This window comes from Lunatimonas salinarum (assembly GCF_017811155.1).
Taxonomy (GTDB): Bacteria; Bacteroidota; Bacteroidia; order Cytophagales; family Cyclobacteriaceae; genus Lunatimonas; species Lunatimonas salinarum.
On sequence record NZ_JACVCV010000001.1, the window covers coordinates 288,356 to 346,026 of the forward strand.

The 57,671-nt window shown below is 46.0% G+C and carries 47 protein-coding genes (2 of these 47 running past the window's edge); 16 read left to right on the forward strand and 31 right to left on the reverse strand.

Going from position 1 to position 57,671, the window contains the following annotated elements; all coding sequences use genetic code 11:
• The 3 genes from IAQ59_RS01170 to IAQ59_RS01180 all read left to right on the forward strand — a co-directional run.
• Window positions 1–607, forward strand: partial view of a LacI family DNA-binding transcriptional regulator gene (locus IAQ59_RS01170; protein ID WP_209328926.1) — the 3' portion only. The gene continues 461 nt to the left of window position 1, outside the view; only the last 607 of its 1,068 coding nucleotides appear in the window; its start codon lies off the left edge, out of view; it ends in the stop codon at window positions 605–607.
• 12 nt (window positions 608–619) lie between these two features.
• Window positions 620–2,044 carry a tagaturonate reductase gene (locus IAQ59_RS01175; RefSeq protein ID WP_209328927.1) on the forward strand — a complete coding sequence of 475 codons (1,425 nt, stop codon included), beginning with the start codon at window positions 620–622 and terminating at the stop codon, window positions 2,042–2,044.
• Window positions 2,045–2,197: 153 nt separating this feature from the next.
• The gene (locus tag IAQ59_RS01180; RefSeq protein ID WP_245189349.1) at window positions 2,198–3,364 is read left to right on the forward strand and encodes an MFS transporter; all 1,167 of its coding nucleotides are present in this window, start codon (window positions 2,198–2,200) and stop codon (window positions 3,362–3,364) included.
• 84 nt (window positions 3,365–3,448) lie between these two features.
• Here the strand turns inward: IAQ59_RS01180 and IAQ59_RS01185 are convergent, their stop codons facing one another.
• The 3 genes from IAQ59_RS01185 to IAQ59_RS01195 all read right to left on the reverse strand — a co-directional run bounded on the left by IAQ59_RS01185 (window position 3,449) and on the right by IAQ59_RS01195 (window position 6,252).
• Window positions 3,449–3,730: a hypothetical protein gene (locus IAQ59_RS01185; RefSeq protein ID WP_209328928.1), complete on the reverse strand. Its 282-nt coding sequence runs from the start codon at window positions 3,728–3,730 to the stop codon at window positions 3,449–3,451.
• Window positions 3,731–3,986: 256 nt separating this feature from the next.
• Window positions 3,987–4,151 (reverse strand): hypothetical protein, encoded by a 165-nt coding sequence (locus IAQ59_RS01190; protein ID WP_209328929.1) that lies wholly within the window; start codon window positions 4,149–4,151, stop codon window positions 3,987–3,989.
• A 463-nt stretch (window positions 4,152–4,614) separates the two neighbouring features.
• Entirely contained in the window at window positions 4,615–6,252 is a 1,638-nt protein-coding gene (locus tag IAQ59_RS01195) for a tetratricopeptide repeat protein (protein WP_209328930.1), read from the reverse strand.
• Window positions 6,253–6,456: 204 nt separating this feature from the next.
• On the opposite strand from IAQ59_RS01195, the gene IAQ59_RS01200 reads away from it, so the two are divergent.
• Window positions 6,457–7,155 carry a nucleotidyltransferase family protein gene (locus tag IAQ59_RS01200; RefSeq protein ID WP_209328931.1) on the forward strand — a complete coding sequence of 233 codons (699 nt, stop codon included), beginning with the start codon at window positions 6,457–6,459 and terminating at the stop codon, window positions 7,153–7,155.
• A 130-nt stretch (window positions 7,156–7,285) separates the two neighbouring features.
• On the forward strand, window positions 7,286–7,837 hold the full coding sequence (locus tag IAQ59_RS01205) for a hypothetical protein (protein ID WP_209328932.1): 552 nt from the start codon (window positions 7,286–7,288) through the stop codon (window positions 7,835–7,837).
• Between the two features lie 101 nt (window positions 7,838–7,938).
• Here IAQ59_RS01205 and IAQ59_RS01210 read toward each other — a convergent pair whose 3' ends face one another.
• Window positions 7,939–9,228: a DUF445 domain-containing protein gene (locus IAQ59_RS01210; protein WP_209328933.1), complete on the reverse strand. Its 1,290-nt coding sequence runs from the start codon at window positions 9,226–9,228 to the stop codon at window positions 7,939–7,941.
• Window positions 9,229–9,524: 296 nt separating this feature from the next.
• Here IAQ59_RS01210 and IAQ59_RS01215 point away from each other — a divergent pair, with 296 nt between their 5' ends.
• On the forward strand, window positions 9,525–15,251 hold the full coding sequence (locus IAQ59_RS01215; RefSeq protein WP_209328934.1) for a PKD domain-containing protein: 5,727 nt from the start codon (window positions 9,525–9,527) through the stop codon (window positions 15,249–15,251).
• Window positions 15,248–16,264, forward strand: coding sequence for a PorP/SprF family type IX secretion system membrane protein (locus tag IAQ59_RS01220; RefSeq protein WP_209328935.1), 1,017 nt, complete (start codon window positions 15,248–15,250; stop codon window positions 16,262–16,264). Before IAQ59_RS01215 ends, IAQ59_RS01220 begins: the two co-directional genes overlap by 4 nt.
• 30 nt (window positions 16,265–16,294) lie before the next feature.
• Here IAQ59_RS01220 and IAQ59_RS01225 read toward each other — a convergent pair whose 3' ends face one another.
• The 3 genes from IAQ59_RS01225 to IAQ59_RS01235 all read right to left on the reverse strand — a co-directional run bounded on the left by IAQ59_RS01225 (window position 16,295) and on the right by IAQ59_RS01235 (window position 18,084).
• Window positions 16,295–16,528 (reverse strand): hypothetical protein, encoded by a 234-nt coding sequence (locus tag IAQ59_RS01225; RefSeq protein ID WP_209328936.1) that lies wholly within the window; start codon window positions 16,526–16,528, stop codon window positions 16,295–16,297.
• Between the two features lie 159 nt (window positions 16,529–16,687).
• Window positions 16,688–16,867, reverse strand: coding sequence for a hypothetical protein (locus tag IAQ59_RS01230; protein WP_209328937.1), 180 nt, complete (start codon window positions 16,865–16,867; stop codon window positions 16,688–16,690).
• 281 nt (window positions 16,868–17,148) lie between these two features.
• Window positions 17,149–18,084, reverse strand: a complete 936-nt coding sequence (locus tag IAQ59_RS01235) for a hypothetical protein (protein WP_209328938.1) — start codon at window positions 18,082–18,084, stop codon at window positions 17,149–17,151.
• A gap of 336 nt (window positions 18,085–18,420) precedes the next feature.
• On the opposite strand from IAQ59_RS01235, the gene IAQ59_RS01240 reads away from it, so the two are divergent.
• Window positions 18,421–18,783 carry a response regulator gene (locus IAQ59_RS01240; protein ID WP_209328939.1) on the forward strand — a complete coding sequence of 121 codons (363 nt, stop codon included), beginning with the start codon at window positions 18,421–18,423 and terminating at the stop codon, window positions 18,781–18,783.
• Here the strand turns inward: IAQ59_RS01240 and IAQ59_RS01245 are convergent.
• The 5 genes from IAQ59_RS01245 to eat form a co-directional block, all read right to left on the reverse strand.
• The gene (locus IAQ59_RS01245) at window positions 18,775–19,491 is read right to left on the reverse strand and encodes a LytR/AlgR family response regulator transcription factor (RefSeq protein ID WP_209328940.1); all 717 of its coding nucleotides are present in this window, start codon (window positions 19,489–19,491) and stop codon (window positions 18,775–18,777) included. The genes IAQ59_RS01240 and IAQ59_RS01245 overlap by 9 nt on opposite strands.
• A gap of 332 nt (window positions 19,492–19,823) precedes the next feature.
• On the reverse strand, window positions 19,824–20,876 hold the full coding sequence (locus IAQ59_RS01250) for a hybrid sensor histidine kinase/response regulator (protein WP_209328941.1): 1,053 nt from the start codon (window positions 20,874–20,876) through the stop codon (window positions 19,824–19,826).
• Window positions 20,845–23,811: a PAS domain S-box protein gene (locus IAQ59_RS01255; protein WP_209328942.1), complete on the reverse strand. Its 2,967-nt coding sequence runs from the start codon at window positions 23,809–23,811 to the stop codon at window positions 20,845–20,847. The genes IAQ59_RS01250 and IAQ59_RS01255 overlap by 32 nt, the downstream gene beginning before the upstream one ends.
• A gap of 448 nt (window positions 23,812–24,259) precedes the next feature.
• Window positions 24,260–25,624 carry a glutamine synthetase family protein gene (locus IAQ59_RS01260; protein WP_209328943.1) on the reverse strand — a complete coding sequence of 455 codons (1,365 nt, stop codon included), beginning with the start codon at window positions 25,622–25,624 and terminating at the stop codon, window positions 24,260–24,262.
• Window positions 25,617–26,963 carry an ethanolamine permease gene (gene eat / locus IAQ59_RS01265; protein WP_209328944.1) on the reverse strand — a complete coding sequence of 449 codons (1,347 nt, stop codon included), beginning with the start codon at window positions 26,961–26,963 and terminating at the stop codon, window positions 25,617–25,619. Before eat ends, IAQ59_RS01260 begins: the two co-directional genes overlap by 8 nt.
• Before the next feature lie 338 nt (window positions 26,964–27,301).
• On the opposite strand from eat, the gene IAQ59_RS01270 reads away from it, so the two are divergent.
• Both IAQ59_RS01270 and IAQ59_RS01275 read left to right on the forward strand, forming a co-directional pair.
• Window positions 27,302–28,189 carry a 3-hydroxybutyryl-CoA dehydrogenase gene (locus tag IAQ59_RS01270; RefSeq protein ID WP_209328945.1) on the forward strand — a complete coding sequence of 296 codons (888 nt, stop codon included), beginning with the start codon at window positions 27,302–27,304 and terminating at the stop codon, window positions 28,187–28,189.
• A 9-nt stretch (window positions 28,190–28,198) separates the two neighbouring features.
• Entirely contained in the window at window positions 28,199–28,816 is a 618-nt protein-coding gene (locus IAQ59_RS01275; RefSeq protein ID WP_209328946.1) for a deoxynucleoside kinase, read from the forward strand.
• A gap of 19 nt (window positions 28,817–28,835) precedes the next feature.
• On the opposite strand, the gene IAQ59_RS01280 is transcribed toward IAQ59_RS01275, so the two are convergent.
• Together IAQ59_RS01280 and IAQ59_RS01285 are read right to left on the reverse strand one after the other, a co-directional pair.
• Window positions 28,836–29,480: a DUF7255 family protein gene (locus tag IAQ59_RS01280; protein WP_209328947.1), complete on the reverse strand. Its 645-nt coding sequence runs from the start codon at window positions 29,478–29,480 to the stop codon at window positions 28,836–28,838.
• A 63-nt stretch (window positions 29,481–29,543) separates the two neighbouring features.
• Entirely contained in the window at window positions 29,544–29,708 is a 165-nt protein-coding gene (locus IAQ59_RS01285; protein WP_209328948.1) for a hypothetical protein, read from the reverse strand.
• Between the two features lie 209 nt (window positions 29,709–29,917).
• On the opposite strand from IAQ59_RS01285, the gene IAQ59_RS01290 reads away from it, so the two are divergent.
• The 3 genes from IAQ59_RS01290 (at window position 29,918) to IAQ59_RS01300 (ending at window position 34,046) form a co-directional block, all read left to right on the forward strand.
• Entirely contained in the window at window positions 29,918–30,256 is a 339-nt protein-coding gene (locus tag IAQ59_RS01290; RefSeq protein WP_209328949.1) for a hypothetical protein, read from the forward strand.
• 183 nt (window positions 30,257–30,439) lie between these two features.
• The gene (gene ggt / locus IAQ59_RS01295) at window positions 30,440–32,140 is read left to right on the forward strand and encodes a gamma-glutamyltransferase (protein WP_209328950.1); all 1,701 of its coding nucleotides are present in this window, start codon (window positions 30,440–30,442) and stop codon (window positions 32,138–32,140) included.
• 157 nt (window positions 32,141–32,297) lie between these two features.
• Window positions 32,298–34,046 carry an ABC transporter ATP-binding protein gene (locus tag IAQ59_RS01300; RefSeq protein ID WP_209328951.1) on the forward strand — a complete coding sequence of 583 codons (1,749 nt, stop codon included), beginning with the start codon at window positions 32,298–32,300 and terminating at the stop codon, window positions 34,044–34,046.
• A gap of 32 nt (window positions 34,047–34,078) precedes the next feature.
• Here the strand turns inward: IAQ59_RS01300 and IAQ59_RS01305 are convergent, their stop codons facing one another.
• From IAQ59_RS01305 to IAQ59_RS01320, 4 genes are all read right to left on the reverse strand, one after another.
• Window positions 34,079–35,023 (reverse strand): DUF4097 family beta strand repeat-containing protein, encoded by a 945-nt coding sequence (locus IAQ59_RS01305; RefSeq protein WP_209328952.1) that lies wholly within the window; start codon window positions 35,021–35,023, stop codon window positions 34,079–34,081.
• On the reverse strand, window positions 35,016–35,399 hold the full coding sequence (locus tag IAQ59_RS01310; RefSeq protein ID WP_209328953.1) for a TM2 domain-containing protein: 384 nt from the start codon (window positions 35,397–35,399) through the stop codon (window positions 35,016–35,018). Before IAQ59_RS01310 ends, IAQ59_RS01305 begins: the two co-directional genes overlap by 8 nt.
• Window positions 35,392–35,673, reverse strand: coding sequence for a DUF2752 domain-containing protein (locus tag IAQ59_RS01315; protein WP_245189350.1), 282 nt, complete (start codon window positions 35,671–35,673; stop codon window positions 35,392–35,394). The genes IAQ59_RS01310 and IAQ59_RS01315 overlap by 8 nt, the downstream gene beginning before the upstream one ends.
• 133 nt (window positions 35,674–35,806) lie before the next feature.
• Complete coding sequence (locus tag IAQ59_RS01320; protein ID WP_209328955.1) at window positions 35,807–36,892, reverse strand: oxygenase MpaB family protein; 1,086 nt, start codon at window positions 36,890–36,892, stop codon at window positions 35,807–35,809.
• Between the two features lie 104 nt (window positions 36,893–36,996).
• Between IAQ59_RS01320 and IAQ59_RS01325 the strand changes: the two genes are divergently transcribed.
• The gene (locus IAQ59_RS01325) at window positions 36,997–37,917 is read left to right on the forward strand and encodes a TolB family protein (protein ID WP_245189351.1); all 921 of its coding nucleotides are present in this window, start codon (window positions 36,997–36,999) and stop codon (window positions 37,915–37,917) included.
• Between the two features lie 108 nt (window positions 37,918–38,025).
• Here the strand turns inward: IAQ59_RS01325 and IAQ59_RS01330 are convergent, their stop codons facing one another.
• The 4 genes from IAQ59_RS01330 to IAQ59_RS01345 all read right to left on the reverse strand — a co-directional run bounded on the left by IAQ59_RS01330 (window position 38,026) and on the right by IAQ59_RS01345 (window position 41,016).
• A complete protein-coding gene (locus IAQ59_RS01330; RefSeq protein ID WP_209328956.1) occupies window positions 38,026–38,418 on the reverse strand; it encodes a VOC family protein in 393 nt (130 codons plus the stop codon).
• Window positions 38,419–38,518: 100 nt separating this feature from the next.
• The gene (locus IAQ59_RS01335) at window positions 38,519–39,505 is read right to left on the reverse strand and encodes an MlaD family protein (protein WP_209328957.1); all 987 of its coding nucleotides are present in this window, start codon (window positions 39,503–39,505) and stop codon (window positions 38,519–38,521) included.
• Between the two features lie 2 nt (window positions 39,506–39,507).
• Window positions 39,508–40,245, reverse strand: coding sequence for an ABC transporter ATP-binding protein (locus IAQ59_RS01340; protein WP_209328958.1), 738 nt, complete (start codon window positions 40,243–40,245; stop codon window positions 39,508–39,510).
• Window positions 40,246–40,251: 6 nt separating this feature from the next.
• Window positions 40,252–41,016, reverse strand: a complete 765-nt coding sequence (locus IAQ59_RS01345; RefSeq protein WP_425342590.1) for an MlaE family ABC transporter permease — start codon at window positions 41,014–41,016, stop codon at window positions 40,252–40,254.
• Between the two features lie 472 nt (window positions 41,017–41,488).
• On the opposite strand from IAQ59_RS01345, the gene IAQ59_RS01350 reads away from it, so the two are divergent.
• On the forward strand, window positions 41,489–41,791 hold the full coding sequence (locus tag IAQ59_RS01350) for a hypothetical protein (protein ID WP_245189352.1): 303 nt from the start codon (window positions 41,489–41,491) through the stop codon (window positions 41,789–41,791).
• Window positions 41,792–41,845: 54 nt separating this feature from the next.
• The gene (locus tag IAQ59_RS01355; RefSeq protein WP_209328959.1) at window positions 41,846–42,265 is read left to right on the forward strand and encodes a hypothetical protein; all 420 of its coding nucleotides are present in this window, start codon (window positions 41,846–41,848) and stop codon (window positions 42,263–42,265) included.
• Between the two features lie 2 nt (window positions 42,266–42,267).
• On the opposite strand, the gene IAQ59_RS01360 is transcribed toward IAQ59_RS01355, so the two are convergent.
• From IAQ59_RS01360 to IAQ59_RS01400, 9 genes are all read right to left on the reverse strand, one after another.
• On the reverse strand, window positions 42,268–44,544 hold the full coding sequence (locus tag IAQ59_RS01360; RefSeq protein WP_209328960.1) for a S9 family peptidase: 2,277 nt from the start codon (window positions 44,542–44,544) through the stop codon (window positions 42,268–42,270).
• Between the two features lie 116 nt (window positions 44,545–44,660).
• On the reverse strand, window positions 44,661–45,497 hold the full coding sequence (locus IAQ59_RS01365) for a fumarylacetoacetate hydrolase family protein (protein ID WP_209328961.1): 837 nt from the start codon (window positions 45,495–45,497) through the stop codon (window positions 44,661–44,663).
• A gap of 19 nt (window positions 45,498–45,516) precedes the next feature.
• A complete protein-coding gene (locus tag IAQ59_RS01370) occupies window positions 45,517–46,878 on the reverse strand; it encodes a GntP family permease (protein ID WP_209328962.1) in 1,362 nt (453 codons plus the stop codon).
• Between the two features lie 38 nt (window positions 46,879–46,916).
• Window positions 46,917–47,561 (reverse strand): bifunctional 4-hydroxy-2-oxoglutarate aldolase/2-dehydro-3-deoxy-phosphogluconate aldolase, encoded by a 645-nt coding sequence (locus IAQ59_RS01375; protein ID WP_209328963.1) that lies wholly within the window; start codon window positions 47,559–47,561, stop codon window positions 46,917–46,919.
• Window positions 47,530–48,534: a 2-dehydro-3-deoxygalactonokinase gene (locus IAQ59_RS01380; protein ID WP_209328964.1), complete on the reverse strand. Its 1,005-nt coding sequence runs from the start codon at window positions 48,532–48,534 to the stop codon at window positions 47,530–47,532. The genes IAQ59_RS01375 and IAQ59_RS01380 overlap by 32 nt, the downstream gene beginning before the upstream one ends.
• Before the next feature lie 255 nt (window positions 48,535–48,789).
• Window positions 48,790–51,339: a phosphocholine-specific phospholipase C gene (locus IAQ59_RS01385; RefSeq protein ID WP_209328965.1), complete on the reverse strand. Its 2,550-nt coding sequence runs from the start codon at window positions 51,337–51,339 to the stop codon at window positions 48,790–48,792.
• Window positions 51,340–51,610: 271 nt separating this feature from the next.
• Entirely contained in the window at window positions 51,611–53,164 is a 1,554-nt protein-coding gene (locus IAQ59_RS01390; RefSeq protein WP_209328966.1) for a SusD/RagB family nutrient-binding outer membrane lipoprotein, read from the reverse strand.
• Window positions 53,165–53,183: 19 nt separating this feature from the next.
• The gene (locus IAQ59_RS01395) at window positions 53,184–56,441 is read right to left on the reverse strand and encodes a SusC/RagA family TonB-linked outer membrane protein (protein WP_209328967.1); all 3,258 of its coding nucleotides are present in this window, start codon (window positions 56,439–56,441) and stop codon (window positions 53,184–53,186) included.
• A 409-nt stretch (window positions 56,442–56,850) separates the two neighbouring features.
• Window positions 56,851–57,671: the 3' portion of an aldehyde dehydrogenase family protein gene (locus IAQ59_RS01400; RefSeq protein WP_209328968.1), read on the reverse strand. The gene runs 544 nt beyond the window's last position; the window shows 821 of its 1,365 coding nt (coding positions 545–1,365); the start codon falls outside the window, past its right edge; its stop codon occupies window positions 56,851–56,853.

Here is a 57,671-nt window from a genome sequence, read left to right on the forward strand (position 1 = left end):
GGCGGAAGAGCTTCCGGTCAGTCAGGTAGTCATCGACGATTTTCAGGCAGCGTTTCAGATGACAGAACATCTGATACAGCAAGGATACCGTAGAATAGCCCATTTCAACAGTCCCATGAAAATCAACATCTTTCAAGAAAGGCTGAGAGGTTATCGGCAGGCACTGGAAAACTATGGCCTAAAGGTAGATCCTGAACTTATCCTTTACAGTAACCTACAGTTGGAAGACGGCCGCGAAAGTGTCGCCTCCCTGCTAAACCAAGGAATTCCCTTCGATGCGATCTTTTCTGCGTCCGACTATTCCATCGTAGGCGCCCTGCAAGAACTCAAAAAAAACGGTATAAAGGTCCCGGAAGCGGTCGGTTTGGCCGGGTTTGGTAACGAACCCTTCACGGAATTTACCGACCCTCCGCTTTCTACGGTGGACCAAGTGAGTATTCCGATGGGACAATCTGTTGCCAAAATGTTCTTTGACCTCCTGGAAAGTGAAGAAAAGTCCCTTCCTATTCAAAAGGTGATGCTCCGCCCGAAGGTGATTTTCCGAAAATCTACACAAAAAATAGCCTCAAACCCTGTTGCCAAAATTGCTCCGGCAACTCCCTTTTGAACGAACCTCCCGATGCAAAAATTGAATAGAACAACTGCCGCCGTCACCATTGTGCGACCGATAAAAATCCTCCAGTTCGGTACCGGAAATTTTTTACGGGGATTCACCGATTGGATGGTAGACCTCATGAACGAAAAAGTTGGTTTCAACGCAGCGATTCAGCTAGTACAGGTACACGGCAAACGCCCGGCCACGGACATAGCCGACCAAGAGGGGCTTTACCACGTGATTACACGAGGATTTCAGCAGGGTCAAACGATTGATGAAAGCCGTTTGGTCACCTGCGTCCATGGTGCCACCAATCCTTACCTGGACTATGCGGGGTTTTTGGCATTGGGACTCAACCCCGATCTAACCTGGATCGTGTCCAATACCACCGAGGCGGGGATATTCGTGGATAAATCCGACAAAAATCCTGAACAAACCCCCAACAGCTTTCCCGGAAAACTGACGGCATTGCTCTACCATCGGTTTTCCGCAAACCATGATTTGATGACACCTGATCTCCATATACTGCCCTGCGAGCTGATTGAGGGCAACGGAGAGAAGCTGAAAAGTTGTGTGTTGGAGTATGCCGCACTTTGGAAACTACCCGAGACCTTCACCGCGTGGCACGAGGAGTGCGTGCATTACTACAATACGTTGGTAGACCGGATTGTCCCCGGTTATCCCACCGATGAAGCGGCCGAGATCCAGAAGCGACTTGGGTTCCAGGACGAGCTCATGGTAGTGGCAGAACCCTTTCATTTTTGGGCTATCGAGGGCCCGGAAAGTCTTAAGGAAATCTTCCCCGCAGAAAAGACCGGTTTGAATGTGCTGATAGTGCCGGACCTCACTCCGTACCGCACTCGAAAAGTCCGCATTCTAAACGGTGCCCATACCACCTTTGCCCCTCTCGCATACCTGCAAGGCCTCCGCATCGTCAAAGAAGCCGTGGATGACCCGACCATGGGAGCCTTTCTGAAAAGTGCCCTTTACGAGGAAATCATCCCCTCCATGGATAGGTCCCCCGAAGAGTTGATCCCCTTTGCCGAGGCGGTCATGGACCGGTTTAAAAACCCCTTTATCCGCCACCAATTGAGTGCCATCGCATTGAATTCCATTTCCAAATTCCGTGTACGTGTACTGCCCTCCCTGCTGGGGTATATCCGAAAAAAAGAATCCCTGCCTCCACTTCTGACCCGGTCATTGGCCGCCTTGTTGGTCTTTTACCGGGGCAGGTATAAAGGACAGCAACTGCCTGTAAATGATACGGAAGAAGTCATGAAATACTTTTCAGACGCTTGGCGCAGCGATGATGCCTATGAAGTAGTCCCGGAAGCACTGGCCAGGATTTCCTTTTGGGGTCAAGACCTGAACCAATACCCCGGGCTATCCGATGTGGTCATTCGGGAGGTTAAGGCATTGCTTGGAGAGGAGTTGGAGAGGAGGGCTTAACCGGCTAAACTGTAGGAATGCATCGGAATTCACCTTGCCCAACGGGGGCAAGCCGTGGAAGTACCTGTTGATCCCCCATGACGAGGTCATGTTGAGCAGTAGTTTTGTGTATTTTTCTGGGAGTTTTAAAGAAAATTAGGGAACACCTATCTGTTGAAAAAGCGATTTCTCCTCTTGATCATCTATCTGGCCTTTATCAGCCTAGGCCTCCCCGACTCCCTGCTTGGATCGGCATGGCCCGCCATGTTTGCATACCTGAGGGTACCGGTTGACTATGCGGGAATCATTTCCATGATCGTCGCAGCGGGGACCGTAATCTCCAGCCTTTTCAGCGGAAAGGTCATCAATCGTTTCGGTGTACCGCTGATTACCACTATCAGTGTATTTCTTACCGCGCTGGCATTGATGGGATTCGCTTTTTCCGGTCAGTTTTTATACCTCTGTCTGCTGGCTGTACCGCTGGGGCTCGGTGCAGGAAGTGTAGATGCCGCATTGAACAATTATGTGGCCCTCCACTACGAAGCGAGGCATATGAACTGGCTGCATAGTTTCTGGGGCGTTGGCGCGGCGGCAGGACCTATGATCATGGCGGCTTATCTGGCAAAAGGCGCTTCGTGGTCCAGTGGCTATGGTACGGTAGCTTGGATTCAACTGGTTTTGGTGTTCATCTTAGTGCTCTCGCTTCCGCTTTGGGTCAAAAGTCCGTCCAGCCATGATTCTAAACAGAAGACCGACGCAATCGCCCAGAATTCCCGCCTACTGGCCCTACCCGGGCTAAAGGAGGCTTTGGTGGTGTTCTTTTGCTATTGTACCGTAGAAGCTACCTTTGGACTTTGGGGGGCGAGCTACTTGGTACTTGAAAGGAGTTATGAACCCGATCAGGCCGCAAGGCTTACCTCCCTGTATTTTTTGGGTATCACCATAGGAAGGTTTTTATCCGGCTTTTTGACCGCCCATTTGACCAATCGGCAGCTGGTCTATGCCGGGCAAGGGGTGATCGGGATCGGCTTGGGATTGCTCTTCCTGCCGTTTGAAACTACGATTGTTCCCGGCTTCCTTTTGGTTGGGTTAGGCTGTGCACCGATTTTCCCGAGCTTGCTGCACGAAACTCCGGTCAATTTTGGAGAGAAAAACTCCCAAACCATCATGGGATTCCAAATGGCTAGTGCCTATGTGGGAATCACGCTCATGCCCTTCCTATTCGGCAAAATCGCCGTATATACCGGTTACCATTTTCTTTTGGGATTTTTGGTACTATTTCTGCTTTTGATTTTTGGAATGACACGGCGGATGGACCAAAAGGTGAAAATGGGAAAGTAGCCCATAAACCCACCCCCCCCCTTGATGAACTCAATACGAAACGAGTCCCACATTTTCCGTATATTTGGGTATGCAAGCAATCCATTATAGGCAACCCAAATCGAAAACAATCTCAGTATCTGTAACTTCAATTATCTGTGGATTTGCGTTTCGTATTTCCATAACAACAGGAATTAAGACCATTTCTTCAAACCAATCTTCATGCTTATCATTGACCTTAAAACCTTTGTAGTTTTTATCTCTACCATACAATGTAATGTACTTACCGTCATAAACCAATCTATACCCACCTGCAAAGTAATCAAAAATAGGTAGGCGTATAACGCGAGTTAGGCAAAATGCCTGTTCATTAAATCTATTTGACATCTTATATTAAAGATATAAAGTTTGTTATTTCAATTTAGCTTTAGGTACATCCACTTCGCCAAACCTAAACCCAATAGACCTCTCTACGATTGATTTCTATACAAAGAAATAGAATAGTACCTTGATAACAATAACGTAACCCTACTTGCTTAAAATACATACATTAAATACTGTAATAGTAATATTTAATTCGACCAAAACGAAAAAGATCCCGATCATCCCGACAGGCTCAATAAACTCAACTAGAAATGTCCAACTAGGATCCAGCGGTACCTAAAATAAATCCACCATTCACTGTTGTACCTGCATCAAAACTCTCATTAAAATTAACCAAAATCCCTCCGTTGATATTCATAAGTTCCATCTTGGGATCAACCCACTCTTTTTTACGTGCTTTGCTTACTGTTTTTTCGCTTTCCATAATAGTTTAATTTTGAAGAATACTACTTATTTAGTTGACCTAGCCAACGTTTTGGTAATGCCGCTCCGGTTTTTATCGAGCAGTGCGGTAGAATAGATGTTCGGTCTGAACGGTATCCTGCTGCCTTCGGGTTGTACTTCCCGGCTAGGGGTTTCGCCCGAGTGATACACCCCTCCCCGGCGATGCCCGCCCGCTGTCAGTGTTAAGGGGCGCCTGCCCAGCTTTAATGGATTATCCTTTTTCAGATATTTTATTCACAAAGACAAATAAAAACGATACACCGGAAAGGAAAATAATTCCCGCATATACAATTGGACTACAGGCAAAAAATCCCAGTAACATTAACATTACAAACCACCCTTTTTACCTCATTATCAATAAATTAAATACCATAAATATATTTGGGTTTGTCACTTTGAAAAAGGGCTGAAATGGGCGAAATGTAAATTTAAAAAAGTCTCATTCAAAACCTAGACAAAAAGTCATACAGATCCTGATCGCTGTGGGTTATATTTAATTTCCTTCTCAACCTGGTCTTGGCCATATTGAGGGTGGTTTTGCTTTGCCCGGTAAGTGCCGAAATTTCCCGGCTGTTCAAGTTTAGCCGAATTAACGCGCAAAGCCGCCGTTCGTTTGGCGTAAGGTCCGGAAAGGAATTCAACAGGTTATTGTAAAAATCTGTGTGCAAGTCCAAGAAGGACGTCTCGAATTCCGCAAGAATATTATCCTGATCAAGCTGACTCAATTCTCCGACAACGCTGCTGACTATTGCCTTTCCTTGCTTGGAAAATTCATTTCTATTCCCTACCAGTTTATCTACCGTGTCTTTGACGATGCGAAGTCTTTTGGTTTCGTAAAGTAATTTGGTCGTAAGTTGTTTGCTTTTTTCTTGGAGCTTTGCCTCTAAGAGCTGCTTTTCCTGTTCCTTTTGTTTGGAAACGAGCGTTAGCTGCATCTTTTCCAAGCTGACCCGCTGATATCTTTTACGAATATTGAAGTATAGAAAAAGAAGTATCCCCAAAATCAGAAGGCTTAACAGCAAGAATAAAAAAAGGCTCTTATAGCTCTTTTCTGATTCCTCCACTAACGCTTCCTTTTCCAGGGCATGCATTTCATCCAGGCTTTGGGTCAATAAGTTTTTCTCCGCCTTACTTTGGTTGATTTGCTTGAATAATTGCTCCTTCTCCTCCAGAAAAAACAACGCAGAATCAAGCCTACCCGACTCCTTGTACAAGTTGGCCAATAAATCACTACAATTGTGCTGCACCGCTAATATTTCTCCGACCGCCGCTAGTTGATTGCATTCTCTGCCATAACGGATAGCCAAAGGGATATTACCCATTTTTTGGTAGGTTTCCGCCATATAGCTGTAGCTGGTAGCCAAATCCGGAGAATTATTACTTTTAAATGCAATCTCTTCGGCAACCCCAAAAGCTTCGAGGGCTGCCTCGTAATTTTTCATTTGGAGGTAAACTAATCCGAGGTTATTGTAAAGGTACCCTAGATTCTTATTTTCGGGATCGAGTGTTCCGATTTCTTTAATTCCCGCTTCCAAAAAACTATACGCCCGCACCAGATCACCTTTTTCCCTGTAGATTATACCAAGATTATTGATGATCGCAGAAAGGGTCGGATAATCAGGTTCTGGAAGCTCCTTCAACATCTCCTCTACCTGAATAAAATATTCCTCGGCCGAGTCGTAATTCTCTAAGAATAAGTAATTGATTCCAATACCCAAAAGGGTACTGATCTGATCGATTTGGGGAAGGTCGACGGCTTCATTTAGGATTTCGTAACTTTTCACATAGTATTCAGAAGAAAGTTCCGCCAATCCCGCTGTAAAATAAACTCTACCATATTGATTGAAAACTTTGACTAAAAGGCCCGGTTTTTCCAATGAATCTGCATACCCCCTAGCCTGATCTACAAAATAAAGGGACTTCTTTAGATCTTTATTTTGAAAGGTACGGGATGAATCCAGAAAGGCAAAATAACGTTTCACCATCAACGAATCCTGTGAAACAGTGTCATCGTTAGCGGCATGGGCTAACCCGCTCACCGCTATTAAAAATATATATAATAATAATTTAATGTAAATCATATTTTTATACACTGATTTTTTTATTAATTGACCTAAAATAGTATTTACTTTTATTATTTCATACTTTTGGAATTTATAGAAAATAGAACAGTTCACCATTGGGGGGCAACTACTCTGACCCTAAAAATCCCACTACTAGTAAACACTGTGAACCATTAACGAATTCTACTGCAAAGAAGACAGTTGCTAATCCATCCCTGGGCTTTGAATAATGAAATGATCATTTTTGTAAACAAAAAGACCATACAGTACGCTTCATTTACGTTATATTTAGGCATGCAAGCAATCCACACTGCACTCATTTTATTGGCAGCAGGGAACTCCTCCCGTTTGGGTAGACCCAAGCAACTGCTCCCGGCAGGACACTCCCACCTCATGGGGCGCATGATGGAGGAATCGGGAAAAGTGCCCTTCCGACAAAAAGTGTTGGTTCTCGGCGCTTACAGTAGCCAGTTAATAACAAATCTATATTCTAATGATTTTCAGTTAGTTATAAACAACCAATGGCATCAAGGAATGGCTACCAGTATCCGGGCCGGTTTGGAACATGTGTTAAAAGATCCCTCCATAGATCAGGTGATGATTTTGCTTTGTGACCAGCCGTTTGTCGATGCTTCCTTGCTTCTGCGTCTGTTGGCATGCAGTCGGAAGAGTACAAAAGGCATCATCGCCAGCACCTACGCAGACACTCTAGGTGTACCTGTAGTATTCAAAAAACCCTATTTTTCCTATATGTTAAAAATGCAGGGCCAGGGCGGGGCAAAGCAGCTTATTGGGCGGCATAGGGATGACGTAGACACCGTAGCGTTTCCCAATGGCCATATTGATATTGATACGGAAGAGGACTACGATGCCTACACAAAAAATGACCTCGGACATTTTTTAAACAAGAAGGAACTTTGACGGATTAGATTAGTATAAAATGCCAAAAAAAAAGTACGTTTTATTGATTTTAACCAATAAGACCGAAATAAATACCTTTAATCCCCAGAAACGCTAGGTATATTTAATCCGGAAAATCAGGCAACAAATTATGAAAAAAATCTTACTCACCTCTTTCGTGGTGGTCATTTGCCACATGACTTTCGGGCAAGATGTCACCAACCATTCCGGTGCCAATGTATTCCTTGAACTTGGTGGGGCGGCGGGGGTTTCTGCAAATTTTGAGAAAATGTACCCGATCGCCAACCGATATTTCGCTTCTGGTCGCGCCGGTATGGGTCTTTTCCCAAGCGACGGAGGGATGTTCCACTTCGGAAGCTGGGTACCCATGATACCACTAGGGGTAAATCTGGGTTATGGCAAAACCCTTTCACTGGAAACCGGCCTGGGGGTGGTTTTAGGGTTTTCCGACCTTCAGCGTGATTACAGAAATCTGAAAAAAACCCTGAAATGGTGGGTCCCAACGATTGGCTTTCGATATCAGCGGCAAGGCAAAGGATTATTTCTCCGGTTAGGCTATACGCCCCATATTTTAAACGCCGGTTGCAGCGATCCTATTTGCAAGGGTCCCGCCACAAACCAGGGATATTTTCACATGGTCGGGTTGAGCATTGGCACAAGGGTAGGGATAAAGGGAAACTAGTCAATAGAAAAACCAATCAGGGTTACTCAAAAAGTCTGCCCAGTATCTTCTACCCCAACCAACGCCACCCTGTCACTACGAGCAACCATTGAACCCGGCGGCTAAGCCTGCCAAGCCCAGCGTATCAGCGCAATGGTCAATCCGACCAAGCCACCGACCACAGCCCCGTTAAGCCGGATATACTGTAGATCGTTTCCGACCTTATCCCGAATTTGTTCCATCAACCCTTGGTTATCCAGTTTTTCCAAACTTTCCCGCACGATGTTGCCGATTTCCGGGTGGTAGGTGTTGAGCAGCTTAGAAAGGGTGGCTTTTAGCCAGTTATCCATGGCATCCACGCTACGGCGGTCTGCCATAAGCTCATGTAAAAACCGCTGTGTTCTTTCAATCAAAAACTGCATCAAGGAGGTCTCTGCGTGCGACAAATGATCATGTATGGTTTCCTTGGCGCCATTTAGTGCTTGCCGGATAATCGATTGTGCCCCCTTATGCAGAATCAGGTTGCGCTTTAGGTTTTGGACATACTCCCGACTGCCTGTTCCTGTGTCCATCAGGCTGGCTGCGAATTCCAAAACGGACCGGTCCAGCTTTTGCCGAAGTGGGTGTTCGCGATCCCTTCCCACCTCCTCTGCAAGCACCAAAGCGATATCAATCAGCCGATCAGCCAAAAGATCTATGTCTATTCCACCCGTCCGTTTCCCTATCCAAACCGTGGTACCCTTTACCCAATCCTGCCTGCTATAGGCATCCAAGGCGCTTTTAAGCTTTTTGTAAACCACTTCCCGAGTCTCGGGCTTGTGGATAGACTCAGTCATCTCGTCCAACAGCAATTCCAGCAGCGGGTGGTGCTTGCCCTCCTTGATGATTTCCTGAATCCATTCACCGAGGGGTTTTTCGATTTCCAGTCTCTCCATTTGGTTTTTAAGGATCCTTTGCATCCAAAGGACCAACTTTGGGCTGTCCAGATGATCGGACAGGCTGAGAATGATCCTTCTCAATACATCCATTAACCGCCCTAGGGTATCCGGGTTATTAAGTTCTTGGATCAGGCTTTCGCCCAGGTCTACACCTGCTAATTTATCGCGGATACTTTCGGGCGAAAGCCACTTGTTGGTAACCATATCGACTATTCCCTCGGTCAATTTCCGCCGGTTTTTAACAATAATATTGGTGTGCCTGCGGACAATCGGAATGGGAATTTCATAAAACAAGGCACTTACCGCAAACCAATCGGCTACAGCCCCAATTGTAGCGGCCTCAAAACCCGCGGCCAGTATGCGCCAAAGAGGCTCGCTCAGCCATCCTAAATAGATTGAAACCTCCAACGACACAAAACCAAGTATCGCGAAAAAAAGAGAATGTTTCCCGACATTACTTTTTGATAGATGCATAGGCAAGACTCGACTCTTTGAAATTCTCCGGTTAAAATATCAAAAATCATTCAAAACTTCGTAGTTATCCCGTAGCGGAGGGCCTAGTCGGCTTCTATTAGCCTTACCCAACCATTGGAGCCTGTAGGTATATGTTGTCGTAAACAGGCCAAAGGCAAAATTTAAGTTGTTGCCCGTGTAAATATGTCGGAAAATATAAATATCATTGTAATTGTGTTTTCATTTTTCGGTTCAGCTGAAAGATGATCTTTCGCGTCTCGACTAACTTCAAAAAATTCATTGAAACTATTTTTGGAATGGTTTACCGGTTTTTGACATATAGTTCCTTTTTCAGACGCGGTCTCGTTGGGGTTTTGGGAGTTTTTTTGACTGCATTGACCCTATATCATTCAATCGGCGGCGGCGAGTTTACATTTGACACCATTGTAATTACCGGTCAGAGACCACAGCTTGCAATGCTATATCGCGAAGAGCTGACTATAGATTTGTCGTTTATCGAATATACCTATAGCGGCAGTGATGGATTGACCCTTTCCATTTTGCCAGGGGATGGATATGACGTGTTGCCAAATAATCAGATAGTTCCTACGGTTACCTATATCCCAAGTTGGCCTGCCGAAGGTGTCCGTATTCTTGTAAATGTACAACTAAGCGACGGTACGGATCAAAGCAATGTATTTCCAATGGAAATAGTGGTAATTCCCCCTATACTTGCATTGAACTACAATGAAAGTAGCTGTCAGGGTACAATAAGCATTACGGCATCCGCCTATAAGCCAACGCTTACCAGCGTGGTTTCCTTTCCCTTTATCTTTCAACTTTTCGACAGCGAGGGTAATTTATTTGACGAACGTATTGTAACCAACGGATCCCCGTTCGACCAAAGTGCCACGGCGACCTTCGGGACGCTTGCCAATCCATTGGATCGGGAAGAGCCCTATCGGCTGGTGGTAATAGACAGATTGGGTAGAGTGTATGAACGGGCTGCGGGGCCTTTGGGACAGGCCTACTCCTTGGATATCGCCATGAATTTTAGCGGGTTGGTCTGCCCGGGAGACAATACCGGCATAGCAGAATTTGTCATCAACAATGCTGCGTTGCCCCTTTTGGAGTTTTTGGTATATGACCAAAACGACAACTTGGTGACCATGGACTACACGATACAGTCTCAAGAGGGAGGGCTGGTGGTAGCACAGGTACAAAACCTCCTACCAGGAAGCTACCGGGTAGAAATCCGCGACAGGTTTACCTGCGAAGGAGGCAGGGAGTTTGAGCTTGTCATACCTAATCCCCTTAGCTTCGAGTCGGATATCACACCCATTACCTGTCCGGAAAACTTTGATGGTTCCATCCGTCTGGACATCACTGGTGGTTGGTCAGAGCCGTTTCCGGGTAATCTCCGAGAGCAATGGACTACTTATGGTGTCCTTTGGTACAGTCAGTCTGGGGAGCTCCTGGGGAATTCTGAAAGTAACTTTATCTTAGATGGAGCGGGTGAAATCGTCGGTGTGCGAAACGAACTATCAGGACTGACATCCGGGAGTTACTATGCAGAAATTTACGACCGAGGGCGGGTGTTTGAGTTTCCCGAATCGGATCCGCTGGTATGTATTACACGAACGCCTCTTTTCGAAATCGAAGGGCCTGAGGTGCTGCGATTAAACAGCCAATTTTCCAATATATCCTGCTTTGGGCAGCAGGATGGGTTTATTTCCATTGATCCCACCGGCGGTGTGGGCACTTATCAGATCACTTGGTACAGAGGTAATTTTGTCGATTTACTGAATCCCGATCCAATCGGATTGACCGTATTTGCGCCACCTGCCGGAACCACACCGATGGAGCGAGAAAATTTACCGGGTGGAGACTATGCCATTTTACTGCGTGATGAAAACGGCTGCTTTATTGCTGAAAATTTCACCATTGAAGAGCCTGCAGAACTGGCCATTAGTGAAAATCCCGATGAACGCGTAAACATTCTTTGTTTCGGCGAAACGTCCGGTTCATTTACGCTAGCTATCGATCAAGCTTCTACGGCGCCGTTTTTAGTGCAGATTCATGAGACAGGAGAGGAACCCGGTTCTACGCAAACCCTTACCAGAAACGAAGAAGGCCCTTTCGTCGTATCGAATCTGGCAGCTGGGGAATATTCCGTCATTGTCACTGACGCACGGGGATGTACAGAGGAAATCGAAGGCATCGAACTTACGCAGCCTTCGCAAGAACTTAGGATAGAAGGGCTAAGAACATCCAGGTTTGGCGATTATCAGATTAGCTGCTTTGGAGCAACGGATGGGTTTATTGACCTTTTCGTTACCGGTGGAGTGGGTGATTACACATTTTCTTGGACAGGGCCCAACGGATTCACGGCAGACACGGAGACAATTTCCGGCGTTTCCGGTGGTACGTATGTCTTTGTCGTCACCGATGAAAATGGCTGTTCTGAATCCTTTGGGCAGCTTACGCTTGAGCAACCACCCCAACTAACGGTCAGTTCGGAGGTATCTGATTTCAACGGTTTTCAAATCAGCTGTCACGGTGCGAATGACGGCTATATCCGAAATGTGGTTCAGGGTGGCAGCGGCAGTTACTATGTAGAATGGACCGGTCCGAATGGTTTTTCTTCTACAGAGGCTGATATCAGTGGTCTTACACCGGGTACTTACGAACTTACCATTTCCGACGATAATGGATGCGCTTTAGAGCCTAGAATCTTCGAGATAAACGAGCCGGATCCGTTGGAAATTGAAGAGGACGAGTCGCTGCGTGAAGACGTTGGCTGCTTCGGACAGGAAACCGGTGTCATTCATGTTGATTTCTTGTCCTCGTCCGTAGGCCCCTACGTGATTGAATTGGTTGAATCCGAGTCTCCCCTTCCTGTTCGTAGTATATCGGGGTTTGATGGAAGCAGCTATACCTTCGAAAACCTATCCGCTGGGCTGTATACCGTGCGGGTCATAGATGCCAACGGGTGCCAAGATACTTTGGAAGAAATCCCTATCATCCAACCCGAAAATGGATTGGAGCTGAGCAACCTAGTAGTTTCGAATTTCAATGGTTTTGAAATATCTTGCCATGGTGCCGCAGATGGAAGCATTTCGTATATATTAACCGGAAGTCAAGGAGACGTAAGCTACAGTTGGCAGGGACTTGACGGCTTTACCTCCAACTCTCCTACCCTTACCGGTCTAGGTCCTGGAGAATACCGGCTGCTAGTTGAAGACGAGAGTGGATGTACTTTGGAAGAACTTTTTACACTCACCGAACCCGATCCCCTGGTACTTAGCGACGACGTCTCAGATTACAATGGTTTTCAGATACAATGCAACGGCGCATCAGATGGTTTTATCAGATTGTTGCCGTCGGGTGGAGCCCCTGAATACCAGTTTAGCTGGACAGGTGACAATGGATTCGTGAGCGATGCTGCCAACCTCGAAAATATTCCGGCAGGCACCTACATTGTGACCATCACCGATTTGAATGGCTGCCAAATCACCGAAACCTACCAAATCACCGAGCCCGAAAGCCTAGAGATCACGGAATACGTAGACCTCAGGCAAAATGTACAATGCTTTGGAGAAAGCAACGGGGAGATTCACGTAGAGATCACCCGCCCCTCCGCAGGCCCATATAACTACTACATTCAGGTGGAAGGCGAAGCACTAGGCAGTGCCGGTTCAGCCGAGAATCTACTTGATACAGAATGGGTATTCCGCAACCTCCCGGCAGGCATCTACGAAGTGACGGTGGTGGATATAAACGGCTGCACCCAGTCCATCGATGGATTGGAAATCACCCAACCTGAAACGGGAATTGCCATTTCTGAAGTACGTGTGGAGGACTACAACGGTTTTCAGATATCCTGTTTTGGGGCAAATGATGGCAGAATCGAAGTAGTGCTTTCCGGGGGAACGGGAGATTACACGTATTCCTGGACCGGACCTAATGGATTTACCGCGTCCAGTCCGTCCATTGAAACCCTCCTACCTGGAAGCTATGAACTGACCATCAGCGATGACAATGGTTGCGTGGTGGAAACGGGCCCCATTGATATCATCGAACCGGCACCTGTTTCCCTGACCGAAACGCTATCTGACTATAACGGATTTTCGGTTAGTTGCTTTGGAGGAAATGATGGATTTATCGACCTAGACCTGGGAGGTGGTACTGACACCTACACCATCGAATGGAACGGCCCGAATGGGTTTACCTCCGGAGATCGGCGGATCGAAAACCTTCCGGCAGGCACCTACGCCGTTTTAGTTACCGACGAAAATGAATGCGTCATTGCCGGCACCTTTGAGTTAACGGAGCCCCCTCTCCTGGAAGCGTCGGCTACTGCCGTGGTGGATGTCCTCTGCCATGGGCAGAATACGGGTGCGATAAGCCTAAACATGTCAGGAGGCGTATCTGACAACTATTCTTTTGCTTGGTTCAGGGATGGCAATCTGACGAATGAAATCGATCAGAACCCTGCCAATTTATTTGCGGGAAATTACACGGTGATCGTTTCCGATGACAATGGTTGTCAAGTGACGTTGGACAACCTAGTGATTCTGGAGCCGCCTACTCCGTTAACACTATCACTTACCGCAACGGAGGTTAGCTGCTATAACGCAAACGATGGAAGCATTACTTCCGAAATCAACGGGGGAGTTGCCCCTTACCAGATAAGTTGGAATTTTGGATCCATTCAGCCAAATCTAACCGGACTGGGCCCTGGATTATATGAGCTGACGGTGATCGATGCCAACGGATGTATGACGGTAGAAGCCGTGACCATTCCCGAGGTTCCTGTATTCGATGTAGATCCGGAGGTAGGGCAGGTGACTTGTTTTGGTGAGAATGATGGGTATATCAACCTGAATCTGGTAGGTGGTCAACGGCCTGTTCGTGCCATCTGGGACCACGGACCTGAAGGTGCTGCATTGTTTAACCTGCCTCCCGGCGAGTACGGTGTGACGATCACCGAAGAGGCTGGATGCGTGATACGTAGGGAATTCATTATTACAGAGCCAGATATCCTGATCGTCACAGGCATCGTGGAAGATGCGCTGGCATGTGACAATGGGCAGAGCGGCAGCATCAACCTCGTGGTTTCTGGCGGAAGGCCTCCGTTTCAATTTCGGTGGAGCAATGGAGCGGAAACGCAAAATATCCAAAACCTTTCTTCTGGACAGTATGCCGTTGAAGTATTGGACAGCGCGGGTTGCTTTGCCACGCAGCGGTTTCAGGTACGTAGGCCGCGTCCCATTGAGGTTTCCACCGTTCAATACCAAGAAGCCCAATGCGAACCAAGGGAAATTAAAACCGTATTCGAGCTGAATATCGATGGTGGGGTGGCTCCCTACACGATTCAATGGAGCAGCGGACAGGTATCCAACGATGGATACCGAATGGAATCCGAAGAACCTGGTCTTTATACTGTCACGGTCACTGACGCAGCAGGCTGCCAATATGTGGAATCCCATGAAGTTGCCAATAGCCGAGTGGTAATCGCCGGAGAGTACCGTTCCCAGTCGTTTCTTCAATATCAGGCCCACTTGGTTAATTTTGACATGGAGTTTATCAACCAAAGCAGCGGGGATATCAGAAGTTTCTATTGGGACTTTGGCGATGGCAATGCCAGCGATGAGGCGAACCCGGTGCATCGGTACCAATCAGAAGGTACTTATGACGTGACCTTACGGGCTGTGGATGCGTTTGAGTGTGAGCACATTTTCCCCATGCAGATTACCATACTCGACCATTTTATGATGGTGCCAAACATCTTCAGTCCCAATGCAGATGGCATGAACGACTACTTTGTTCCGAAATTCCTGCAGGTTGCAAGTATGGACTTCCGAATAATGAACAAATGGGGTGAGATTGTCTTTCATTCCAATGAATTACAGACAGTGGGTTGGGATGGGCGACTAAACGGCGAAGAGGCCATACCGGGGAATTACGTGTATCAAGTAAAATATAGCACGATGGATGGAAGGCCTTTTACCAAAACAGGGGTATTTTTACTGGTAAGATGATGAAGAAGATCACCGTCATATCGATCCTCATCCTATGTATGGCCGCCCAGGTTCGTGCACAGGATTTTCAGTTTTCGCAGTTTTACGCTGCTCCCCTTTACTTAAGTCCTGCCTTTGCCGGCTCCACGGATCTCTCGCGTGTCGGGGTAAATTACCGCAAACAATGGCCGGGACTAGGGTACGATTTCAATTCCTACTCTGCCTATATAGACCATTACATCTTGGATTACAATAGCGGCGTGGGCTTCGCCATTAACAGTTTTGAAGAAACCCACATGAAGCTGAAATTCACCGATGTGAGCCTTCACTATGCCTACAAATTAGCACTTGACGACTATAGTTCGTTGCGGTTCGGTGGGCAGCTTTCCTACGTCATGCGCAATGCCGCCTTGGACCACCTTGTTTTTGGCGATCAGATTAATCTGTTTGACAGAACGGTGAACACTACTAGCTTGGATGCTATGGCCCTTCAGGAGCCAGTCAATTATTTGGATTACGCTTTTGGTGCCCTGTTTATGAACCACCGGTTTTGGCTGGGAACCAGTGCCCATCACGTATCCCGCCCCAGCTATACGTTTTTCATGGACGACAACGACAATCGCCTGCCCGTTAAGTGGAGCGTACATGGAGGATATATGATCGATGTCAATGCCCGTGATTTTAGAAACGGCATTCCGGACAACTATATCATTCTGTCTGCAAACTACAAAGAACAGGGGCCGTTCAAGCAGATCGATCTCAACGTACAGCAGCAGTATGGCATATTTGTCGGTGGATTGGGTTACCGGGGGTTGGTCAGTTCCGAGGAGCTTCCCTATCAGGCCACCTTGGTAGGGCTAATGGGCGTAACGCTGGAGTCCGGACTATCCATCGGTTACAGCTACGATTACATGCTTTCTGCCTTTGGCCGCAGCACTGCTGGGGCCCACGAAATTTCAGTCCGCTATGCCTGGCTTGCGGGAGATCCGCGAAAGCGTAACCAACGGAGAACCATTCTTTCCTGCCCTTTTTAAAATTACCGTAAAAAATCTGCCTAGAATTTATTAAACGCCTGACTCAAAACAAAATCCCAATTCCTCCAGCGTTGGGGTGTTTGATGTGGATTTTAGTTGAATGGAAACCAACCGATTCTTATACTTAATTGCCATTACATTTGAACGGTGATATTTGGAGGGAATATCCAATATGGAACCGAAAAATAAATTCTCACCCTCCGATATTAAATAAACTCCCGAATCTGTGGGCTCCGTGACATTCAATAGATCGATTAATTGCATCTGTTTATAATTTGTTCTTAAGCGGTCAGATGGAATCCCTGCCTACCGGCAGGCAAGTCGCACGTATTATAATCGTCCCTCTGTGCGTCGCTTGCGTCGTGCTCGATTTCATGTGGTTAATTTTGTTCCCTCTGATAATCAGAGACTAACCCCCGCATGTCAGTTTATATAAATTTTAATAACCTTTCGAATGATGCCACTATTAAATTGCTCATACACAAAAACAGAATCAGGAGCCTTCCTACTTGGCACTCTAAATTCTCTGCAAATTTCAATAATATTTCCTATTCCAAACATCATACCGATCGAAAATCCAACAAAGAAAATTAATGCATCCATACACTGTATTAATTAGATAAAATTATTCTCGAAATTTTAATTCAGTTTCTTTCCGGTTTTTATCATCACTATCTGTTAAAGATGCATTCTTTAAGTATATAGACAAATTTCTATAAATAAATTTAATTGAAACAATTTCAAAACTAAAATACTTGTACGGCACATCTACTAAAGAATTAAAATATAATCTTTCGTTATAAACAAAAAGAAAAACACTTATATCCGAACATTCTGAAATATTAACAAATTCAATCAACCTCATACCCAAGCAAAGTCTATTCTTATAACGACTTATTATCATCTCTCGCCACAAATGTACTGTGATCAGGGAAAATAGAAACAGCAACCTCCTCAGCTATGCTACTTTTTCGAAAGCTCTTAATTAAAGATAAGCCATAAGCAGATTCAACAGAAGGATTAGTGATAGTTGAAACGGTTCCAAATACCCCAAGTTTATCACGAAACTTATGGTGGAAGCTTTCGTTCACTTCATTTCCTTCTACATAAAATATGGATAGATCACCGGTAGTACGACAAATAAATTCGATCTTCTTTTTTAGGAAATTGATGTAAAATGACTCGAAATCCTCCGATAGTTTTACAGATGATTCTCCCAGCTTCTCTAATAAATTCTCTGCCTCAAAATAAGAACCCGCTTCCTGAATTTTAACAAATTCTCTGAATCCAGGGCCTAGAACGTATCTCTGATTTAAATAAGGCTTTTTAATGTCAAAAAAAATTCCCTCAAGACTATCCATACCAAAGTATAAAACGACAAAGGTGTTTAACCCTATAGAATGAGCTATCCAATTTGCCTGACCAAAGAGATTGGGGTAAATATGAAATTTCCGAATACGAATCGATTTGCTTCTAAGTCCCCCATTGAACATATAGCGAACCTTTTTAAGTGTAATAAAATTTGAAAAGTCGGCATGATTTTGATAGTAATCCTTTAGCCCAACGCCAATATTAAGATTGATATTGGATTTTGGTATATTTAATACACAGATTCCGGCGTGAAGCACATAGCTTACCCAATCCTCGAGATTGGGACGCAATGGATACCTAGATTCATGCTCATGCCTTATCTTTAACTTAAATAAATAGTTGATTCCAAAAATAACAATATTATCACGTTCATGCACATCGTAAAATCCGCTGTCTTCGGTCAATGGATACATATCCACCCTATTATCCAATGAAATATTAAACCCCATAACGTTTGGTTTTATTTATTAAATCGTCCAGAAATTTAAACATAGATATCTCCTGAAAAGAAAATCCAAAATAAAAAGACACTTTCAGTAAATAAAATGCCATTGCAGCAAACTGATGGTTCCTCCAAGTAAAAAAGCAGCGTTAGAAATTTCAGTAGTACTTGATTAACATATTTGAATATTGTTTGAATTTGATCAAAATCAACCTATCTTTATTACCAGATAATCACCTAAAGAATTACTAACCTCGGAAGCTTTTAATTCAAAAGAAAAATTTGAATACATCTTGCTATTTTCTTAAATTTAAAAGTATATCGGAAAAAATCAGAACTATTTATGACTAATATCCTATTAGCTGAGGACGATCTCGGAATGAACTTAATGGTTTCCAAAGTACTGAAATCGAACAATTACAATGTAATTAGCGCATACAATGGTAAGGAGGCTATTGAAATATTAGAAAAATCCAAAATAGATATTGTCATCACAGACATAATGATGCCGTTTGTTGATGGTATCGAACTTTTAAATTACATTAAGTCTTCTCAAGGGACGAATAGCATTCCAGTTATTGGCTTTTCTGCGGGCAATAAAGAAAAGATATTTGCCAGATTAGGCGATTATAAATTTGACTTTTTTTACGAAAAACCGGTTAACTTAAAGGTCTTGGTAGAAAAAATAAATGAGTTGCTATTGTAAATATTCATTATTATCCAAAATAGATTTCAATTCGTTATAGTATCCTCTCCGAATGGGGATGGTCAAATGACCTGCTACGAGGGTTTTACTATTTAGGGATTTTATATACTTGATGTTTACCACATGGGATTTATGTACTCTTATAAATTGATCTTGCGGCAGTTCGACATGTAGTTCCTTCAATATTTTTCTTTCCAGTATGGTGCTTCGATTACTGGTAATTAACCTAGTATACAACCCCTCTGCTTTAAGTGCTACAATTTCATAAGTAAAAAGATATGTGATGTAACCCTTATCTCTAACCTTAATTCGTTGACCCCTTTGATCGACATCCTTTGGAATAATCGAAGAAGTAGCCAAGTACAACGCTGTTTTAAAGCTATCTTTGGAAATAGGCTTTACCAGGTAATTTAAAGGCTTAGTACTAAATGCATGTTCAAGTGTGCGATCGTCTGAGAAAGCCGTCATAAAAATTATGGGAACCCCATGATCACGCTGTATAACCTTTGCCAAATCTATTCCGTCAAATTCCCCCTTAATCTTGATATCAATCAAAATCAAATCCGGCTTAGCCCCTTTTAGAAAATACAATACAGCAGGAGCATTGTCAAAAATACCCAGCACAGCATATCCCAACTCCTCGATCAACTCCGAATAGTTTTCAGCTAGATCCGGATCGTCTTCGATAATGATTATTTTGTTTTTCATCTGTTTATAATTTGTTCTTAAGCGGTCAGATGGAATCTCGCACGTATTACAATCGTCCCTCCGTGTGTCGCTTGCGTCGTGCTCGATTTCATGTGTCTATAATTGTTATTCAGCGGTCAAATGGAATCCCTGCCTACCGGCAGGCAGGTCGCACGAATTACAGTCGTCCCTCTGTGTGTCGCTTGCGTCATGCTCGATTTCATCTGTCTATAATTGATTCTTAATGGTCACTACTTGTCCGGGTTTATTCGCATGCCCTTCCTGATCATAATCGGGAGAATACCTCATTATAATCATTATTCTATGAAAGAACCTTTCTTTTGGACATTTCATCAAATTTCCGGATTTAATCGGATTTCAACGATAAAGTCACCCTTGCTATCGGTATAGGCAGCTAAATCTCCTCCACAACTTCGTAGGTAGTGCTGAGATAGAAACAGTCCTAAGCCCAGGCCTTGCTGCTCAAAGTACTCTCTGTTTATTTGGGTAAATGGCTTTATCTCAACCGCTAAATTTTCAGGTAGATAGTTTTGCTTATTTTTCATGGTCAGTAACCCAGCATCCAGAAAAATCGAAATATTCGAATCTGCCACACTAAATTTTAACGCATTTTCGAATAACTCCGTCACCACAAATTGCCACTGTTCCGCATTCATTCGAAATGAACTATCTGACCCGAAAAAGCGAACCCTAGGGCTAATTTCGAGCTTATTTACCGTTTCTTCGATCGATTCTTTTAACGAACGTATGATTTCTAAAGGCGCATTTGTTTGAGAAACTTCTTGAAAAAGGGTAATCTTAGTCAAACTCCTATTGAGCCGTTCGGCTGATTTCAGGGCCATTTTGAGCAATTCCTTATTTTCAGGACTTCCCATCTCTTCGGAGGCTGTTTGCACCAAATAGTCCAAAATGGACAAAATACCGAAAAGGGGCGTTCGCAATTCATGGTATTTGATATTCCGCTCTGAATGTACGATGCTGTATATTTTTTTATCCAACCACTGCATCCGCTCGCTCCTCCTCCTAATGATAGCGTTAACAGCTGCGATAAGGTCTTCCTCGTAGATTGGTTTGGTCAAGTAGTCTTCCGCGCCCCCTAACATACCCTTTCGGGCATCCTCCTTGGCTACCCTCGCCGTGAGAAAAATAAAGGGCACATTCACCAAGTCACTTTGTGAACGGACTTTTTCCAAGAACTCATACCCATCCATCCCAGGCATCATTACGTCTGAAATAATCAGGTCCACGTCGGTATGCGGGAGCATTTCCAACGCCGAAGCCGCTGATCCGCAAGCTTGCACCTCGAAGCCGTTGATTTCCAAAATCTCGGAAAGATTTTCCCTTAATTCCGCTTCATCCTCCACTAACAGAATCTTTGCTGCCATTGGGAATTTTAAGTTTAAATGTAGTTCCTTTATTTTCTTTGCTCTCAAAGGAGATTTTACCTCCTAACCGCATGGTAAATTCACTTACAATATGAAGTCCTAACCCTGTCCCTTGAATAAGTTCCGCATTCTTGGCCCTATAAAAGGAATCAAAAATATGCTTTTGATCTTCCTTGGGAATACCTATCCCCTGATCTTTGACCGTTATTTCAAAATCCTGCGCATGGTAGGTAAGATGCAATTCCAACCCCTCCCCATCCGGTCTACCGTATTTAACGGCATTTTCAATCAAATTGGACACTACGTGCCTGAGTAGGTTTTCGTCGGTGTAGACGATTTTTTCAGCCTCCGGAAAAAACTTCCGTTGCTTCCGCATTGCTGGCATTTCAGCACAAAATGTATCACACATTTCATCTAAAAACGCCTTAATGGGAACGGGACTTAACGTTACCTTTAAACTTCCGGCAGCGTTCTTTTCCAGTATGAGAATGTCTTCTATTACTCCACTGAGACGCTTTACCTGCCTGGTAATTTTATCCACATGACCTAATGACTTAGCGGCTAGCTCCTTGTCATTTATCTTGGCTAGGTAACTCTTTAGCAACTGATTTGAGCTCAATATGGTAGATAGCGGCGTGCGGAGTTCGTGCGAGGTCATGGAAATAAACCTAGATTTAAGCATATTTAGCTCCTTTTCCTTCTCATACGAACTCACCAGGCGTTGCAGCATCAATTCCCGTTCCGTTACATCTCTGGAAACCGCCAAATAGGTACCTGAGGGTTCGTCGTCCTTAGAAAGATAATTAATAATGATCTCCAAGTAGACTGTTTTTCGGGAAATTTTATGCGGATACTTGGCAATGATTACATTGGATGAATTGCGGGAAAAACTTCGCTGCTCAGATTTGCCAAACGCTTCATCGGGGGTCTTTCCGATTGCTTCTTCGGGCAAATAACCTAAAATTCGATAAAGAGAAGGCGAAACATACCGAAATGTGCCGTCAGGATCGTGAAAGGCAATGATGTCATTTGCTGACTCAGAAAGCATTTGAAACAGCTGATTGGTCCTTTCCCGTTCCTCCTCCGCCAATCTCCGCTGTCTGGATAAACGGATCGTTTGAATAAAGTTTGCATAGCTATTGCTGATGGGACGTAAAAATTCCACATCTTTTTCCGAATAACCATCCTGACTATTGGCCAAACCTATCATACCGATTAGTTCGCCATTTTTGCTTATAGGTAACCCTAAAAATGCCAATAGCGGAGGGTGACCTTGGGGCAAGCCCCCACTCCTCGGATCTTGAGACGGGTTATTCGATATCACAGGAACACGGTTTACCAAACAATACCCAAAAAGTGTATCCAAATTGCGAAATTCGATGCCGACTTTGAAATTTTTTTGATAAAAGGCTTCCGTTTCTTCCGACCAAGAAATATTTGTTATGGTGTGTGACTTTAAATAAGGTTTTCCATCATCTCCATAAAAAACCTCTCCCATAAATCCAAACCGACTGCCAGTAAGCGTTAATATTTTCACCAGTAAGGCATCCAAAGGCTTCCTAAAGTCCTCGTCAAACAAAAAGCTAACTTGGATTTCATTTACTGTCTGGAGCAATTCATTTACTTTTAAGAGATCCTTACTAGTCTTTTTTACCTCCGCTTCCTTTTCCTTTAAATCCGTTATATCGGAAATCCTACCATATATTTTTTGTTCTCCATCCAACTCAGAATATTCGATCCAACGAAGATCATTTACCCAGAAAATTTCCCCCGCCTTATTGCATATTCGGTAACTTGCGTTTACGGATTTTAAATCTGGCAATTTTTTAAATTGAGCAAACAACTGTGCCTGATCCTCTATGTGAACCATGGAACTTAAAAACCCTTCCTTTAGATACTCTTCGGGACCAAAACCAAAATTTTCAATATTCTCCGAAATAAAAACACTCGACCCATTTATATCCAATGCATAGATGGTGTCGCTTACATTTTTAAGAACGGTCTCGTACCGGGCACTGATTTCATTCCGAATTAACTCACTTTCCTTTTCCCGATCGATATCTAAGATAAATCCAAAATAGCGCTTTGCCCCATACGCCTGCTGAGCCTGTATTACAGAGGCCTTGACCCACTTGAAACTCCCCTGGCTCGTTAAAATTTTGACCTCAATTTGATGTTCTTGAGAGGTGCTTTTTGTTCTCTTTGCAACAAACTCCCAAAATTTTTCCCTAAAACTCGGCTTTATGAAGTCCTCTATATTTTTCCCTATCGCCCGTTGCATGGAAATCCCGGTCATCGTTATCCATGCTTTACTCAGAAATTTAATTCGAAATTTATCGTCCAGTATAAAAAGGACCTCACCTACATGATCGATGATATTCTTGTACCTCAACTTTTCACGCTGTATCCGCCGCCTCTGCCGCTTATTTTCAATTATGGCCCCTAAAGTGGCCCCCAACGCATGCAAGGCCGTTTTCTGTTGTTCACTAAAAAGCTCGTCACTCTTGCAATTGTCAAATCCAATAAATCCCCAGAAGTTGTCTCCACAAAAAACAGGAATAAACAAAAAGGCCAGAATTCCCTGTACCCGCATGGTTTCCTTAAAATGCTCATTTTCATTCTCCTCTACCCGACCATTGATGACTTTATTTTCCAACAACTGCTCCCCAATATTTTCAAAAGCATCCCAAGGAACGTAGGCTAACAAGGGAAGCCCTAATTGCGGCTCCACATTAGGAGCCACCCATTCAAACTTGTAGGAAAAAAATTCCGCCCCATCCTTTCCAACATAATTTTTAAATATATAGACCCTATCAACCTCTGTAGCTTCCCCAAGCGTGGCGATTACAGCTTGAATAGATGCTTTGAGATTTCTAGGATCACTAAAAATCTGATACGATTCTCCGATTGCTTTTAAAATCCTTTCGCTATTCATTCACATTATACTTAGATCACCTTCTCAGAAGAAATCCCGGGACTAAATACTCACTCTAATCCATTAGGTGCGTACTCCTCTCTCCTCACATAAAGGTTAAAGAAATATATGATAAAATGTATTGGTTTTTAATAAAGTGCATCAAAAAATAAACCATTTGCTCGGTTGACACTACTAAATGCATCAAAACACCAATAAACCTCCGCTGCTGATCTACTTCGTTCACTATCTTGTATTCGAGGCCTTAGACCGGAATCATTAATTTTTGGCCCTGAAAACGCTAAAAACATCCGTTGGTCTGAGGTAGCGTTAAGCCCATTTGTCGTGCCAAAATTCAACACAATAAAAAAAGTACGCTATACGGCTTGGTACAGCTGTTATACTCCTCGGGAAAAATTCCCAAAGATAAACACCCAATCAAAAGCCATTTAAAGCCAAACGCTACCTTCTAAATGATCTCAAAGTAACGCTTGCGCTCCCAATCCGTTACCGTTGCGGCAAATTCCCGGCATTCCCACTCCCTTGTGGCACAAAAATGCGCGACAAATGCCTCTCCAAATAATTCCTTGGCCACAGCAGATTGTTTCATCACGGCTGTCGCCTCGGCAAGCGATGCAGGAATGGTACCGTTGCTAAAATCCCGATAGCCGTTGCCGAGTGTGGCCGGCTGCTCCAAGGGAATCTTATGCCGAATTCCATATAAACCAGCCGCCAAACAAGCCGACATGGCCAAATAAGGATTGACATCGGAGCCAACTACCCGGGTTTCCAGACGGGTAGAAGACTTACTGCGGGAAAGAACTCGCAGTGCCGTGGTACGGTTGTCAAAAGCCCAAGTCAGCGTGGTCGGCGCCCAAGCCCCCTCCACCAGGCGCTTGTAACTATTGATCGTAGGCGCCACCAAGGGAAGCATGTGTGGAAGGCAGTGGAGCTGTCCGGCTACGTAGTGCTTCATCGTTTCGCTCATGTGGTAGCGGTCTGCCGGATTGAAAAAAAGGTTTGTCTTTTTCTCCAAATCCCACAGACTTTGGTGTATATGTCCGCCATTGCCAGGTAACTTTTCCGACCACTTGGCCATAAAGGTCGCCATCACGCCATGTCGATAGGCAATCTCTTTGACGGTGGTCTTAAACAATGTGGCGCGATCTGCCGCTTCGAGCACATCTCCGTACTGAATCGCCGCCTCGTATACACCCGGTCCGGTTTCTGTGTGAAGCCCTTCCAGCGGAATACCAAAACCTGCACAGGAATCGAACAGGTCGTGAAAAAACGCTGACTTTTGGGAAGACTTAAGGATTGAATAACCAAACATTCCCGGTGTCATCGGTTTAGTCCTTCCGGGTTCACCCGAATGAAATGCATCCGGTGTGGTCTCAAAGTTAAACCATTCAAATTCCTCCGAAAACAAGGGGGTAAACCCTTCCGCAATAGCCTGTCTTCGGATGCGCTTTAGGAGAGTCCGCGGACATACGTCCAACCCTACGCCCGACGCATCGCTAAAATCAGCCAGGAAAAAAGGAATATTATTCTCCCAAGTGATGAGTCGCATGGTATTTATATCTACGATGGCATCAAAATCCGGGTACCCATTGTGCCAACCGGTCACCGCTACATTGTCGTAGGACTTGTCATCCATGTCCCACCCAAATACCACCGCACAAAACCCCATGCCCCCTTCGAGGATGGATTGAAACTTATCTGCAGAGACGATCTTACCGCGTAGGATCCCGTCTATGTCCACGATGGCAAGCTTTACCTTGGTACACGCTTGGTCTTGAAGGTAAGCGTTTATTTCTTCTATGGTTTTAGGCATTTCGGCTGTCGTTTTCCAGGTTGTTGTAGATAACTAATCGAAAGAATAGGTAGGCACCAATCAGCATCGCAAAAAATATCAGCGCTAGCATGAAATTGTAGACCACCATCGCAATCAAGGAAATGATCGCGATGACCAAGGCGGTAGCCGGAAACAATGGGTAAAGGGGCACCTTAAAGGGACGCTCCATATTCGGCTCCTTTTTCCGAAGGGCAAAAAAGGAAACCATAGATAGGATATACAACACCAAGGCCCCGAATACTGCAATGGTAATAATCTCTCCAGTCTTGCCGGTAAGCAGTGCAATGATTCCGATCACCATGTTGAAGATTAGTGCATTGGCGGGTGTCTTAAATCTGCCATTCACCCTTCCAAATGACCGGGGCGCATACCCAACCCTCCCGAATTCAAACGTAGAGCGTCCGGCTGCCAGAATGATGCCATTGAAAGAGGCTACCAATCCAAATAATGCGATAAATGTAAGCATCTGATACAGCATATGATCATTGCCTACGATAAATGCCATGGCCATGGGCAGTGGGGAATCAGAGGGTTCAGTGCTGCCTTCCGGGTATACAACTGACTCCCAGCCGGCAACACCAGCCGCCGCGGTGAACGTAAGTACACACAAAATAATCAAAGTCAATAAGGCCGTACCAAAGCCAATCAAGATGTTTTTCTGAGGATTGATTGTCTCCTCGGCCACATTCGCAACCCCCTCAATGGCTAAGAAAAACCAAATCGCAAACGGGATCGCAGCAACTACTCCCATATATCCATTTGGGAGCGCATTCTGATGAAGGTTGTTGATCTCCACCTCAGGAAGTGCAACGGAGGCAAACAATAACAGCCCCCCTACCGCTACGATGGTGATAAACAATTCAAAAGAAGCCGCCACCTGTAAACCGGAAATATTCAGGGCCGTAAAGATAAAGTAGGCAACTATCCCAATCCAAATGACCTCCAACTGCGGAAAAAAAATGGAAAAGTAAGCTCCTATGCCCGCTGCAATGGCAGGAGGGGCAAAAATAAATTCGATATTTTGGGCCATTCCCGTCAAAAACCCCAAGTGCCTCCCCAAGCCTCGCTCTGCATAGGCAAACGCTCCGCCCGCCTTCGGTATCGCACAAGCCATCTCAGTATAACTAAAGGTAAAGGTAATGTACATGACGATTATGAAAGCTACGGCAATTGCCAGCCCCCAAGTACCGCCAGCTGCCAGCCCCAGGTTCCATCCGAAATAATTTCCCGAAATAACGTAGCCTACACCAAGGCCCCAGAGCATGAAAGGGCCCAGCGTCTTTTTAAGTTGCTCATTACTTGTAGTTTGTTGAGTCATAAAATATCTTGTGGTAATTGGTGGTTATGAATATAGGTACTCTTCTGAACTAAAATGACCTGCTGCCAAATGCAGTAAATCAAAAATTTCTTTGTTCAATTTTTAAATATATCAAAGAAAAGCGTATCCACACACGCGTTCAGGGAAGAAAATCAGAAAATTCTCCAACAGGAGTGCTACCCCTATTCAGCCTTTTTGGACTACTTTTAAGTGCGTATTTTTTTTGATCGCCAGCATGCCTGAAATTTCGTCCTTTAGCTTAGAAGGAAAAGATACTGGTTTATTCCAGGTAGCGACCCTACCTTTGTGGCTTTACCAGACAACAACCCTCCAAACGAATGAAGAACATAAGCGTCATCGGTGCTGGCACCATGGGCAATGGCATTGCGCACGTATTCGCCCAGTACGGTTTTCAGGTTTCGCATGTAGATCTTTCCAATGATCGGTTAGATAAGGCATTGCGTTCCATCGCATCCAATTTGGCGAGACAGGTAAAGAAGGAACAGCTAACCGAGGGAGAAAAGCAAGCGGCATTGGACAGAATCAATACCTATGTTGATTTGGGGCCTGGAGTAGCTCAGGCTGATTTGGTTATAGAGGCAGTCGCAGAGGATCTCGACCTAAAAAGGGACATTTTCAAAAAACTAGATGAGCTATGCCCACCGGCTGCGATCCTGGCTTCCAACACTTCTTCCATTTCTATCACTTCCCTTGGGGCGGGCACCAAACGGCCCGACCGGGTAATTGGCATGCACTTTATGAATCCTGTACCCATTATGAGGCTGGTAGAAGTGATTCGGGGATTCGGCACCTCCGATATGACTTGCCAGGCCATCATGGCGCTGAGTAGGCAGATTCAAAAGGATCCGGTGGAAGTGCAGGATTACCCGGGCTTTGTGGCAAACCGAATCCTAATGCCTATGATAAACGAAGCCATTTACACGCTCTATGAGGGAGTTTCCGGCGTGGAACAAATTGATACCGTCATGCGTATGGGAATGGCGCACCCGATGGGGCCGCTTCAATTAGCCGATTTTATCGGATTGGATGTATGCCTCTCCATCTTAAAAGTGTTGTATCAGGGCTTCGCCAATCCCAAATATGCCCCCTGTCCCCTATTGGTTAAGATGGTAGAAGCTGGATTTACCGGTGTCAAGGCCGGAGAGGGCTTTTATGTGTACCAGAATGGATACAAGGATTTTACTGTTTCACCGCGATTTAACTAAAACGAACATATGCACATCGCCATAGCAGGAAACATTGGATGCGGAAAAACCACTCTTACCAATCGCCTTTCCAAACATTACGGATGGAAGGCGGAATTTGAACCGGTGGAAAACAATCCCTACCTGGCCGACTTCTATGAAGACATGACTAAGTGGGCATTTCATTTGCAGGTATTTTTCTTGCACAGCCGGTTTCAGCAGATGAGCCGCATCATGCAGGATACGCAACACACCATTCAGGACCGAACCATCTACGAAGACGCACATATCTTTGCGGCAAATCTCTTTCAAAATGGCATCCTATCGCCAAGAGATTACGAAAACTATCGGGGGCTCTACGACTCGATGATCGATTTCATTTCTCCGCCGGATTTGCTCATCTACCTTCGCTCCGACATCGGGACATTGGTAGCGCAGATTGAAAAACGCGGTAGGGACTTTGAAAAAAGCATCCGCATTGACTACCTGAAAAGCCTCAATGAACAATATGAAAGCTGGATCGGTAGCTACCAAAAGAGCAAGCTATTGATCGTGGATGTATCCAAGCTGGATTTTGTGGGCCGTCAGGAAGATTTTGCCGGGATTGTGGAAAATATAGACCGGGAACTATATGGACTGTTTCGTTAAGCTACTTGCTGAGCAATCCTTATTCGGTCTTTCTAAGAAGCCAATTGGCCAATACCTGAAGGGTTTTTTCATCCGGTCTCAGCAGGAGTTGGTCCACTTTCTTCAGACTGCCTCCTACCATCAGGTTTTCATAGCCGGATAGGCGTATCAGCTTGTAGCCTTGCAGCCGGGAAATCAAATCGTATTGCAAATCGTTGTAGGCATTTAGTTTCCATCCCGCCGATCCGTTGCCGGAAAGATCTCCAGGCTCCTCCGATTCCCCGAAGCACTTGGCCGCCAACGGTGGCCCAAACCAAATGCGCTGTACCATACCCGATTGCAGGCACTGCTTCTCCTGCTGCCTACATAACCTCAAATAGCTCCCTTGCCAAGGGAAGTAAAAGAAAGTGTAGAGTTCGCTCCGCAGCGTCTCTAGCCGGTACCGGTTGAAATGAACTTCATCGTCAAAAAGAAAAAGGCAACGATCCAACTGAAAGTCAAACTTCAACTTCTGAAGCTTTGGGGCGGGCCCCACCCCTTGGAGTGCTTGATACCCATTCAGCAAAAGTGCCTCCGACTTTGAATCCCATAACGATGAATGAACTTCCAAAAACCGATCAGAAACTACCGGATGCCCTGCAATTTCCAGCGATTCAATAAGGTATTTTGTTTTGATTTGATGCACGTCAATTCAGTAAGCTGGGAAATGATTTCAATGTAATCAAAGCAAAAACACGTATGCCTCTCTTTACTCTTCCGGCAACGATGTATCAGAAGAAGGGGCTATACGCTCCTTCAAATTGCCTTTTGAACCGGGAAAGGTGGTGCGGGTGGCTATATCCCAACTTATAAAAAGCATAATGAGTAAAAACAGGAACCCCAGCACCAGAAAGACCAGCTTATTTTTGTTCATCTGTCAACCTTTTTGAACGGTGATACTTCACGTGTCCATAAAAACATCCCCTCGCCTAAAAAGTTCACTATTGTGTCCACGCTTATACAAGAACCACCGCTTTTTTTTTAAACCTTTCGCTATTTTCCGTACAAACTTACGTAAATTTACTCAAGTGTTTCCAATCATCTACACCCATGATAGGAGCTGGAAAACCACAACCTACAGTCATGTTTAACTACCTAGATAAGGAAAGAATATTTCACTTTTTCGAAGACGAGGAAATGGTGGCGGAAATGCTGGGATTGATCCTAGCTACCAATATCAAGGAACTTAAGAACCTGAAGTCCATTTACGAATCCGGTGAGTACGAAAAGCTGCGCAAAACCTGCCATAAATCGAAGCCAACCATGCTTTATTTGGGATCGGGTTTTATGCGGGACGAACTAGAACAACTTGAACGAAACATCCCGGATCAATTTGAAGCCCTATATCCTCCCTTTTTGGAGAAAATTCTGGAACTGGAGCTGGAGATCGGCGATTTTCTCCGCGAAATGACCAATGAGTAGTCGGAGATCATGCACGCATTTTACCACGCTTCCCAGACACAATTGGGTTAAAAAAGTATGTAATCAAAAGTTTTCTTTTCGAAATTCGAAAATACTGGTTAAAATTACAACGCATTCGGGCTTTGATGACAATGAAAGGAGTCAAATCCGATTGAATGTATTTAACCACTAACCCCTATTTAGATGAATCTGAAATTTATCCCACGGAAATTTGGTCTTTTATGCCTTGTGGCAATTTGGTACGGCTGTTCCACTCCACAGGAGGAATCAGTAACCGGATTGATCACCGAAAAGGCCATGGTGGTATCTGCCCACCCACTGGCATCTGATGTTGGAAAATCCATATTGCAGCAAGGTGGAAACGCCGTAGACGCTGCTATTGCCGTGCACTTCGCTTTGGCTGTAGTATATCCCGAAGCAGGAAATATTGGAGGCGGTGGCTTTTTTGTAATTCGTCAAAAAGAAGGTACCTACCACAGCCTCGATTTCAGAGAACGCGGCCCACTAGCGGCACATCCGGATATGTATCTTGATGAAAACGGCGAAGTAATAGACCGTTTGAGCCTCAAGGGACACTTGGCTTCCGGAGTACCTGGGGCGGTTGACGGCATGGTCAAAGCACATGAAAAATTCGGCAGTTTGCCCTGGGCAGACTTGATACAACCCGCTATCGATCTCGCCAGTGAGGGTTTTGTGCTTACCGAGGGGGAGGCCAACAAATTTAATCGTGCCAAGGAAAACTTTCAGCAGTACTCTACCGTCGACCCAGTCCAGTTTACCGGGAAGGACTGGGTAACCGGCGATCGGTTAGTACAGACCCAACTAGCTGAAACGCTTACCCGTATCAGAGACCTGGGACGTGAGGGATTTTATGCAGGCCCTGTAGCGGAGTACATCGTGGCTGAAATGGAACGGGGAGGAGGTATCATAAGTCTGGAAGATTTGGAAAAGTACGAAAGCACTTGGAGAGATCCCCTGGTTGGCCAATACAAGGACTACAAGATCATCACGATGGGGCCACCTAGCAGTGGTGGATTGATCATTCTCCAAATGCTGGGCACCATGAAAGACTATCCGGTATCCAACAAAGGAGAAGACTATGCAGCATACCTGCATCTAAAAACCGAAATGGAGCGGCGGGTGTACGCCGACCGTGCAGCGTACATGGCGGATTCGGACTATTATCCCGTGCCCATAGAAGCGCTGCTGGATGAAGCATACCTGAAAAGCCGATTCCTTACCTTTGACCCGGAGAAAGCGACTCCTTCTGCCGAAATCCAGGAAGGCCAACTTCTGAGTATGAGCGAGGAGACTACGCATTTTTCGGTGGTAGACCCAATGGGCAATGCCGTGTCGTGCACGACTACCTTGAACGGAGGGATGGGTTCCTCTGTAGTAGTAGATGGCGCAGGATTTATCCTTAATAACGAAATGGACGATTTTTCGATCAAACCAGGGCACCCCAACATGTTTGGCGTATTAGGCGGCGAAGCAAACAAAGTAGAGCCGGGTAAACGTATGCTGAGCTCTATGACACCTACCATCCTCGAAAAAGGCGGAGAGCTGTACATGGTCGTGGGTACGCCGGGAGGCTCCACGATTCCTACCTCCGTGTTTCAGACCATCGTGAACGTCATCGAATTTGGCATGGGCATGCAAGAGGCGGTCAATGAAAAGCGTTTTCACAGCCAATGGCAACCCGAGGTAATCTCCTATGAACAGGGTGCGTTGACAGGTAATTTACAACAGGCATTGGAATCAAAAGGACATGTATTGACAGAACGAAGCGGCATAGGAAGAGTCGACGCGATTCTCCGGCTTCCCGACGGGAGACTAGAAGGCGGAGCAGATCCCCGTGGCATGGATGCGGCGGCAGGCTTCTAGGAAGTGATCTACTTCCGCCTGCCTTGGCTATTTCGATAGGCGATCATCGTCTACCCGATCGATTGGCTATGATATTACATGAATAAGACCGACAAGAAGGAACCAAAGCAGGCGGAATTTGATTTACTAATGATCCTTAAAGCGATCCCACATTACCATGGCCAAGAAAAAGCTTCCCAACCGCGTTACCATTTCCAACGTATTTAAAACCATTATCTGGCCACGGAAAAAGCAGGTTCTTATTGGTCTTGCACTGATCGTAGTGAGCAGATTAGCTGGATTGGTGCTTCCTTGGGCTTCGAAATACCTCATGGATGATGTCATTCCGTCAGCCAACTTTGACTTTTTGAAATGGCTCATTGCAGCGGTAGCCGGAGCAGTCATCATTCAATCGGTAAGCTCCTATGCGCTTACCCAAATCCTGAGTGTGGAAGCACAGCATTTGATTTCCAAACTACGGGCGCAGGTGCAGGCCCATATTATTCGGCTGCCCATCCGATTCTTCGATACGGCAAAAACTGGAGAGCTGGTATCCCGGGTAATGACCGATGTGGAAGGCGTACGCAACCTCGTGGGAACAGGCTTGGCCCAAATGGTAGGTGGCGTGTTGACATCGCTCATTTGTTTGGTTTTGTTGATTGTGATCAGCCCTGCATTGACCTTATTTGTGCTGCTTCCGGTGGGTATTTTCGGGTTGATATCCATGAAGGCATTTGGAAAAATCCGACCTATCTTCCGGGAGCGCGGAAAAATAAACGCCGAAGTAACGGGAAGGCTTACTGAAACACTAGGAGGCATCCGTGTGATCAAAGGCTTCAATGCAGAAAATCAGGAGATTACCACCTTCGAAACAGGGGTAAACCGTCTCTTTCTCAACGTAAAGAGCAGTCTGACCACTACAAGCTTTGTAACAAGCGCAGCCACCCTGCTATTGGGCCTCGCATCGGCTGGAATCATGGGTATTGGCGGATACATGATCATGACCGAAACCCTTACTTTTGGTGACTTCCTCGCATTCACTTTGCTGCTTGGCTTTATGATCGCCCCCATTCTACAGATGAGTAATATAGGGAGCCAACTGACGGAGGCTTTTGCCGGGTTAGACCGAACAGAAGAACTGATGAATCAGCCACTAGAAACGGCAGACAGGAACCGCACCCTCGTGGTGCCGCAACTGAAAGGAGATGTCCAGTTTGAAAACGTCTCATTTGCCTACGATGCGGGCAAACCCGTAATCAACGATGTGAGCTTCCTCGCACCCGCAGGCACAGTGACCGCGTTAGTGGGTAGTTCCGGTTCTGGTAAGACCACCCTATCTGGGTTGGTCGCTTCGTTTCTAAACCCAACGTCAGGCACGATCACCGTAGACGGCTACAACCTTAGACAGCTTAAACTGGACAGTTACCGAAACCAACTCGGTGTGGTATTGCAGGATGATTTTCTGTTTGAAGGGACCATCCGCCAAAACATCCTTTTTCCCCGACCCGATGCAGGAGACGAACGCCTTACCCAAGCGGTAAGAGCTGCTTATGTCAACGAATTTACGGATCGATTTGAAGATGGTCTGGACACCTTAATCGGCGAAAGAGGTGTGAAATTATCCGGTGGACAGCGGCAGCGGATCGCCATCGCTCGGGCCATATTGGCAGATCCCAGAATTCTTATTTTGGATGAAGCCACTAGCAATTTAGATGCAGAAAGCGAGCAGTATATCCAAGCCAGCCTCAAGGAATTGATGAAAGGCAGAACCACCTTTGTCATCGCCCACCGCCTAAGCACCATCCGCCAGGCTGACCAAATCCTCGTCGTGGAAAATGGGCAGATTGTGGAGCGGGGACGACATGCCGAACTTTTGGCACTCGAAGGCAGGTATTACGACCTATATACCTACCAAGCGAAGATTTAACCCGTCTTTGGCTATTGTATCCATCTAATCACTTAACGGGACACCAGCTCTAATTTGCCGGACTGCACTTTTCCCGTTATGGTATGCACACGGCCATTATCCCGATGGATATCGTCGGTGTATCCTTCTTCACCGATGGTTAAATGCCCACTGCCAACGGAGAAATCATAATTGAAGTCCGCAAGGGACGCATTTGTGGTGACCCTCATGTATCCGGATGACACGGACAAGGATGTTTCGGCACCGAGTCCAGCCCGTTCAGCAGTTAGCATCCCCGATGCCAAACTCAACTCACCCAATTCAGTTACCTGATTCAAGGAAGCCTTTCCCGAGCTCATGCTTCCCGCGACTCTCCCGTTGATATCCTGAATGGATACACTGCCACTGGAACCCTTAAACTGCACGTTTCCTTCCACGTCTTCCAACACGGCCAAGCCGGAGGACAAACGGAGATCCACGGCACCACTGATCCCTGATGCTTCCAATTTGCCGGAAGAGCAGGCCAATTTCAATGCATTGCACGTTACGTCCGTCAGTTCCATCTTTCCGGAACTAATGCTAAAATCAAAGATGTCTCCGCGTATGTGGGCAATGTCAAGTACCCCGGAAGATCCCTTTAAATCAAGCTTTATGTCTTTTGGGCCGCTGAGGTGAACGTACCCTTTGGTCCTTCCTGTCCAAAACGAAAATGGACTATCGCTTTCAGGCAGCATCACCTCTAGCCTATCCCCTCGCTTATGGTATACAATGCCCTCCGAAATGGGATCATTGGACTCCAGATACGCCGTTAGGGTCACCTCTTCGACGCCTTCAACGCCCACATAACGAACCTCTAGGGCACCACCTGCTACAGAGATTTCGGCGATACCGTCAAACGTCGCCTCCTCGTCGGTAATCACTTCAAGCTGCCTAAAATTACAGCCAAAAAAAAGTAATCCAGCGAACGAAACTGCAAGATAGGAACCAACCTTATTCATCGCCTTTTTCGTTAATTTTGACATCAAAACCATTCGCCATCAAGGATATCGTTTCGTGGGCAATCTTGATATTGTATTCATAAGCCAGGCTTTTGTAGTTGACCAAATCCACGATTGTTCCAATAAAGCACAGGCCAACTGTCAATAAATACAATATACCCAAACCGATCTGCCCCAAGATAAAACGGTGCAGACCCGCAAACCCAAAAAATCCCAGCAGGGTAAGAATCAAGATCATCTGACTGTCCTTTCTTCGCGCCCTGTACACCTGTGCAAAGAGGTTTGCCTGTTCATCGTCCATATTCTTCAGGATACCTTGAATATACCCCAGTTCCATACCTTCCAATTCTGGAAGGTGCTTTAATACATTAGCCATTGTTTTTTGTTGTTTTAATGTGTTTGAAAATTTCCGCCATCCGAATACCGATCACCAGAAAAGCAAATCCACCCAATGGATGCAAATCCCAGCTACGTTGCCACTCCCCTACCATCAAGTATTTCATAGACCTGCCCAACCCACAACCAGGACACCAGCTAAATCCAAGGTTATGAATCGGGCAAATACTCAGGTGGACCTCCGCTTCCAATGGAATCAACGCCACACCAATGAGCAATGCCGGCCAAATAAAAAGATCATAGGGAATTCGCATGCCTTCGTTTTCAAAAGCTATATACGAATAAAATGCCAAGTCTAAAATACGCGAAAAAACCCCATAAATGGCCTATTTACCTTATTGAGCACCAAAATAGCGGACACATTTTGCCCGTTTTCGGACAATCGTACTAAAACCTCCTGCCTGGCACGGGAATCTGTAAATGCATGGATTTTCCATACTTCTCTTGCATTTGAAGCTCAAAAAACCGGCGGATTCTGGGATAACTGTCCAAATGGCTGGATGAGGTAAAAAAGCCTGTACTCACCAAAAACCCATAAGCTGTAGAGGGTACCAGCTTGGTTTTAGAAAGCGAAAGTACCGCTGCCAATTCTTCTCCCAAAAAATGGGCAATCAACCCTTCCAGAACCTGAATAGGCACTGCGGTCGGCAATGTTGCCTGATAAAATTTCAGCAACTTACTCATAAGTAGGACTCCGGCATCAGCTTTGCGCACATGGCGTTCCCTAATCCGCTTTTCCAGCCAAAAAGCTTCCTTGGCAGTTTCTGGCCAATACCGCACATCAAGTCCGTTTGCCACTCCTATCCACTTCCAGTAATGGAGCAGGGCTTCCATATCCAGTTTGCCTACGGATATTCCTGCCTTGTTAAAACCTCTCAATACAATTAGGCTAAAGGCTAAGTTCGTACCCAATAGGTCTTCTTGATTGATTGGCTGACCCCAGGCCAGATCCCAGTCACTTGCATAGGTGTGGATAAAATATCGGGAAAAGGCATGTATCAGCCGAACCTTTGCCAAAGTCAGGAGACTCTGTCCATTGTCCATGAAAGTGCCCGGCCGAAAAGCTTCCAGAACAAAAAAAAGCGTTTCATCCAACCGTCTTCCCGTATCTTCTAAAATACGCTTGGATCGTACCAGAACCTGGGCACCATCTGCGAAAGCGTAGGTGTAAGGAAGTGAATAAAAGCCCAAAAGGGTAAGGTAAACCGAGGCATGCTTTTCAAAAAAATGCTGCGCGCGCGAAACCATTTCGCCGTCTGCCTTCCAAGTACGCACTTGGTAAAATGCCAGAAAATCGGCCAAATCTTTTGGCATTCCTGAGAGGGATCCGGTGGGCAAATCCTTCCACGTGTTGATTTGAACCGCCCATTCGGGAGCAGCAAGCAGCGCCTTCACAGCCCTATCTGCCAGTGGATCCTGCTTACCCCTGAGTAGCTGAAGTCCTTGTGATGTATATAAATCTAGTTTCCCCACCAGATTTCAACCACTATTTTGTACTTTAGTTCGAAGATTCTAACCCGAAACTCATGTTTCAACGTCTAAGTCATTCCTCACGTACTTACCCAACCCGATATCGGATGCCTTTTTCCTTATCCGTCCAGCAACCTGTTTTGCTATGGCTGATGCTTGTCTTGACAGGTCTTCAATCGTTGGCTGCTCAGGATGCTTTTGATTTGATTCTACTGGATACCAAACCCAGTGCAGCAGGCTTGCAGGTAGTACCCGGAAGTGCCCAGCAGGTTACCAATCGGGATGGCTACGATAACCAACCCTTTTTTATCAACAACCAGCAACTCGTATTTACGTCTAGTGCAAAGAATGGCAGCAGTGATGTTATTCTGTATAACTTCGAAACCAAAAAATTTACCAACATGACACGCACCAACGAAGTTAGCGAGTACTCACCGGCACTTACTGCCTGTGGTACCTATATTTCTGCGGTGCGGGTGGAACAGGACGGAAAGCAACGTCTTTGGCTGTATCCCATAAATTTCGGAGAGCCTGAGCTTCTTTATGACGACATCAGCCCTGTAGGCTACTATGGCTGGGCCGGTGATGTTGCTGCGCTCGCCGTGGTGGGTAATGAAGTGAACAAATTGGTATTTCCCTACGGCAAGGCCGACCTACAACCCATTGCCTTTGACGTGGGCCGATGCATACAGGCCAGGCCCAATCAACGAAGCATCGGTTTCATTGACCACAGCCAGGCCACTTCTACTGCGGAAGGTATTGCCTACACCCTGAAGGCTTATGATCCCAAGACCCGCACGATTGAAAATCTTGGCCCGACTCTACCCGGATCCGAAGATTTTTTGTGGCTGGACAAAAACCGGGTAATCATGGCCAGGGGCAAAGACCTCTATTTTCGACATGTGAGAAAAAAAGAAGACTGGCAGCGCTTTGCGGTGGTTTCTGTCCCCGGGTACGGTAGCATTAGCCGGATGGCATTAAGTCCTCGAAAGGATAAGCTCATCTTAGTCATGGATCGCCTGAAATAATCATTCGGACGCGCGGGTAGGCCCCAACCCAATGTGATCCCATAGATTACCCCTGAAATAGTAGCCAAGACAATAGGTGAATGGATGAACAGGATCCATCCATACCTACTAGGGGTTAGGCAATAGGGTTTTTGCGCGTTTTACCAACTGAAGAGCTAATCCCCATGGGTCTCTAAGCATCACCAATCGGGTTCCATCTGGAAGGGTATCATCGCTTACCAAGGTAGCCCCTACCTGCATTAGACGCTGCGCATCCGACCCCGGATCTCCAGATACAAAAGCCAAATGGAGCTGAAGCGGGTCCAACGAGGGAAAATCCAACACGGCGGCTTTGGGATTTTGATAAATTTCAATCATGATTTTGCCGCTGTCATCTGCCAAAAAAATCATGTAAGGTGACTCCTGCATTTTTTTCACCGCGACAAGACCTAGATGGGATTCATACCAAGCCGACATGGCGATGGGATCGACTACATTGAGTGCTAAATGTTCTATCTTCATTTGCTCATAATTTTCACCAACGAATATACACTTCACTTCCCGAATGTCCAACCGGAGGAGGTATTATGCGAAACTATGAATATCTCACAGTGCAAGCTGGCTACAAATCGCCCTCTTTGGCTTCACGTTCCTGCTTAGCTTGACGTCGAAAATACCGACGAAACAAGAAATTCTCCTTCAAGGCCTCCATATTTAGGTTGAAGTTTTCCGTGCTCTTTTCGATATTCAAGAGGGTATTGGCAAGGCTTTCTCTCGCGATGCTATCCGTGAGTAGCATCCCCGCAGGACCCTCGCCGGAATCGACCCGTTGCATAACTTGATTGATGGCCTCCACGAGGGCTACTACCTGTTGGCTGCCTTCCTGCAAGTTTTCCAGCGTATGTTCCACGTTAGCTACCATGACCGTGTCTGTAAAAAACCGCGTGACCAAGCCATCTCCTGCTTCCAGGTTTTCGATAAGGGATCTTCCCGCACGGGCCATTTCTCGAGATTGACGGCCTACATCACGTATGGAGGCCACGGCCTCTTTAAGGTCTGAGGTAATGGCGGAATCCGCCAACAATTCCCACAATCCGTTACTCCCTGCCAAACGATCGCTTATTGCTGCGAGGTTCAAAAGGGTATGGTTCAGGTAGTCGCTGCTTTTATCCAGCTTTTCAATCAGCTTATCCATATCCGTTCCAGGCCGTGCATACAAGGTGTCCCCTTCTTCGATAAATCCCGCTTCACCGGGAAGGGGTATAATCAGCAAGAGCTTATTCCCCATCAATCCATCGGTGGATATGCTGGTATAGGCATTCTTTTGGATGAAAGGTTTCATCTTACGCTGTATGTAAGCTGTCACAAGGATATTACCTTGTTCAGACATCTCCACGGATTTTACCGTACCCACATTCATCCCCTTATATCGCACATTGTTTCCCGGCATCAATCCAGAAACATCCTCGACTACCGAAACCACCTGTATGGAAGCCCCAAAAATATTTTGGTTTTTACCGATCATATAGAGAGTCAATACCAGAAACAATAGCCCCCCTGTCACCAAGGCGCCGAGTTTAGTGTTTGATAATTTATAATTTGTGCTCATGACTATTCAAAGAATGTTCGGATTTTCGGATCATCAGACCGCGTTAAGTTTTCATAGGTTCCCTCTGCATAACACCTGCCCTCCAGCAGCATAACCACCCTGTTGGCAGTATGGCGTATACAACTCAAATCGTGGGAGATAATGATAGATGCCGTCTGATATTTATGCTGTACCTTTACAATCAACTCACTAATCTCCCGGGACGTAATGGGGTCAAGCCCGGTGGTCGGCTCGTCATATAGAATCACTTTGGGACGAAGTATCAACGTGCGGGCCAATGCAACCCGCTTCTTCATCCCTCCTGACAATTCAGAAGGCATCATATGTAGGGTATGTGCTAGGCCAACATCCTCCAAAGCCTCCATTACCGCCTGCTCTGCGTATTCATCACGCCTTTTACGGGTCCAATGCCTTCGAAGCGGAAACAACAGGTTTTGCCGCACCGTCATGGAATCGTAGAGGGCATTGCTCTGAAAGAGAAAACCCACATCTGCACGTAGGTGATCCAATTCATCTTGATCCAGTAAGCTGATATCCTGTCCCAGTACCACAATTTGTCCCTTGTCAGGACGAATCAAGTTGATGATGCACTTGATCAGCACTGACTTGCCCGAACCTGACTTTCCCAGTACCACCAGATTTTCACCCTCATACAGCCTTAGGTTGAAATTCTTCAATACGTGGTTGTCTCCAAAGGATTTATATAAGTCGGAAACTTCGATGACTACTTCTCCTCCCATCTCTGCTCAAGTTAGCCCCAGTAAATCGGTAATTTGCACCGCAATTAAATCGACGATAAACACCAGCAGAGAAGCCACAATCACCGCCGTGGTAGCAGATCGCCCTACCCCTTCCGTTCCACGCTTGGAATGATAGCCCTTATAGCACCCCACAATCCCAATAACAAATCCAAAGAAGAAAGTCTTCACCAAGGAAGGCAGCACATCGCCAAAGCTTAGGGCATTGAATACTTGTGTCCAATACAGATCCCAACTTACCTGCCCTCGGATATTCACCCCAAGATAGCCCCCGTATAGCGAAATGGCATTTGCGACACTAGATAGAACAGGCACCATCAAGGTCGCCGCCATCACCCGGGTAACCACCAAGTACTTAAAGGGATTGGTACCGGAAACCTCCATGGCATCAATTTGTTCCGTCACCCGCATCGAACCTAGTTCTGCGCCGATTCCGGAACCAATTTTTCCCGCGCAGATCAATGCAGTGATCACGGGGGCAATTTCCCGTATAAGTGAAACGGACACCATTGCAGGCAGCATGGCCTCAGCTCCAAATTCTACCAAGGTCGGACGGGACTGTATCGTTAATACCAACCCCATGATAAATGCGGTGATACCCACTAACGTGAGCGACTTGTAACCGATCCAAAAACACTGATTGATAAACTCGATGTATTCCTGCTTCGGCTTGAAGAGTTCACGAAAGAACCGTCCGGTAAACCGGGCGATTTCGCCTACCTCCTTTAAAAAGCTGGACTCTTGCATCTCCATTTTTCCGCTATTTATTGTCCCTTGTTATCCTCAGACCAAAACCCGCTTGGTCAGTCCTTTCGGATACTGAGTTTATGATTGAATCCTTGGCTAATTTCCAAAGCTTCCCAAATGGGTTTGCTTGACTTATTGCCTAACTGACGAATATCGCTATTTCTCCCATACAGAACCTTGCCGATTATCCTTAAAAAACATGATAAAAATCAGTTTTTTTTTAAAACCAGGCACGCATTTTACGTGATTTTGAGGAAATCAACACCCCTTGGCACTGCTAGACAATCAGATTGATTCCATTTAGAATAGCTACTTGGCAAAGTTACCTGTATAAGCATCGTTTAAACCAACGATAATCTATATTATCGTTGGTTTAAACGATATTTGGAAAAATCATATTATTTAACGATATCGACCTTATGATAGCAGTCATAAAAGGAGATATTATCGCTTCACGACACCTGAAAGACCAAGAGAAGTGGTTATCACCACTCGAGCAACTATTGGAAAGCTGGGGGTTCAAAGTCCTTGGCCCCACTTCGATGAGGAAATAAACCTGTATTTGAAGCTGGCAGGAAATTTAATGGACAAATTGTCGGTTTCCTCCGCAGAATTAATGGAAATCGTACTTCGTTCCCCTAATGTTAACCAAATAGCGATTGGAAAGCAACTGGGGATAAAGCAGAATTCCGTGAGTGGTCGATGGAGTAGGTCGTATGCACAAGACTTGCTCGACGTAGAACAGATGTTCCGGAAAAAGTTAACCATGCTGACACGATGATCCTTCTCATCAAGCTTATTTTGGCCCAACTGATCGGTGATTTTATGGATCACCATGTCAGAAGAGCCAGCCGATCTAACCGAATGGGTTGAATGGATTAACCGACCCACGTTTTGGATTTATACTACTGCACTCCTATTTCTAACCAGCGTGAGTGGCATTATGATCCAAGTAGCACTTTCTAACTGGTCTAGAGCGCTGGATGACCCAAACGAGGAATCCCTGAGAAACGCCGAAAAATACATAGGCATATTGGAACGGCTATTTGTCTTTGCTTTTGTAACCACCGGAAACTGGCAGGCAATCGGCTTTTTGTTGGCTGCCAAGTCTGTCTTTCGCTTCGGTGATTTAAGGGAATCCAAAGACCGAAAATTAACCGAATACATGTTGATAGGGACGCTTTTAAGCTTTGGCGTTGCCTTGGCAATGGGATTGATTGTATTGACGTTGGTTGACCTACAAAAACATACCTAGGCTTACTTTTCCAGCTTATAGTGCAACAGCGGCTTCTCTCCCATCAAGTGCTCGATGAAATAGTCCCAGCGCCTTTTAGTGAAATAATCACCATCCGTTCGACCAAAACTGTGGTTTCGGCTTGGCCAAATAAAGAGATCGAAATCTTTGCCCGCTGCGATCAATGCCTCGATAAACTTGTAGGTTCCTGAAGGATTTACGTTTTCATCCATCCCGCCATGTGCCAGGAGAAGCTTTCCCTTTAGTTTAGATGCATGGGTAATATTGGATTGTTCCTCGTAAAAATCACCTATTGGATACCCCATATACATCTCAGGCCACCATGCTTTTTCCATCCGTTGGTCGTGGTTACCGGCCGACGATACGCCGACTTTGTAGAAATCGGGATGAAGTAGCATGGCCCTTGCGGCATCGTAACCGCCCGCAGAATGGCCAAATATGCCCACACGGTCTAAATCAATGAAACCATAGCGGGAGGCAAGTTGTCGGATCGCCATAACGTGGTCCGTAGTACCATCTCCCAAATTCCGGTAGGAGACATCCTGAAAAGCCTTTGAACGACCGGAGGTCCCCAACCCATCCACCGTAACCACTAAAAAGCCCAATTCAGCCATCGGCTGTTGTAACCCCAATAAAGCAGCCTTGTACGTCTTTGGTGTGACCGCGGTATGAGGTCCGGTATAGGTATAATCTATCACCGGATAGCGTTTCCTTGGATCGAAATCAGTTGGAAGGTGGTAAACTCCATGTATCTCGGTTTTTCCATCCTTGGCAGTGGCAGAAAACATCCTCGGAGCTTGATACCCTCGCTGCTTGAGATTGGAATCATCCGCCTCAGAGATGTTCATCAACAGCTCACCATCCTCCAACGAGCGCAATACTGATCGGGTGGGTTGACTAACTGTCGAAAAATTATCGACAAAGTACCTCTTGTCTGCCGACAAACTTATCTGATGGTAAGCGTCTTCGGGGGTAAGTAGTGCCATACCCGTACCATCCCATTTCACCCTATACAAGTGCGGATAATAGACGTTTCTGCCTGCCTCTCTACCGGAAGCCATAAAATAAATAAGTTCTCGCTCCTCATCCACATATACCAAATCGGTTATTGGGTACTCTCCCTTGGTAACGGCACCCAATGCTTTGCCGCTTGCCCAATCATGGAGGTACAAATGTCTCCAACCACTTTGCTGTGATGCCAGCAAAAATTTATCCTTCCCAACTCTGCGGAAAAAGTTTTCATAGTCGATATGGGTATCAGATTCCTCCTGGTAAATTTCTCGGGTTTCTCCCGTAGCTGCATCTACCTCTATTACCTCCAAAGACTTGAATCCCCGAGGGTAATAAACACCATAGAGGTGTTTGCCATCTGCTGTCCAACGCAATCCTTTGGGCATAAAGTGCGCCGTTTTCAGGTGATTTAGGAGGATGCCTGTGCCCGTTTCAATATCAAAAATCACTGGAATCTCGTGAACCACGGTGGTATCCCCCGGTGAACCTCGGTAATAGCCGTACAGTTCCGGACGAAATCTTTCTGGCTTACTGTAATCCAGCAAATACATTTTCTCTGCCAATCGTAAATCCTGAATCCCTGTCAATATTTTTTTTGAGTCTGGAGACCAAACCACGTGAAAATTAGAAGGCCGTTCCTCCCCTTCTCCCTGCATCAGGTCACCCCATCCGTATCGGTTTGCATATTCGAAACCTTTGCGTCCGTTGGTGCTAAGCTGCCGCTCTTGCCCCGTATGAAGGTTTCTGACATGCAGATTGTGTCCCTTTCGGAAGGCCTCCCACTGCCCGTCCGGTGACGTGCTTCGTTCGCTGTCCTTACTCGAAACCATACTTTCCTTGGATTCGAGGGAATTCTGTATGGGATGAAATATCCAAGATCGCCCGTTCCAGGAAAAAGTAATTCCACCATCCTTCTCGATTCGTATACGGGAGAAGGGCAATGCTTCCGGATCTACCGCGACCGTACTTTTCTCTTGCATGGTGGCTGCGAGGGTCACGTGATCGAAGGCTTCCTCGGTGATCCTAGAGGAAATGTCGGTAACAAAAAAGCGCTTTCCTTCACGGGTGTTGGTGACATGCCAAAAACCAGTGGAATCCGGTAGCCAGTTGGGGATAACCTCTAGATGGTACACCTCCTGCTGCATATTGCCGCTGAGAAAATACGCCGCTTTTCGATAGGTATCTTCTGTCACCTGCGCAAAAGAACGGTTGCTTTGAAGTGACAAGGAAATCAAAAGGGCACTTAAGAATCGGAAATAAGTCATCATACGGAGAATGGGAGAATTAAACTAAGCGGCAGGTCTCATTCTTCAAAATTACGGCAAAACAGAAAAAGAAAAAGGGCTCCTACCAAACCTTCCGGCCCCGAGAAGCCCAATGAACATTACGCGACCACATTCGTCAGCGTACCGATGCCTTCTATCGTAATGCTGATTTCATCTCCACTTGCGAGGGTAAAACTACTATCTGGAACTATGCCTGTTCCTGTCATTAGCAATGCGCCATGCGGAAAAGCATATTCCAAAAAGAGGTACCGAACCAAGTCCTCGAACTTCCTTTTGATCTGAGAAATGGCGATTGTATCTTCAAAGGCTACCTTCCCCTCCCTTCTTATGGATAGACTGATTTGCGTATTTGGAGACAGCGGGCTTTCTGTTACTAAAATACAAGGGCCCACCGCGGCTGATCCATCGTAAATTTTGGCCTGTGGGAGATACAGGGGGTTTTCACCTTCTATGCTTCGTGAGCTCATATCATTCCCAACAGTGTATCCCACGATCTTTCCTGAAGAAGTAACTACCAGCGTAAGTTCCGGCTCAGGCACATCCCAAGTGGAGTCCTTTCTGATACGAACCTTATCACCGTGCCCCACTGCCCGGTGACCCGAAGCTTTCATAAATAATTCAGGCCTTTCGGCGTGGTATACCAGCTCGTAAAAAGTAGCCCCACCGCTGTCTTTGCTTTCTTCCTGACGCCCCAATTTACTCCGAAAATAAGTCACCCCACTGGCCCAGATTTCCTGGTTTTGAACGGGAGGCAACAAACCCTGTTGGACGGATTTTTCAGCATCTACAGAGGGTTCCATTTCCGCCAGTAGCTTATTCAGCTTATCGAAGAGCGTATCGTCATTGACGAATACATCCCAGTCTTCTTGGGGAAGTGCATAGAACTTTGCCGCCTTCTCCGCGATGATACCATTTTTTGTTCGGTAGAGTTTCATAGGTTTGGGTTATGGTGTATTATGAGATAAAGATAGATAGCAACAGAACAATCAGAAAACCGCTAAGAGAGATGATGGTTTCCATCACTGTCCAAGTTTGTAAGGTTTGTTTCTCAGAAATATCGAGGTATTTCTTGACGAGCCAAAAACCGCTGTCGTTTACATGGGATAGTATGCAGGATCCAGCAGCAATGGCAATCCCTATTAGAGCTTTCATCGGTTCTGAATACTCCAAGCCCATGATGACCGGAGCAATCATCCCTGCGGCCGTGACCATCGCTACCGTAGCCGATCCCTGAATCACCCGAATCACGACGGCAATCACATAGGCCATTACGATTGGGGCTACATTGTACTCGATAAATACCTGTGCAAGTGCTTCCCCGGCACCACTCTCCACTAAAATTTGCTTAAACATGCCACCGGCTCCGGTGATCACGATGATCAAACCTGCCGGTGCCAAGGCCTTATCAGAAAATTCCAGCAACTGTTTGGCTTTGAATCCTTTTTTAAAACCCAAAAAATAGGATGCTATCAGGGTAGCTACAGTAAGTGCCATAAACGGGTGGCCGATAAACTGAGCCATGCCCACCAGAAAATGATCTCCATCCAAATAGCCCAGCCCTACAAACATGCCACTAGTGGTGGCCAGCAGGATAAGCAATAGCGGCAGCGTAATCACGAACGCAATCATGTAAAAATCACTCTTTCGGGGCGTTTCTGTATCTGCTTTGAATTCAATGTGAGATGGAACCGGGACAAAAATTTCTTTGGAAATGTACCGGCCGAAAATGGGTCCGGCGATAATGGAACATGGCAAGCCGATGACCGCACCGAAAATGATCATCCAACCCAGATTGGCATTGATAATCTCAGCTACCGCTACCGGGCCGGGAGTAGGCGGAATAAAGGCATGGGTAACAGCCATCCCCGCGAGCAAAGGAATGGCGTAATGTAACATGGAAAGCCCTGATTTCTTGGTTAGGGCATAAATCAGTGGTATTAAGATGATAAAACCCACGTCCAAAAACACCGGTATAGACACGATAAATCCTGTCAGCATGAGTGCCCATGTTGTCCTTTTTTCGCCAAACCCTTTGATGATAAAGTGAGCCAAGGTTTGCGCCCCACCTGACACCTCTAACAATTTGCCCAAAATCGCACCCAGACCTACCACGATGGTAATGAAGCCCAAAATATCACCCATCCCTTTTTGAAGGTTGGCGATGAGATCCATAAAGGGCATCCCGGAAGCCAACCCCACAAAGGTACTGGCCAGTAAGAGCGATATGAAAGCATGTACTTTTAGCTTCATCACCAATACCAATAACAATAATATCGACAGGGTGGTGATGATAAAAAGATAGATTGTTTGATCCATGGGTATTTTTGGGTTTCTCAGATTGCCGATCGGATACGTTAGAGGGTGCTTTTGTTATACATCCTGACAAAATTAGACATTAACTTCTCCAAACCTTTCCAATCCTTTGCCTGAACCAATGCCTTCGGAACCAAGCCACCGCCTAGCCCTACTCCGGCAGCTCCTGCTTTGAAAAAATCCCCTAGATTTTCCAACGTCACGCCCCCAGTGGGCATCAATTTAATTTCATTTAGGGGCGCCAAAACGTCTTTGATATACCCAGGACCCAAATCATTGGCAGGAAAAACCTTTACCATGGTCGCCCCCATCTGCCAAGACCGATAAATCTCAGTAGGGGTAAAGGCACCTGGAAAAATGGGGATTTTATGGATAACACAGTAATTGATCACATCCTCATCTGAGATCGGCATGACGATAAACTGTGCGCCCGCATCCAACGCTTGATGCATCTCGGTGAGTGTACAAACAGTTCCTGCACCAATATTCAATTTATCTCCGAATTTATCGACCATCTCTCGGATGGCCCGTAGGGCATCCGGTGTATTGATGGTGATCTCCATGGTGGATATCCCCGCCTTAATCATGCATTTGGCAATTTCATCCAAGGCCTCGGGGGGCATATTACGCAAAATACCCACTAGAGGCATTTTATTAAAAGCTTCCCAAGAAAATGCTTCTTTCATGGTTTAAATTTTGATTGAAAATCTTGTATTGACCGGAAACCACGGATATTTCTACCATCTCCTTAGAAACTGTGACAGCCGGAATTTCCAGTGTTTCAAATGCCACCTGATACGGGTGAAAAACACTAGAGGTACCACACAGGTACAGGGGCAAACGATTGTCTTTACCTAAATTTTTCAACTCACTGCCTATCAAGACACCGCTTAAATAATGGTAGTTTTGCGATGGCGAATAGGTATGAAACAATTCCTGCGTACGAACTTTGAATAGCGTGGACAACAAGGGATCCCTGTATCCGCGGTGAACTCCTTCGCGAAAAGCAGCTACGTGGTCTGAAGAAGAAAGATCAGCGTTCGCAGAAATGCTATTTTTTAAGATGCTTTGGGTTCCTATTACTTCAAACATCTCGCCGGTCATGTAGGTCGTGAAATCCACCACATACCCTTCACGAACTGAGATATGCTTGGAGTGGGTTCCAGGAAAAACAAATAACCCGTCACCCTCGAAAGTTTTGTTGTCTTGAATGATCCCAATAAGCTGGGTCTCCTCTCCTCTCATGACATCTTGCTCACTTTTCAGCCCGGAAAGCAAGATCAGTGAGTTTGGAAAGGAGTCCGTGACTCCAATGAAGTCCATGTTTAGGTCCCTTCCGGAAACATGAAAAGGAATGGGCGTAAATGCCAACTCCCGCAGGCCAATACTGGAGGATGCCATCCCCGAGCAGATAATCATCAGGCCCGACAGATCACCACCAAATGCCTCTTGAAGGGATAAGACTCCTTTAGCGAGGGTTTCCTTAAAGAATTTCTCCCGTGTATAACCGCTCGCCGCAGCGGAATCTAAAAACATCCGGTTTACCCTAGACACCCCCATTTCACTGGAAACCTCCGCAAGTACCTTAAGGTCGGCAGTATCCACCAACTTCAATCTAAAGGACGTCGTTCCCCAGTCACAACTGATAAACCTCACCATATGAATCCTTTTGCATCCACGACTACTATTTGCTTATGATATGCTTTTTTAGGCAATTCACTCAAACGCTATCCCCACGAACTCCATGGATTATTTTGGAAGGAAAAAACCATCCAAAAATTAAATATAGAAATAATAGCTTGGTTATAAGAACGGGGTTCATCAAAAAATAAAAAAAATCCGTCGTCTCATGCGCTGAGGCGACGGATAACGGGATTAAAGAGCGGCTAGGAACGTACCTAAAGCAGCCTCTAATCATCCTAAGGAACCTGCGGTCTCTCCCCCCATGTAAGGATCGGTGCGAGAAGGACCTCCGAATTCGGCTCTTCCAGCGTATTGCCGGGTAAAGCGTGCGTTCCCTTCACACGAAACGGTAAAATCGTACCACCCATAGCTTTTGGAGGTATCAATGGACACCATATCGGTTTTTCCAGGGGAAAGGGAAACTCGCTTTCCACCCTGCCCATAGGCATTGTCCTTTATGAGCAATTGTACCTTCTCCACACCCTGATTGGTCAAATGAAGTTTTACGTATCCATCTACACTAAATCGGTTGATTCTCTCGTAGGTTACCTGCATACTCAGCCTAGGATCGTTGGCGGAACCGGCAATGAGGCGGTAGAACCCGTTTGGCCCTAATACCTCAATCTCATAGGCTTCCTGTCTAAATTCCTCCAAATCCCAAGTGTACGCAAAACTATCGCCTGCCTTAACCGCAAATGACCATACCGATAGGGGCTCAAAGCCTTGCTCCATTCCGTAATTACGCACATAGGCCTGAAATGGCGCTCCCAATGCCCGCTTACCAAATAGTTTGTCGGAAGCCGAGAACCGTACGGCTACTTCTTTGCGTCGGCTATCCAGCCCGCCATCTACTTCCAATTCATAGGCCAACCCATTAGACGGCTTGGTGCCCGGTTCCTGCTTAGGCAACCAAGGAGACAATTTTGGGTTAACGTTTGCCTGCTGGATTTCGACCGAACTCAATGCCTTAAAATTGTCCGGAATGTTTTTAAAACTTGCGTTATAGATAGATTTAACGTGATGCTCTCTATTGACCGGATCAGGCAGATCAAATTTCTCCCCATCATAGGGCCGGAAGACGGAGGTCAGGTCTCCACATACGGACCTGCGCCATTCGCTGATATTGGTTTCTTTTATCGTTTTTCCAGTTCTTTTTGACAGAATCACCTCCATTAATTGGATTACCGACGTGATGTCGCAGACTTCGGAGTTAACCCAACCACCACGGGACCAAGGGGAAGCCACCACGAGCGGAACCCGATATCCCAAGCCAACCGGGCTCTCTCTCGCATTCTCCGGCTTCATTCCAGGGGTTTCCAATTCCTGTTGAAGCGTCACATACTCGCCTGTCGCATCCAATCCATCGGACATCTTACCGCTTTTAGGAACTCCGGGTTTAGGCGGCACAAACGGAGGGATATGATCAAAATACCCGTCATTTTCATCGTAATTGAGGATGAATATCGTCTTCTTCCAAACCTCCGGATCTTGGGTAAGGATATCCAAGGCCTCGGAAACATACCATGCCCCGTACCAAGGCGCACTAGGGTGATCTGAAAATTTCTGAGGAGCTACCAACCAAGAGACCGTCGGTAGCGTCCCTGAGGCTACATCTTTGCGGAATTCGTGAAAAATATCTCCCTTTGGAATCTTCACCTCACGGGTTTCCCCATTATCCTGGTAAGTGAGCGCTTCAGTGGAATGATAATCGGGGTCGGCCGTGTTCACCGTAAAGGCACGCCGATGCAGGGATTTCTCCCGCTCGGACAGCTTATCAAAATTCTCGGGATTCCAGGTTTTTAAGGTTTCCAACACCAGATTCAGCTGCTGCTTTTTCTCGACAAGCTCCTTTTCCAGTTCTATGCGACTGCTGCCCTGCCCCTCCTGAAGCTTGCGCTCAGTGGCTTGTATTTGTGATGGCAGTTCCCTTTCCATTTTCTTGAGAAAAGCATAATGACCTGGCGTAAAACGCACTTTGAACTGGGAAAACCATTCCAGGTTGTTATCGGTAAAATTGGCCAAAAGGGACTCATCTTCTCCAGTGAGCTCTGTTTTTAGGCTCACTTCATTTTGGTAGACTTTCCAAGATATCCCATGGTCTTCCAATCGCTCTGGGAAAGTATTCCAATTTACTTCTTTGGAATATCCAATATCTGAATTCCGTACCTTCGGTTTGTCTCCTGGCGCACCGTGGGTTTTACCGGTCCAATGGTAGTTTCTGTTCGTTGTCGTACCGGTAAGCGAGGAACAGAAATGCTGGTCGCATACCGTAAATGCATCGGCAAAGGCATAGTAGAATGGAATATCCTCTCTCTCGTAAAAGCCCATGGTCATGGGAACATGGGCAAATTCCTTTCTACCTGACCGCTTGGCTTCGATCCATCCATCATATTTGCCTTCATTTCGAGCATCAACCTGATTTTCCCAGGAATGAGGTATGTCCTTCATCCAGGTGGCTTTAGTGTCCTTCATGTTAAACCGAAACGGCGCAAAGGTATTCCCCTGCTTATCACTCTGCAGCCAAACCAAATTTTGATTGGGCAGGCGGATTGCACGGGGATCATTAAACCCTCTTACACCCTTCAATTTACCAAAGCAGTGATCAAAGGACCGGTTTTCCTGCATAAGCACCACAATATGCTCAGCATCCATAAACGTGGAGCCCTTCTCGGGATTGATGGCCATGGCTTTTTGGATAGAAGCCGGAAAGGAAGACCATAAACTTGCGCCTCCAGTAAATACTGCTGCCTTCTTGAGAAAATCCCTTCGTGTGTCTTTCATACTTTTCAATTTTTTTCCCGCCCCATCGGAAATTTATTTCTAGCTAACAATTGCCTCATCTAACTACAAAGGCAATTGTCATATGGCGAGAGCTCGCTTTTCCGCATCTCCGTTCCTTGCCCAAAACCACTACGCTAGGTGCATTTTTGACGGAATGCAAGTACTAAAATAGTTATAACTTAAAGGTACGGTGACCAATTCGGTACATCAAAACCGCTTATGTAAGAGAGGTCCCGAGCACGTAACTCAGGACCTTTCCTAGGGTAATTTGCTATTCAGCAGCATCCCACCAAACCCGGGTGGTGATGACATCGGCCCCCTGACGGCCTACAGCCTCTTGATAATTGTCACGATTGAGTGCCTGAACACCGGTTGGGTACATAAACCTTCTAGGTACGGTATCGAAGAATGCCGCCGGACCCGGACTGATTGCCGGAATTCCAGTCCTTCGCCAATCATACCAACCTTCCATTCCCTGGAAGAAAAGAGACAACCACTTTTGGGTGCCTATTTTCACCAATTTTTCTTGCTGAGACCCAGAATACGCTACCTCTGCTTGCTGGTAGTATGCAGGGCCCGGCTGCGTCACATCGGCAATGGGAGTAAGGTTGGCTACTCTCAGCCTGGCTTCGTAATAGTCAAATGAAGCGCGAATCCCGTTTAAGTAATAGGTCTCAGCATCTCCGGTGGTAATATACCCTCTTTCTCTTGCCTCTGCCAAAATGAATTGCACCTCGGAATAACTCATTAACATGGTCTGAAACCCAGTAGGTGAGGCAAAAGGAGAACATTGCAAACAGGAGAAAAGCATGCCTACATTTGAGATGAAATTTGACCCTCCCTTATTAGGATCTCCGGTTGGGGAGTACCCGTAGGCATCTTCATCAGCAAGTCCATTTGGAACACCCGCGTAATCTTCTGGCTCTCCGACCAAACCTGCGCCAGAGTCTGTAGTAGGCTGCGCATACACAAACAGCCGCGGGTCATTGTAATCCTTCAACACACGCTCCATGGTGGTACTCAATCGGTATTCGTCAAATGAACCGGAGCGGGTTGTAAACAGATAATGTTGGTTGGGCACATCGGGAAGGTGTTGGAGTGCCGCATTGTCATCGTTGCTCGCAATGATGGGACTGCCGCTTGGATCATTCACGATTGCTTGCATAGCGGATGAGGGATCTATCCGCTTGGACAATCTCATCAACGCTCTTAGCCGAAGGGAATTGGCCAGCTTTCGCCATTTGGAGACGTTCCCTCCAAATAGAATATCACCATCCATTGCTCCAGAGGAAGATCCGAGAAGTTGGTTGGCACGGGCCAAATCACTCAAAATTCCTTGGTAAATCACTTCTTGTCTGTCAAATTTCGGGTAATTGATTTCCTCTTTTGCCCGGGTGGCTTCGGTATATGGAAGATCTCCATAGGCATCTGTCATAAATGCATACATCATAGACTTCAATACCAGCGCAACCCCTACGTAATTGGTCTGACCAGAAGCCTCACTCAGGGTAATGACGTTGTTTACGTCTCTCATGGCATTGTAAAATACACTGTATGGATTGCCTTGCGGACCCCAATTGTAGCGGTCTTCGTTGGTAAATTGGATCTTTGCGGAATATTGTACCACCACATTTCCCAATCCCCAGGACTTGCCCACAATTTCATTACTGGCTACCCGAATGATATGGGGAAGCAACAGTGCCGGAGAAACCACTTCCGGGTTGTTTGGATTCCGGTTTACTTCTTCGAAGTCCTGATCACATCCTGTCGAAAACAATAGGACAGATGCGGTCAGCATACACGTTATCTTTGATAGTATTTTCATGATTTTGAATGTTCAGAGGTTAAAACTTGAGGTTCAGATTAAACCCTATGCTTCTGGTTGAAGGAAATGCCATATCTTCCACACCGGGAATGAGCGTTCCCCCAGACATCGCCATGGTCTCTGGATCAAAGTGCGGGTTTTCGGTCCATAAAAACAGGTTTCTGCCCACCAACGAGAGTCTCGCTTCTTGGAAGGGAAGTCGACCCATAGCTGCCGCAGGGATATTCACACCCAAGGTTACTTCGCGGAGTTTGACGAATGAGGCATCGTACATGGCTGCTTCTACATTGCTTCGCTCGTAGTAGCGGTTATGCCAGTCTCTGGAGCTGATTTTTCGATCGTTCGGGATAAATGAACCGTCCGCTGTTCGAATAACACCGGGGCTGATGATGCCATTTCCCTCTTGGGTCAGGTCGTAACCGTTTTCCCTTCCCAAAAGTGTTTCTGCCAACTGACCAGCGGTAGAACCAATGGTTTTAGTACGTGATACCACGATCCCTCCGTAGCGAATATCAAATAAGAAGCCAAGGTAAAAACGCTTATAATTTAACGTATTCTGAATACCAAGCATCCAATCGGGGTTGTAGTTGCCCCATAGCTTTACGGCAGCCCCCGTAAGCGGCGTACCGCTTGTGTTATGGATTATTTGTCCAAAATATGGGCTATTGGGATCTTCTACCCGCTCAAATCCCCTGCCGTAAATATTGCCCATGCGCTCTCCTACACGGGCCTGAATATTGGCACCGTTTCTCCCAACCATCGAATAGATATCCAACCCTTCAGTCAATTCAAGTACACGGCTTCGGTTTCTGGTAAAGTTTGCCGAAACATTCCAGGTGATTCCATTTGCCTTCTGAATGGGAGTACCGTTTACCATGACCTCTAGGCCATTGTTTTGGATCTCCCCGGCATTGATGATCCTGCTGGCATATCCGGTAGAAATATCCAGTTCAATCGGAATGATCTGATTACGGGTACGGTTATCATAGTATGTCACATCCAGCCCTAATCTCCCTTTTAAAAAGCGGATATCGGTACCGACCTCGTAGGAGGCTGTACGCTCCGGCTTTAGGTTTGCATTGGTGAGGCGGTTGGATTCGGATTTGACCTGTGTAGATCCCCAGGCAACCTCGGGGTTAAACACATTGGTGAGGCTGTAGGGGTCGGTGTCATTACCCACCTCGGCAAAAGCACCCCGCAGTTTGAAGAAGGAAAATGCAGCAGGCATCTCGATCATATCTGACACTACTGCACTCATCGTAACGGAAGGATAGAAATAGCTATTGCTGTTCACTGGCAGCGTACTTGACCAGTCGTTTCTTCCCGTCACATCCAAAAACAATACGTTTTTATATCCAATCTGTCCAAATCCATAAAGGGAGTTGATGCGCTTCTCAGAACGGAATTGGTTGACTTGCAGGTTAACTGCCGTATTGGTAAAGTTGTAGATATTCGGAATCAACAACTGAGGAGCCACCGTTTGTTGAAACCGATTTTCCTGAACCATTTGGTTGCCTCCCAATGAGACGGTATAGGTCCAATTGGATTTGCCAGTTTCGGAGTACGTCAGCAAGAAATCAGAGTTTCGCTCGCTAAAATAAACCATGTCTTCGCGGTAAGCCCCCCTAGGGAATCGTTGCGTACTGAACGCCCTTCGTCTGTCCCGTAGGTCATTGAACAAATCCAAACCGGTTCGCACCATCAAACTGAGCTTATCGGTAAACTGATAATTTGCCATCACGTTTCCAAATACCCGATCCTTGCTTTGCCCGTTGGTATTTTCATATACCGTAAAATAAGGGTTGTCGTGGTAATTGTAATTGTAATTAAACTGCTGCACACCCTCCAATCCCGGCATCCAGTAATCCCGTAGACTTCTAGTGTTTACCTGTCGTCCATACCATATCCATAGATACATCAAACTTTCGGTTCCGTAGCTGATACTTGGACGGTTGCTACTGAGGGAGTTCTGGTAATTTATGGCCGTATTGAGCGTCAGCTTGTCTGTAATTTGCGTCATCCCGTTCATTGCGATGGTATTTCGCCTCAGATCCGTATTGGGCACAATGCCCGTTTGATCCAGGTTAGTCCAAGAAAAACGGAAATTTGATTTATCGCTTCCCGCAGCTATTGCCACGTTGTTGGATAAGGTGACGCCTGTTTGGAAGAAATCGTTGATATTATTAGGCTGGGCTACCCATGGAGTTGGATTGATGGTGCTTCCGGCAGGCGCATTCAAATCCCCTCCGCGGAATCCGGCCGCGTTTCTGGGCGAATCAAACTGAGGAATGGAAAGCCCTTCGTCCATGGCAGGACCCCAGCTTTCATCCACACCATCAGCAAGGCCTCCCCCGCGTCCATTGACAAAGGAGAACAGCCCATTGTTTCCCTGGCCGTATTTATTCTGCCACTGGGGCATCGAAAGCGGGGATTCAAAGGTTGTGTTGGAATTGATGGTGATTCCCAGACCCTTCTTGTTCTTTCCGGATTTGGTCGTAATCAAGATCGCTCCATTGGCAGCCCTAGAACCATACAACGCAGCCGCCGCTGGCCCTTTTAGGACCGAAACCGAGGCGATATCGTCCGGATTGATTTCCCCGGCAGCATTTCCATAATCTACCTCCAGGGTTCCGGATCCCGATGCTCCCACTATGCTGTTGCTTATAGGAACCCCGTCTACTACAAACAGCGGCTGGTTCGCATTGATGTTCAAAGAGGACTCTCCCCGAATGGTTACCCGAGCAGATCCTCCTATGCCACTGGAGGAATTGGTCACTTGCACACCGGCTACCCGGCCACTCAGTGAATTGACCACATTGGTCTCCCTAGCCTCTGTAAATCGGTCACCGTCCACCGCCTGCACAGAATACCCCAATGCCTTGGTTTCCCGTTCCACACCGAGTGCGGTGACCACTACCTCATTTAGATCTTCCGAGGAAAACTCCAACGAGACGTTGATTTGGCTTTGGTTGCCGACAGTAATTTCCTGTGTGGAAAACCCGATATAAGAAATCACCAACACGGCATCGGAACCCGGAACCTCCAGCTCATAATTTCCATCTAAATTGGAGACCGTACCTCGCGTGGTGCCCTTTATCAGCACCGAAGCTCCTAAAACCGGATCTCCGGAACTGCTTTCCGTGATTTTGCCGCTAACCATACGGCTTTGTGCATACAGGTCAACATTGGCTATGAGCGTAAAAAACAACCCCAACAGGAAAATCCTGCATAGGAAGTCAATGGGCTTTTTACCCTCTTTGTGTAATACATGTTTCATAGTAAGTGGGTTGATATAGAATGATAAATGGTATGAAATAAGGTTAAACAGGCTAGGATTGAGATGAGTGGAAAGTGTGAAACTCCAAAATAGGAACCTGGAGGACTAGGCAAGAAAAGCCGATAAAAATAAGCCCCAAAAAAGCTACCAAGGCAGCATTTCAAGTAAATCATCACTCGCAACTCACGGTATAAATGTAGGGATTTTTTTGGTTTAGCAAAAGATCAAGCATATACTGTTGAATATTTTTAGAACAATATTATTTCGTGTTCGAACTACACAACAAAGTTGGAAAAAGAAAGACGATACCCGAACGATTTGGGATTATGAAAAAGTAAAACTTGTTATCAAAAAAGTAATGATTTAATAAAAGAGGGTGGGCTCCGAAAAGAACCCACCCCTTTATTTATCAATCTCTGAGGTGATAGGCCTTTGGCTGGACAAAAGCCCTGATACCCTGGTAGGATAGCGTGGATCCTAACCCGGAGTTTTTTCTTCCTGACCACGGTACATTGGGGCTTACCCTGTCGCAACAATTCCAATATGCCGTACCCACCGGAAGCTGCTTTAACAGCGCCAATGCCCGATCTTTATCTGTACCAAACACTGCAGCGGTCAGCCCATAAGGCGTATCCATCATAAGGTTCAGCGCTTCATCGTCGTTACCCACTTTTTGAATTCCGATGATTGGTCCAAAGGACTCTTCTTTCATCACGTCCATGTCATGAGTTACCGAAGTCAATACCGTAGGGGTAAAATAATAACCCGGACCTTCCGGTGAAAAGCCTCCATGTTTTAACTCCGCACCTTTCAATAGTGCATCCTGAACCTGATCCAATAGAACCTGCTGCTGAGGCTTGCGTGTGAGAGGCCCTATAAAGGTGGTTTTATCCATCGGATCACCAATTTTATAAGCCTTTACCTCTTCGACAAAATATTCGACAAACTGATCGTAAATCCCCGCTTGCACATAGATGCGCTCCACGGCACAACAACTCTGGCCGTTGTTATAAAATGCACCTTCTGCAGCATTAATGGCAGCCTGTTTTATATCGGCTACATCATCCATGACATACAGGGGATCCTTTCCTCCCAACTCCAATTGCATCGGCACCAATTTGGGCGCAACTTGGGTGGCGATGTACCTCCCCGTCGCATAAGATCCGGTAAAGAAATAGCCATCTAAATCTGCATCTAGGAGCATTTGCCCTACCTCTCCCGTTCCGATCA

Coding starts and splice junctions, on each gene's coding strand:
- IAQ59_RS01190 (WP_209328929.1), bottom strand. CDS start 4,151: ATGGAAAGCGAAAAAACAGTAAGCAAAGCACGTAAAAAAGAGTGGGTT.
- IAQ59_RS01260 (WP_209328943.1), bottom strand. CDS start 25,624: ATGCCTAAAACCATAGAAGAAATAAACGCTTACCTTCAAGACCAAGCG.
- eat (WP_209328944.1), bottom strand. CDS start 26,963: ATGACTCAACAAACTACAAGTAATGAGCAACTTAAAAAGACGCTGGGC.
- IAQ59_RS01325 (WP_245189351.1), top strand. CDS start 36,997: ATGCCTTTTTCCTTATCCGTCCAGCAACCTGTTTTGCTATGGCTGATG.
- IAQ59_RS01355 (WP_209328959.1), top strand. CDS start 41,846: ATGTCAGAAGAGCCAGCCGATCTAACCGAATGGGTTGAATGGATTAAC.
- IAQ59_RS01315 (WP_245189350.1), bottom strand. CDS start 35,673: ATGCGAATTCCCTATGATCTTTTTATTTGGCCGGCATTGCTCATTGGT.
- IAQ59_RS01360 (WP_209328960.1), bottom strand. CDS start 44,544: ATGATGACTTATTTCCGATTCTTAAGTGCCCTTTTGATTTCCTTGTCA.
- IAQ59_RS01340 (WP_209328958.1), bottom strand. CDS start 40,245: ATGGGAGGAGAAGTAGTCATCGAAGTTTCCGACTTATATAAATCCTTT.
- IAQ59_RS01380 (WP_209328964.1), bottom strand. CDS start 48,534: ATGGTGAGGTTTATCAGTTGTGACTGGGGAACGACGTCCTTTAGATTG.
- IAQ59_RS01305 (WP_209328952.1), bottom strand. CDS start 35,023: ATGAATAAGGTTGGTTCCTATCTTGCAGTTTCGTTCGCTGGATTACTT.
- IAQ59_RS01215 (WP_209328934.1), top strand. CDS start 9,525: ATGGTTTACCGGTTTTTGACATATAGTTCCTTTTTCAGACGCGGTCTC.
- IAQ59_RS01310 (WP_209328953.1), bottom strand. CDS start 35,399: ATGGCTAATGTATTAAAGCACCTTCCAGAATTGGAAGGTATGGAACTG.
- IAQ59_RS01300 (WP_209328951.1), top strand. CDS start 32,298: ATGGCCAAGAAAAAGCTTCCCAACCGCGTTACCATTTCCAACGTATTT.
- IAQ59_RS01175 (WP_209328927.1), top strand. CDS start 620: ATGCAAAAATTGAATAGAACAACTGCCGCCGTCACCATTGTGCGACCG.
- IAQ59_RS01185 (WP_209328928.1), bottom strand. CDS start 3,730: ATGTCAAATAGATTTAATGAACAGGCATTTTGCCTAACTCGCGTTATA.
- ggt (WP_209328950.1), top strand. CDS start 30,440: ATGAATCTGAAATTTATCCCACGGAAATTTGGTCTTTTATGCCTTGTG.
- IAQ59_RS01205 (WP_209328932.1), top strand. CDS start 7,286: ATGAAAAAAATCTTACTCACCTCTTTCGTGGTGGTCATTTGCCACATG.
- IAQ59_RS01240 (WP_209328939.1), top strand. CDS start 18,421: ATGACTAATATCCTATTAGCTGAGGACGATCTCGGAATGAACTTAATG.
- IAQ59_RS01285 (WP_209328948.1), bottom strand. CDS start 29,708: ATGAACAAAAATAAGCTGGTCTTTCTGGTGCTGGGGTTCCTGTTTTTA.
- IAQ59_RS01245 (WP_209328940.1), bottom strand. CDS start 19,491: ATGAAAAACAAAATAATCATTATCGAAGACGATCCGGATCTAGCTGAA.
- IAQ59_RS01385 (WP_209328965.1), bottom strand. CDS start 51,339: ATGAAAGACACACGAAGGGATTTTCTCAAGAAGGCAGCAGTATTTACT.
- IAQ59_RS01255 (WP_209328942.1), bottom strand. CDS start 23,811: ATGAATAGCGAAAGGATTTTAAAAGCAATCGGAGAATCGTATCAGATT.
- IAQ59_RS01395 (WP_209328967.1), bottom strand. CDS start 56,441: ATGAAACATGTATTACACAAAGAGGGTAAAAAGCCCATTGACTTCCTA.
- IAQ59_RS01370 (WP_209328962.1), bottom strand. CDS start 46,878: ATGGATCAAACAATCTATCTTTTTATCATCACCACCCTGTCGATATTA.
- IAQ59_RS01290 (WP_209328949.1), top strand. CDS start 29,918: ATGTTTAACTACCTAGATAAGGAAAGAATATTTCACTTTTTCGAAGAC.
- IAQ59_RS01375 (WP_209328963.1), bottom strand. CDS start 47,561: ATGAAAGAAGCATTTTCTTGGGAAGCTTTTAATAAAATGCCTCTAGTG.
- IAQ59_RS01390 (WP_209328966.1), bottom strand. CDS start 53,164: ATGAAAATACTATCAAAGATAACGTGTATGCTGACCGCATCTGTCCTA.
- IAQ59_RS01330 (WP_209328956.1), bottom strand. CDS start 38,418: ATGAAGATAGAACATTTAGCACTCAATGTAGTCGATCCCATCGCCATG.
- IAQ59_RS01220 (WP_209328935.1), top strand. CDS start 15,248: ATGATGAAGAAGATCACCGTCATATCGATCCTCATCCTATGTATGGCC.
- IAQ59_RS01230 (WP_209328937.1), bottom strand. CDS start 16,867: ATGGATGCATTAATTTTCTTTGTTGGATTTTCGATCGGTATGATGTTT.
- IAQ59_RS01225 (WP_209328936.1), bottom strand. CDS start 16,528: ATGCAATTAATCGATCTATTGAATGTCACGGAGCCCACAGATTCGGGA.
- IAQ59_RS01270 (WP_209328945.1), top strand. CDS start 27,302: ATGAAGAACATAAGCGTCATCGGTGCTGGCACCATGGGCAATGGCATT.
- IAQ59_RS01345 (WP_425342590.1), bottom strand. CDS start 41,016: ATGGAGATGCAAGAGTCCAGCTTTTTAAAGGAGGTAGGCGAAATCGCC.
- IAQ59_RS01210 (WP_209328933.1), bottom strand. CDS start 9,228: ATGCATCTATCAAAAAGTAATGTCGGGAAACATTCTCTTTTTTTCGCG.
- IAQ59_RS01335 (WP_209328957.1), bottom strand. CDS start 39,505: ATGAGCACAAATTATAAATTATCAAACACTAAACTCGGCGCCTTGGTG.
- IAQ59_RS01365 (WP_209328961.1), bottom strand. CDS start 45,497: ATGAAACTCTACCGAACAAAAAATGGTATCATCGCGGAGAAGGCGGCA.
- IAQ59_RS01275 (WP_209328946.1), top strand. CDS start 28,199: ATGCACATCGCCATAGCAGGAAACATTGGATGCGGAAAAACCACTCTT.
- IAQ59_RS01250 (WP_209328941.1), bottom strand. CDS start 20,876: ATGGCAGCAAAGATTCTGTTAGTGGAGGATGAAGCGGAATTAAGGGAA.
- IAQ59_RS01195 (WP_209328930.1), bottom strand. CDS start 6,252: ATGATTTACATTAAATTATTATTATATATATTTTTAATAGCGGTGAGC.
- IAQ59_RS01235 (WP_209328938.1), bottom strand. CDS start 18,084: ATGGGGTTTAATATTTCATTGGATAATAGGGTGGATATGTATCCATTG.